Annotated in this window: 42 protein-coding genes (1 of these 42 only partly in view); 18 read left to right on the top strand and 24 right to left on the bottom strand. The window is 47.2% G+C overall.

Features of this window, described 5'->3' with window-relative positions:
* The 4 genes from NQ565_RS16460 to NQ565_RS16445 all read right to left on the bottom strand — a co-directional run.
* Positions 1-216: the beginning of an efflux RND transporter periplasmic adaptor subunit gene (locus NQ565_RS16460; protein WP_005657141.1), read on the bottom strand. The gene continues 1,011 nt to the left of window position 1, outside the view; only the first 216 of its 1,227 coding nucleotides appear in the window; it begins with the start codon at positions 214-216; its stop codon lies beyond the left edge, outside the window.
* Positions 217-329: 113 nt separating this feature from the next.
* Positions 330-737, bottom strand: a complete 408-nt coding sequence (locus tag NQ565_RS16455; protein WP_016661773.1) for a DUF6769 family protein — start codon at positions 735-737, stop codon at positions 330-332.
* 62 nt (positions 738-799) lie between these two features.
* Positions 800-2,179 carry an FAD-dependent oxidoreductase gene (locus NQ565_RS16450; RefSeq protein WP_005657135.1) on the bottom strand — a complete coding sequence of 460 codons (1,380 nt, stop codon included), beginning with the start codon at positions 2,177-2,179 and terminating at the stop codon, positions 800-802.
* Positions 2,180-2,257: 78 nt separating this feature from the next.
* Positions 2,258-3,892 carry an ABC-F family ATP-binding cassette domain-containing protein gene (locus NQ565_RS16445; protein ID WP_005657133.1) on the bottom strand — a complete coding sequence of 545 codons (1,635 nt, stop codon included), beginning with the start codon at positions 3,890-3,892 and terminating at the stop codon, positions 2,258-2,260.
* Between the two features lie 86 nt (positions 3,893-3,978).
* Between NQ565_RS16445 and NQ565_RS16440 the strand changes: the two genes are divergently transcribed.
* The 3 genes from NQ565_RS16440 (at position 3,979) to NQ565_RS16430 (ending at position 9,214) form a co-directional block, all read left to right on the top strand.
* A complete protein-coding gene (locus NQ565_RS16440) occupies positions 3,979-4,380 on the top strand; it encodes a response regulator (protein ID WP_022104055.1) in 402 nt (133 codons plus the stop codon).
* Between the two features lie 201 nt (positions 4,381-4,581).
* A complete protein-coding gene (locus tag NQ565_RS16435) occupies positions 4,582-7,710 on the top strand; it encodes a SusC/RagA family TonB-linked outer membrane protein (RefSeq protein ID WP_005657129.1) in 3,129 nt (1,042 codons plus the stop codon).
* A gap of 13 nt (positions 7,711-7,723) precedes the next feature.
* Positions 7,724-9,214: a RagB/SusD family nutrient uptake outer membrane protein gene (locus NQ565_RS16430; RefSeq protein ID WP_016661771.1), complete on the top strand. Its 1,491-nt coding sequence runs from the start codon at positions 7,724-7,726 to the stop codon at positions 9,212-9,214.
* 171 nt (positions 9,215-9,385) lie between these two features.
* On the opposite strand, the gene NQ565_RS16425 is transcribed toward NQ565_RS16430, so the two are convergent.
* Entirely contained in the window at positions 9,386-10,216 is an 831-nt protein-coding gene (locus NQ565_RS16425) for an outer membrane protein assembly factor BamD (RefSeq protein WP_175455993.1), read from the bottom strand.
* 82 nt (positions 10,217-10,298) lie between these two features.
* On the opposite strand from NQ565_RS16425, the gene NQ565_RS16420 reads away from it, so the two are divergent.
* A complete protein-coding gene (locus NQ565_RS16420) occupies positions 10,299-11,723 on the top strand; it encodes a CCA tRNA nucleotidyltransferase (protein WP_005657121.1) in 1,425 nt (474 codons plus the stop codon).
* 253 nt (positions 11,724-11,976) lie between these two features.
* On the opposite strand, the gene NQ565_RS16415 is transcribed toward NQ565_RS16420, so the two are convergent.
* The gene (locus tag NQ565_RS16415) at positions 11,977-14,220 is read right to left on the bottom strand and encodes an inorganic phosphate transporter (RefSeq protein WP_005657120.1); all 2,244 of its coding nucleotides are present in this window, start codon (positions 14,218-14,220) and stop codon (positions 11,977-11,979) included.
* Positions 14,221-14,310: 90 nt separating this feature from the next.
* Complete coding sequence (locus tag NQ565_RS16410) at positions 14,311-16,401, bottom strand: RNA degradosome polyphosphate kinase (RefSeq protein ID WP_005657118.1); 2,091 nt, start codon at positions 16,399-16,401, stop codon at positions 14,311-14,313.
* A gap of 60 nt (positions 16,402-16,461) precedes the next feature.
* On the opposite strand from NQ565_RS16410, the gene NQ565_RS16405 reads away from it, so the two are divergent.
* The 3 genes from NQ565_RS16405 (at position 16,462) to rfbB (ending at position 19,154) form a co-directional block, all read left to right on the top strand.
* Entirely contained in the window at positions 16,462-16,953 is a 492-nt protein-coding gene (locus NQ565_RS16405; RefSeq protein ID WP_005657116.1) for a metallophosphoesterase family protein, read from the top strand.
* 134 nt (positions 16,954-17,087) lie between these two features.
* A complete protein-coding gene (gene rfbA, locus NQ565_RS16400; protein ID WP_005657113.1) occupies positions 17,088-17,960 on the top strand; it encodes a glucose-1-phosphate thymidylyltransferase RfbA in 873 nt (290 codons plus the stop codon).
* 54 nt (positions 17,961-18,014) lie between these two features.
* Complete coding sequence (gene rfbB, locus NQ565_RS16395; protein ID WP_005657111.1) at positions 18,015-19,154, top strand: dTDP-glucose 4,6-dehydratase; 1,140 nt, start codon at positions 18,015-18,017, stop codon at positions 19,152-19,154.
* Positions 19,155-19,157: 3 nt separating this feature from the next.
* On the opposite strand, the gene menA is transcribed toward rfbB, so the two are convergent.
* Positions 19,158-20,069 (bottom strand): 1,4-dihydroxy-2-naphthoate octaprenyltransferase, encoded by a 912-nt coding sequence (gene menA / locus NQ565_RS16390; RefSeq protein WP_005657109.1) that lies wholly within the window; start codon positions 20,067-20,069, stop codon positions 19,158-19,160.
* A 107-nt stretch (positions 20,070-20,176) separates the two neighbouring features.
* Here menA and NQ565_RS16385 point away from each other — a divergent pair, with 107 nt between their 5' ends.
* The gene (locus NQ565_RS16385; protein WP_005657107.1) at positions 20,177-21,079 is read left to right on the top strand and encodes a metallophosphoesterase; all 903 of its coding nucleotides are present in this window, start codon (positions 20,177-20,179) and stop codon (positions 21,077-21,079) included.
* A gap of 185 nt (positions 21,080-21,264) precedes the next feature.
* Here the strand turns inward: NQ565_RS16385 and NQ565_RS16380 are convergent, their stop codons facing one another.
* The 9 genes from NQ565_RS16380 to NQ565_RS16340 form a co-directional block, all read right to left on the bottom strand.
* On the bottom strand, positions 21,265-22,053 hold the full coding sequence (locus NQ565_RS16380) for a DUF4493 domain-containing protein (RefSeq protein WP_005657105.1): 789 nt from the start codon (positions 22,051-22,053) through the stop codon (positions 21,265-21,267).
* Positions 22,054-22,072: 19 nt separating this feature from the next.
* Positions 22,073-23,788 carry a DUF4493 domain-containing protein gene (locus NQ565_RS16375; RefSeq protein ID WP_005657104.1) on the bottom strand — a complete coding sequence of 572 codons (1,716 nt, stop codon included), beginning with the start codon at positions 23,786-23,788 and terminating at the stop codon, positions 22,073-22,075.
* A gap of 15 nt (positions 23,789-23,803) precedes the next feature.
* A complete protein-coding gene (locus NQ565_RS16370) occupies positions 23,804-25,393 on the bottom strand; it encodes a PCMD domain-containing protein (RefSeq protein WP_005657102.1) in 1,590 nt (529 codons plus the stop codon).
* Between the two features lie 5 nt (positions 25,394-25,398).
* Positions 25,399-26,277, bottom strand: a complete 879-nt coding sequence (locus tag NQ565_RS16365; protein WP_005657101.1) for a hypothetical protein — start codon at positions 26,275-26,277, stop codon at positions 25,399-25,401.
* Positions 26,278-26,283: 6 nt separating this feature from the next.
* Positions 26,284-27,018, bottom strand: a complete 735-nt coding sequence (locus NQ565_RS16360; protein ID WP_016661765.1) for a hypothetical protein — start codon at positions 27,016-27,018, stop codon at positions 26,284-26,286.
* 13 nt (positions 27,019-27,031) lie between these two features.
* On the bottom strand, positions 27,032-29,200 hold the full coding sequence (locus NQ565_RS16355) for a DUF4493 domain-containing protein (protein WP_005657097.1): 2,169 nt from the start codon (positions 29,198-29,200) through the stop codon (positions 27,032-27,034).
* 10 nt (positions 29,201-29,210) lie between these two features.
* Positions 29,211-30,479 carry a DUF4493 domain-containing protein gene (locus tag NQ565_RS16350; protein ID WP_005657095.1) on the bottom strand — a complete coding sequence of 423 codons (1,269 nt, stop codon included), beginning with the start codon at positions 30,477-30,479 and terminating at the stop codon, positions 29,211-29,213.
* A gap of 6 nt (positions 30,480-30,485) precedes the next feature.
* Positions 30,486-32,957, bottom strand: a complete 2,472-nt coding sequence (locus tag NQ565_RS16345; protein WP_005657093.1) for a DUF4493 domain-containing protein — start codon at positions 32,955-32,957, stop codon at positions 30,486-30,488.
* Between the two features lie 201 nt (positions 32,958-33,158).
* Positions 33,159-36,125, bottom strand: a complete 2,967-nt coding sequence (locus tag NQ565_RS16340) for a PEP/pyruvate-binding domain-containing protein (protein ID WP_005657091.1) — start codon at positions 36,123-36,125, stop codon at positions 33,159-33,161.
* 291 nt (positions 36,126-36,416) lie between these two features.
* Between NQ565_RS16340 and gdhA the strand changes: the two genes are divergently transcribed.
* From gdhA to NQ565_RS16295, 9 genes are all read left to right on the top strand, one after another.
* Positions 36,417-37,754: an NADP-specific glutamate dehydrogenase gene (gene gdhA, locus NQ565_RS16335; protein WP_005657089.1), complete on the top strand. Its 1,338-nt coding sequence runs from the start codon at positions 36,417-36,419 to the stop codon at positions 37,752-37,754.
* 199 nt (positions 37,755-37,953) lie between these two features.
* Positions 37,954-38,625 carry an HmuY family protein gene (locus NQ565_RS16330; RefSeq protein WP_005657087.1) on the top strand — a complete coding sequence of 224 codons (672 nt, stop codon included), beginning with the start codon at positions 37,954-37,956 and terminating at the stop codon, positions 38,623-38,625.
* Positions 38,626-38,627: 2 nt separating this feature from the next.
* Complete coding sequence (locus NQ565_RS16325) at positions 38,628-40,877, top strand: TonB-dependent receptor (protein ID WP_005657085.1); 2,250 nt, start codon at positions 38,628-38,630, stop codon at positions 40,875-40,877.
* Positions 40,878-40,893: 16 nt separating this feature from the next.
* Positions 40,894-45,063, top strand: a complete 4,170-nt coding sequence (locus tag NQ565_RS16320; protein WP_005657083.1) for a cobaltochelatase subunit CobN — start codon at positions 40,894-40,896, stop codon at positions 45,061-45,063.
* Positions 45,063-45,776, top strand: coding sequence for a hypothetical protein (locus tag NQ565_RS16315; RefSeq protein ID WP_005657081.1), 714 nt, complete (start codon positions 45,063-45,065; stop codon positions 45,774-45,776). Before NQ565_RS16320 ends, NQ565_RS16315 begins: the two co-directional genes overlap by 1 nt.
* Before the next feature lie 95 nt (positions 45,777-45,871).
* On the top strand, positions 45,872-47,035 hold the full coding sequence (locus NQ565_RS16310; protein WP_016660807.1) for an IS4 family transposase: 1,164 nt from the start codon (positions 45,872-45,874) through the stop codon (positions 47,033-47,035).
* A gap of 64 nt (positions 47,036-47,099) precedes the next feature.
* The gene (locus NQ565_RS16305) at positions 47,100-47,699 is read left to right on the top strand and encodes a MotA/TolQ/ExbB proton channel family protein (protein WP_005657079.1); all 600 of its coding nucleotides are present in this window, start codon (positions 47,100-47,102) and stop codon (positions 47,697-47,699) included.
* Entirely contained in the window at positions 47,699-48,028 is a 330-nt protein-coding gene (locus NQ565_RS16300; protein ID WP_005657078.1) for a DUF2149 domain-containing protein, read from the top strand. Before NQ565_RS16305 ends, NQ565_RS16300 begins: the two co-directional genes overlap by 1 nt.
* A gap of 57 nt (positions 48,029-48,085) precedes the next feature.
* Entirely contained in the window at positions 48,086-49,249 is a 1,164-nt protein-coding gene (locus NQ565_RS16295; protein ID WP_005657076.1) for a M24 family metallopeptidase, read from the top strand.
* A 207-nt stretch (positions 49,250-49,456) separates the two neighbouring features.
* Here NQ565_RS16295 and NQ565_RS16290 read toward each other — a convergent pair whose 3' ends face one another.
* Together NQ565_RS16290 and ruvA are read right to left on the bottom strand one after the other, a co-directional pair.
* Positions 49,457-50,455, bottom strand: a complete 999-nt coding sequence (locus NQ565_RS16290) for a DUF3843 family protein (protein ID WP_005657075.1) — start codon at positions 50,453-50,455, stop codon at positions 49,457-49,459.
* 38 nt (positions 50,456-50,493) lie between these two features.
* On the bottom strand, positions 50,494-51,096 hold the full coding sequence (gene ruvA, locus NQ565_RS16285) for a Holliday junction branch migration protein RuvA (RefSeq protein ID WP_005657073.1): 603 nt from the start codon (positions 51,094-51,096) through the stop codon (positions 50,494-50,496).
* A 168-nt stretch (positions 51,097-51,264) separates the two neighbouring features.
* Between ruvA and NQ565_RS16280 the strand changes: the two genes are divergently transcribed.
* Positions 51,265-52,164: a diaminopimelate dehydrogenase gene (locus NQ565_RS16280; RefSeq protein ID WP_005657071.1), complete on the top strand. Its 900-nt coding sequence runs from the start codon at positions 51,265-51,267 to the stop codon at positions 52,162-52,164.
* A 108-nt stretch (positions 52,165-52,272) separates the two neighbouring features.
* On the opposite strand, the gene rseP is transcribed toward NQ565_RS16280, so the two are convergent.
* Genes rseP through murA form a run of 5 tightly spaced genes read right to left on the bottom strand, consistent with a single transcriptional unit; the run spans position 52,273 to position 57,651 of the window.
* Positions 52,273-53,613, bottom strand: a complete 1,341-nt coding sequence (rseP, locus tag NQ565_RS16275) for an RIP metalloprotease RseP (RefSeq protein ID WP_005657069.1) — start codon at positions 53,611-53,613, stop codon at positions 52,273-52,275.
* A gap of 30 nt (positions 53,614-53,643) precedes the next feature.
* On the bottom strand, positions 53,644-54,801 hold the full coding sequence (locus NQ565_RS16270; protein WP_005657066.1) for a 1-deoxy-D-xylulose-5-phosphate reductoisomerase: 1,158 nt from the start codon (positions 54,799-54,801) through the stop codon (positions 53,644-53,646).
* A gap of 55 nt (positions 54,802-54,856) precedes the next feature.
* The gene (locus NQ565_RS16265; protein ID WP_005657063.1) at positions 54,857-55,726 is read right to left on the bottom strand and encodes a M23 family metallopeptidase; all 870 of its coding nucleotides are present in this window, start codon (positions 55,724-55,726) and stop codon (positions 54,857-54,859) included.
* A gap of 47 nt (positions 55,727-55,773) precedes the next feature.
* Positions 55,774-56,310, bottom strand: coding sequence for a ribosome maturation factor RimM (gene rimM / locus NQ565_RS16260; RefSeq protein ID WP_005657061.1), 537 nt, complete (start codon positions 56,308-56,310; stop codon positions 55,774-55,776).
* A gap of 36 nt (positions 56,311-56,346) precedes the next feature.
* Complete coding sequence (gene murA, locus NQ565_RS16255) at positions 56,347-57,651, bottom strand: UDP-N-acetylglucosamine 1-carboxyvinyltransferase (RefSeq protein ID WP_005657059.1); 1,305 nt, start codon at positions 57,649-57,651, stop codon at positions 56,347-56,349.
* Positions 57,652-57,671 lie beyond the last annotated feature (20 nt).

Here is a 57,671-nt window from a genome sequence, read left to right as displayed (position 1 = left end):
GATTTCGTCGCTATGTGCGGCAACGGCTTCCTCACCGTGGTGGTGTCCGTCGTCATGGTGGTGTCCGGGACCTTCGTTTTCATGGTCGTGCCCTTCGTGGTCATGTCCCGCATGGGCGTGTTCTTCCGTTTCGTGATTGTGTCCTTCACCGGACTTGCTGTTGCAGGAGCCTAACAGGAATAATCCTATGACTCCCATGAATAGAATTTTCTTCATGATAATTGTTTTTGTCCTTACTTGTTTGGAAATGCAAAATTAGAGAATGGTCGGTGCAACCGGGTTGCATACATTCCTGTGCCGGCAGGATAACCGTTTCCGGCAACTATCGGTCAAGCAAGGACGGAAGGGGGCGCACGAAGCCCTGTGGCACGTGTGATGAACGTGCCGTGAAGAGATTCCAGGTAGACAAACTCTTGCCTGATACCCGTTTCCTCGGGCAGAGCCAGGAGTTTGAGAAGCGGTTCGGTAAATAATGTGTTCACCCACACGAAACACGGATGTAGGTTACTGTTGTCCGAGTTGGGTGTCTGTTGGAAAAAATGGGTGGTCATACATCCGGTGTCGCAGCAGCAATGTTCGCTGCAAGGGCCCTGATGCTGGCAGCACCCGTCGGACGGCAGGTCGTTTTTCATGCAGATTATGCCGTCTTCGTGGTGATGATGGGGAATGACAGGTACTATCAGCATAATCATGCTGATGAAGAACAGAAAGTATGCAATGTACCTTTTCGTTTTCATCCCTCTCTCTTTGATTGGTCGCAAAGATAGAAGTTAATCACTTAACTGCCAAACCCAAGATGCTAAAAAGCCTTGAATAAATCATTTAATCCTTCGCTCATACTGGGATGCGTAAAGATGAAATCCCGCAGAATGCTGTAATGCAAATCATTCTTCATGGCAAGCGATACTAAATTAATGACTTCGGGCGCATCGATACAAAACAGGGTGCAGCCTATTATGCGTCCCGTATGTGCGTTGACAATGGCTTTCATCATACCGTCTATCTGCTGCAAGGTACGGGCACGCGGTATGGCGGCAGCCGGCAACCGGGACACTTGAAGCGAATAACCGCGTTTTACGGCTTCCTCTTCGGTCATGCCGATATGCGCCAACGGCGGATCTGTAAAAATGACATATGGAACCGGAATCCTGTCATCGGTCTTTCGCTTTTTATTGCCGAATAACCGGTTGGTGATAATGCGGAAATCATCCAAGGATAAATAGTCATACAAGGCTCCGCCTCTTACGTCTCCCATAGCCCATATATGCGGGGCGGTGGTCTGAAGATGTTCATTGACGATGACAGCTCCCCGGGTGTCGGTCCGTATGCCGGCTGCGTGCAGGTTGAGGCCGTCGGTCATCGGTCTGCGTCCGGTGGCAAGCAGCAATGCGTCTCCTTCCCAAAAATAGGGGGTATTGTCGGAATTGTCCGTATAGGTCAATGTTATGCCATCGGCAGTGTCGTATACGGACAGGGCATAGGCGTTCAAACGTATCTCGATGCCTTTCCTTTTCAGAGATTCCAGCATGGATTCCGCAATGTCCCGGTCGGCTTTGGGCATAAAGCGGCTGCCCGTTTCCAGTAACGTGACTTTGCTTCCAAACCCCGCATACATGGTGGCAAACTCCATTCCGATAGCGCCGGCGCCGAGAATGAGCAGGCGTCCGGGAAGTTTGCTCTGTTGGAGTAGCGTTTCGCTGGTGAATACATGCTTGCTTGCGTCGATTCCTTTCACGGCGGGCAGGATAGGGGTAGCTCCCGTATTGATAAAAATTTCCTTTCCTTTAAGGAGAATTTCCTTTTTATCGTGCGAGACGACCTTTACCGTATCGTCGGATACAAAAGATGCCGTACCGTCATACAACGTAATATTGGGGTGCTCCTTGATACGCTCGTGATTCTTGTCCCGCAAGAATGATACGAGCTTGTTTTTCCGCCTTATGGCGAGTGCATAATATTTGGCCTGATTGCCGTAGTCGTCCCGGTAGAGCCGTTCGGCCTGTTCCGATTCGTAAATCAGCGCTTTGGTGGGTATACACCCTACATTCACACATGTTCCCCCGTACATCTGCGGAGAACGTTCGATGATTGCCACTTTCCAGTTGCGGTTGGCGAGTTCGGCAGCCAGCAGTTTTCCGCCTTTGCCGAACCCTATGATGATAGCGTCATATTGTTTCATTTCATTCGTAATTAGGAATTTGTGGCAATGAAACAATAGGAACTGTTTGTTTGTTGCGGGAAGTAAGTTAATGAAAGTTTACCGTTCCAGTTCGCGAAGCGAATCCATTTTCTTCTTCTCGAGGAATTCATAGATGCCGCTCAGGTGCTCGGTCACCCGCTTGTTGCCGAACTCGTACACTTTGCTCACCAGTCCGTCCAGGAAGTCACGGTCGTGGCTCACAAGTATCAGTGTACCGTCGAAGTCCATGAGTGCCTGTTTCAGAATATCTTTGGTCTTCATGTCCAGGTGGTTGGTAGGCTCGTCCAGAATTAGCAGGTTTACGGGTTCCAGCAGCAGCTTAATCATGGCAAGGCGTGTGCGCTCGCCACCGGACAGCACTTTCACTTTCTTCATGGACTCTTCCGGTCCGCCGAACATGAAAGCTCCCAGCAGGTCGCGAATCTTGTTGCGGATTTCTCCTTTGGCTACGTCGTCGATGGTTTGGAATACGGTCAGGTTCTCATCCAGCAAGGATGCCTGGTTTTGGGCGAAATAGCCTATTTGTACATTGTGTCCGATGGTAAGCGTTCCTTCGTGTTCTATTTCTCCCATGATACATTTTACCAATGTGGACTTACCTTCGCCGTTCTTGCCTACGAAAGCCACTTTGTCGCCTCTCTCTATAGTGAGGTTGGCATTCTTGAACACGACATGGTCGCCGTATGTCTTTCCTACGTTCTCCATAATCACCGGATAATTGCCGGAGCGCGGCGAGGGCGGGAATTTCAGCCGCAATGCCGAAGTATCTTCTTCGTCCACTTCCAGAAGCACCAGCTTTTCCAGCATCTTGACGCGGCTCTGCACTTGCAGGGTTTTGGAATAGGTTCCCTTGAAGCGCTCGATGAATTCTTTGGTTTCGGCGATGAACTTCTGTTGGTCGTCGTATGCCTTTTGTTGCTGTTCGCGCCGCTCTTTGCGGAGCTCCAGGTATTTGGAGTAGTTTACTTTATAGTCGTAGATTCGTCCCATAGTCACTTCAATGGTACGGGTCGTGATGTTATCCACAAATTTGCGGTCGTGGCTGATGACGATGACGGCTTTCCCATTGTTGATAAGGAACTCTTCCAGCCATTGGATGGACTCGATGTCGAGGTGGTTGGTAGGCTCGTCCAGCAGCAGTACGTCAGGTTTTTGCAGCAGCAGTTTGGCAAGCTCGATGCGCATGCGCCAGCCACCGCTGAAATCGCTTGTCTGGCGGTTGAAGTCCTCTCTGGTGAATCCGAGGCCGAGCAATGCCTTTTCAACGTCCTCTTCGTAATTGGTGGCATCGATGGCATAAAACTTCTCGCTTAGGGCAGACACCTGTTCGATAAGCTCCATGTAACTGTCGCTTTCATAGTCGGTACGGGTCTCCAGTTCCTTGTTCATGCGGTCTATCTCTGCTTCCATCTCGTGCAGGTGGGCAAAGGCCTGTGCCGTTTCCTGAAAGACGGTACGTCCGTCTTCTGTCATCAGATGCTGGGGCAGATAGGCGATGACACAATCTTTCGGTGCGGAGATTTTGCCGTGGGTGGGCTGCCGCACTCCGGCGAGTATTTTAAGTAATGTACTTTTTCCGGCTCCGTTCTTTCCCATGAGGGCGATACGGTCTTTTTCGTTGATTACGAAGGATATGTCACTGAATAAGGTTGTGCCGCCGAATTCTACGGCGAGTCCGTCAATAGAAATCATTATGTCGTTTTTAAAAATAAGGTGCAAAGATAATGCAAATATATTATTTTTTATACCTTTGTCTCGGACAAACAATAATACAGGTTATGGAAATCGATAATCAATCGGTAGATTACCGTCCGCTCATCCTTGTTGCGGAAGACGATGATAGTAACTTTAAGTTGATAAAGGCTATTATAGGGAGAAAGTGTGAGATAATGTGGGCGAAGAACGGTGAGGAGATTGTCTCTTTGTTTCGTGAATACCGTGACAGGGCGGATGCAATACTGATGGATATTAAGATGCCTGTAATGAATGGTTTGGAAGCTACGCAAATTATACGCCGGGAAGGCGGAACATTGCCTGTTATCATGCAAACGGCCTATGCTTTCTCTACCGACCGTGAAAATGCCATAAAGAGCGGTGCTTCGGAAGTATTGGTAAAGCCCATTACATTGAGCACCTTGCGCAACTGCTTGAGCAGTTACCTTCCCCGACTGGAATGGTAGGCTTTCCGCAATGAAAAGATAACTGTATCTTAGGGCTTGTTTATATTTTGATTAAAGAGTTATATAGCTTGCTATACTCCTCATAAAGACAGAAAAACATCCTCACAAAGAATTCTCTAAAGAATGCTGAACAAAAATTAAGCAGGTTCTGAACAAAATTTCTATTCTTTTGTTAATGAAGTCTAACCAAAATTTAACGGAATGAATAGTAAACTGCGCTTTTTGTTAATATCACTGTTTATATTCTTCGTGGCAGCATTACAGGCTTCAGCAGACGGTGATATCCGTGTATCGGGCGTTGTGATGTCGGAAGGAGAACCTTTGCCGGGAGCATCGGTATTGGTGAAAGGTACTCACAACGGAACGGTAACTGACGTTGACGGGAAATATACCCTTACCGTACCGGCGGACGGTACGCTGGTCTTTAGCTTTATCGGACTGAAAACTACAGAACAGAAAGTCAATGGACGCACAGTTGTCAATGCGGAATTGCTTCCGGACAGCGAACAACTGGATGAGGTAATGGTAGTGGCTTATGCCACTGCCAAGAAGTATAGCTTTACGGGAGCGGCTTCCACGGTAAAGGGGAGCGAGATTGCCAAGATGCAGGTGTCCAATGTGTCGCGTGCGCTCGAAGGTACGGTTTCCGGACTTCAGGCAAGTGCTCCCAGCGGCCAGCCGGGTACGGATGCTGAAATACGTATTCGCGGTATCGGCTCTATCAATGCGTCGAGCGCCCCGCTTTATGTGGTGGACGGCGTCCCTTTCGACGGTAGCATCAACTCCATTAATCCGGAAGATATAGCTTCGCTGACGGTACTGAAAGATGCCGCTTCGGCTGCTCTCTACGGTTCGCGGGGAGCCAACGGTGTCATTATCATAACTACCAAGCAGGGACATACCGACTCGAAAACCACGGTCAGCATCAATGCCAGCTTCGGTGGTTCCAACCGGGCTATCCGCGATTACGACCGTGTCGGAACCAATCAGTACTTCGAACTCTATTGGGAAGCTTTGCGCAACCAATATGCTCTGAATTCGGATAAATATACTCCGCAGACCGCAGCTGCCCAAGCCTCGAAAGACCTGGTAGGCAAGCTGATGGGCGGCGGTCCTAATCCCTACGGACCCAACTATCCGCAACCTGTAGGTACGGACGGCAAACTGCTTGCCGGCGCTACTCCGCTTTGGAATGTGGACTGGCAGAAGGAAATGGAACAACAGGCATTGCGTACGGAAGTCGGATTGAATGTTTCCGGTGGCGGAAAGACCAACCAGTACTATTTCTCGGCCGGCTATCTGAACGACAAGGGTATTGCCCTTGAGTCCGGCTACCAACGCTTCAACTTGCGTTCCAACATTTCGAGCGAGATAACCCGTTGGTTGCGCGGCGGTGTGAATATGAGCTATGCCCACTCCATACAGAACTATCCGGTTTCGTCCGATGCCAAGACGAGCAATGTCATTAACGCCGGACGTTTAATGCCCGATTTTTATCCTGTGTATGAGATGAATGCCGACGGTACATACAAACTCGACTCGGAAGGAAAGCGGATTTACGACTTCGGTTCCTACCGGCCGTCGGGCGCTACAGCCAACTGGAACCTGCCTGCAACCTTACCCAATGATAAATCCGAGCGTATGCGGGACGAGTTCTCCGGACGTACTTTCCTTGAGGTCACTTTCCTTGAAGGGTTGAAATTCAAGACCAGCTTCAACTTCGACCTGATAGACTACAATACGCTGGATTATACCAATCCCAAAATTGGTCCTGCCGTCAATACGGGCGGCGGAGCAAGCCGCGAATATACCCGTACCTTCTCCTGGACATGGAATAACATCGTGACCTACGATAAGACTTTCGGCGAGCATCACTTCAATATCCTTGCCGGACAAGAGGCTTACTCTTACCGTTACGATGTGTTGCAGGCGGCACGAAGCAACATGGCTGTGCCCGATATGCCGGAACTGGCTGTCGGTTCGCTTGTAACCGCAGGCACGGGCTATCGCATCGATTATTCACTGTTAGGCTATCTTATCAATGCCCAATATGACTACCGGAGCAAGTATTTCTTCTCCGCTTCCTACCGTCGCGACGGTTCCTCGCGTTTCGCACCGGGTACACGCTGGGGCAATTTCTGGTCGTTGGGAGCTTCGTGGCGCATAGACCGCGAAGCGTTCATGCAGAATACCGCCGACTGGCTTTCCGCCCTGACCTTAAAAGCCAGTTATGGCGCGCAGGGCAATGACAACCTGGGTACGTATTATGCCAGCAGCGGACTGTATTCTATCGTTTCACAGGCAGGTGAGAATGCTTTGGTGTCCGACCGTCTTGCAACGCCCGATTTGAAATGGGAGACTAACCTCAACCTCAATGTAGGTATCGACTTTTCATTGTTCGATAACCGTTTCTCCGGTTCGTTCGATTTCTTCCAGCGCCGTTCCAAAGACCTGCTGTATTCCCGTCCGTTGGCAACTTCCCTGGGTTATACTTCTATGGACGAGAATATAGGTGCTTTAAAGAATACGGGCTTTGAAATAGACCTCAAAGGAACGCTTATACACACCCGTGACTTTATGTGGCGTATGGGAGTCAACCTTACGCACTACAAGAACGTGGTGACCGACCTTCCGCTGAAAGACATGCCCGTTACCGGAGTTACCCGCCTGAAGGAAGGGCGTTCGGTCTATGACTTCTATCTGCGCGAATGGGCAGGGGTAGACTCGGACAACGGCGACCCGCTGTGGTATAAGAACGTGAAGGATGAGCAGGGCAATATCACCGGACGCACCACCACCAATGACTATGCTCAGGCTGATTATTACTATGTGGACAAATCCTCGCTCCCTAAGGTGTATGGCGGGTTCAACACCGCTTTCTCATACAAGGGCTTTGAGTTGTCCGCCATCTTTGCCTACAGCATAGGCGGTTATATCGTAGACCGTGACATTACGATGCTGTGGAGCAACGGAAGCAATCCGGGACGTGCCTGGTCTACCGAGATACTGAAACGCTGGACGCCGGAAAACCGCTACACGGACGTGCCGGCCTTGAAAACAGTGTCCAATAACTGGAACTCCAACTCCACCCGCAATCTGTTCAACAATTCGTATCTGCGGATGAAGAACATCACGCTGTCCTACAACTTCCCGCAGCCGTTGATAAAGAAAATCAGCCTGAACAGCCTGCAACTTTTTGTACAGGCGGACAACCTGCTGACTTTCTCCAAGAATCAGGGACTGGACCCGGAGCAGGGCATCACAGGACTGACCTATTACCGTTATCCTGCCATGCGTTCCATTTCGGGCGGGCTTAATGTTTCATTCTAAATCACTGTTAACAATGAATACTTTCCTTAAAAATACAGCAATCCTCGCAGTGGGATTATTATCCGTCTTGTCCTCGTGCAGCGGAGACTTTCTCGACAACAAACCTACGGACGCCGTAGATTCGGGGATCGTCCCCGTACCTTCCAATGCCGGACGTATCTTCAACGGTGCATGGTATAACTTGTTTGAGTACAGCAGTACGTATGCCAATATCGGCTATCGTGCCCTGATGTTGCAGGACGACATGATGGCGGACGATGTGGTGTCGCGTCCAATGTATGGTTTCAACTCATCCTACCAGTTTAACGATGTGGGGATGCCGGCCAACAACCGCACCGCATTTGCCTGGTATCTGATGTACAAGACTATTGACAATTGCAATACCGCCATTTCCATTACCGCGACCGGTGATGATAATACGGCCGATTTCCGCCATTCCCAGGGGCAAGCCTACGCTTTGCGGGCTTTCTGTTATCTGCATCTGGCTCAGCACTACCAGTTTACTTACCTGAAAGACCCTTCCGCACCGGCTGTTCCTCTTTATACGGAACCTACCGCCTCTACGACAGAGCCCAAAGGGAAGGCTACCCTGGAAGAGATATATACGCAGATATTCAAAGACCTGAATAAGGCTAAGGAGCTTCTTGAAGGGTATGTCCGTCCGGACGATAAATCCAAGTTCAAGCCGGATGTAAGCGTTGTCAACGGATTGCTGGCACGTGCCTGTTTGCTTACCGGACAATGGAATGAAGCCGCCGGGGCTGCACTTGAGGCGGCTGAAGGATATACTTTGATGACGGATGCCAAAACGTATATGGGCTTTAACGACATATCCAATACCGAATGGATGTGGGGGCATCCCCAATCTGTGAGTCAGTCCGACGCCAGTTATAATTTCTATTATATTGATGTGGTGACCCCTGATGCGTATAACAGTTTTATGGCCGACCCGCATTTTAAGGACATTTTCGAAGCGGGGGATATCCGTCTGGAGCTGTTCCAGTGGATGCGCGAAGGCTATTTGGGTTATCGCAAGTTCCGCATCCGTGCCGACCAGACCGGTGATATCGTCGTGATGCGTTCCGCCGAGATGTATCTGATAGCTGCGGAAGCACTGGCTCGTGAAGGACGGTTGGAGGAAGCCGTGAAGCCGTTGAACACATTGCGTAATGCCCGCGGACTTGCCGATTATGATCTGGCAGGCAAGACGCAGGAACGGCTTGTCGATGATATTCTGCTGGAACGCCGCCGCGAATTGTGGGGTGAGGGATTCGGCATTACCGATATTCTCCGTACGCAACGTTCGGTAGAACGCATGCCGTTGACGAAGGAGGAAGCGGAGAAAACGTACGATTGCTGGCAGCAGGGAGATACTTATAGGGAATATAACCCCGAAGGTCATTGGTTTACTTCCTTTCCCGACGGAACGAAGTTTGTGCCGAACAGTGTGTATTATTTGTATGCCATTCCGGAAAAGGAGACGAATGCGAATCCTAATCTATAGGAGAAGGGTGTTGGGTAGTGATTGATGTTTTTTTAGGCACGGATTACGCAGAATTACGCGGATTGCACGGATTTATTTTATTCTTTTTCCGTGTAATCCGCGTAATTCTGCGTAATCCGTGCCTAAAAATAGTACCCTGAATAGTGCGTAACCGGCATATCTTCAGATTTGTTACTCCGTCTTCTTACTTTCTCTTTCCTGCATTTTGCGTTTTACGAACTCAATCTTCAGGTTGGCCTCTTCCATATTCTTCTTGATTTCCGTGATGGAAGACAGCAGTTGCGCCAGTTCATAGACAGCTGCCACCGCCTTGCGGTCGTTCGGTGTCATGACAGTGGCATAGGAACGTTCGCCAAGATAGTGTACGCGGATATTCTTGTCTTTGTTCAGATTGAGGAAAGCGATTACATTACCGTCTTCGCCCAGCTTATAGTCCGCTTTCTCTATCTTCTCGCCCAAATCGGTCGTTTCATAGCTGTCTTTGGAAGCCGGGGTTTCGGCAAAACTGCCGTCGGGTACGGTGACTTTCACTGCGAGGTGATGGATGTTATGCGGGCCGCAATAGATGGAAGTCATGCTCATCACTCCGGTTTCATCTACCTGAAAACGCAGGTAAGAGCGGTGCAGGTTCTTTTCTATTACTTGTGAGGGATGCAGGTAATTGCCGATTTTTTGATATTCGGCATCTTTCTCGAAAGTATAATTCTTCTTGATGGCATCCACCTCTTTTTGTTTTTCCTGGAGCATACTGTCGAGGTAGACCAGCGTTTTCTCCTGTTCTTTCAGTTCCACCTGCTGCATTAGTCCGATACCCTCGCGGCGTGTTTCAAAGGCCTTCGGATAGAGTATCTTGATGCTGTCAATCTGAATCTTCGCTTCGCTGTAATCTCCGCGTTCAAACGCTTCGCGGGCTGCCTGGAGTTTCTCTCCTGCTTTTTTCTCTACATTGCTGCAAGAGAAGAGCGTGCAGCAGAGGCACGCAAGGAATGCTGCTTTCTTCATAATTTTCATTCTTGATGTTAGTGGGGGCAAAAATAAAAAATAATATCCGTATCTTTGCACCCTCAAAATGATTTATTGACAAATGATTGAATTGACGACAGAAGAACTGAAGCAGCGTTTCAGTGACAGCATATTTAAGCGGATTTCCGAAACAGCGGATGAATTGGGACTGGAGTGCTACGTAGTCGGCGGCTACGTGCGCGACATATTCCTGCAGCGTCCTTCCAAAGACATCGATGTGGTAGTAGTGGGCAGCGGCATTGCAATGGCCGAGGCGCTTGCCAGGCGTTTGGGGCGCGGCGCGCATCTTTCTGTTTTCAAGAATTTCGGGACGGCGCAGTTGAAGTATCACGGCACGGAAGTGGAGTTTGTGGGTGCACGTAAAGAGTCCTACACGCACGATTCGCGCAAACCGATTGTTGAGGACGGCTCGCTGGAAGACGACCAGAACCGCCGGGATTTTACTATCAATGCCTTGGCGGTCTGCCTGAACAGTCAGCGTTACGGCGAGTTGGTAGACCCCTTCGGCGGCATGGCGGACATGAAGGAGAAGACCATCCGCACGCCGCTCGACCCGGACATAACCTTCAGCGACGACCCTCTGCGCATGATGCGTTGTATCCGCTTTGCCACCCAACTGAATTTCTATATCGACGATGATACGTTCGAGTCCTTATGCCGCAACAAAGAGCGCATCTCCATCATATCCAAAGAGCGCATTGCAGACGAGCTGAACAAGATTCTGCTCTCTCCCGTCCCGTCCAAAGGATTTATAGACTTGGACCGTTCGGGCCTGTTGCAGCTCATCTTCCCGGAACTGGTTGCCTTGCAAGGCGTTGAAACCCGTAATGGCAGAGCGCATAAGGACAACTTCTACCATACACTCGAAGTGCTCGATAATATCAGCAAAAAGACCGATAACCTCTGGCTGCGCTGGGCAGCCCTTCTGCACGATATAGCCAAACCGGCGACCAAACGCTGGGAACCTCGTGCCGGATGGACATTCCACAACCATAACTTCATCGGCGAGAAGATGATACCCGATATCTTCCGGAGAATGAAGCTTCCCATGAATGAGAAGATGAAATACGTGCAGAAGCTGGTAGGGCTACACATGCGTCCCATAGTGATAGCGGATGATGTGGTGACCGACTCGGCCGTACGTCGCCTGCTGTTTGAGGCTGGCGATGATATAGACGACCTCATGACCTTGTGTGAGGCCGATATCACTTCCAAGAATATGGAGCGCAAGCAGCGCTTTCTGAACAACTTCCAACTGGTGCGTCAGAAACTGAAGGACTTGGAAGAGCGCGACCGTATCCGTAACTTCCAGCCTCCTGTCAGCGGTGAGGAGATTATGAAAACATTCAATCTCCCCCCCTGCCAGCAAGTGGGTGCATTGAAGAGTGCTATCAAGGATGCCATATTGGACGGCGTCATTCCCAATGAGTATGAAGCTGCCCGCGCGTTTATGCTGCAACGGGCGGAAAAAATGGGGCTGAAATAGGCTCCGGCACTCTATGGAAAAAAACAGGGAGTGTGTCAAAATTCAACTTTGAGGAGATAAATTTTTAACTTGAAATTTGCACATTCTGAAAGAATTGAGGAAAGGGTTGTATCAAACTCCACTTTGAGAGTTATGATACGACCCTTTTAAAGGTTATAATTACAATCTGTAACTTTTCAGAGGCTCATTTTAGTTTTGACAACCTCTTAGCAAAATGTATATTGCTTAACTTTCGGTTGATAAAGGAATGTCCTTACTCTTCCGCCTGGAATTTTCGGCTCACCTTCATCAGGTTGATGGAGTAGGTCACAATATTCTGTGCTTCCTGTATCATCGTCAGATACACCATGCTTACCTTAATGCTGCCGGACTGGCTTTGAATGCGCTGTAACTCTTCGCGTTTCAGGTGGGCGAGCTGGCCGTTCAGGTCGTTGGCTTTGTGTATATCTTCTTCGAAGTTATTGTAGTTGTTGTTCTCCAGCTTGTGGCGGCACACCTGCAACAGGTAAACGATGTCTTCCGTTACATCGGCAAACTCGCCTTTCTGGATGGTGTCGAGCGGTTTGAAGTTATTGTCGATATGCTCCAGACACGGTTCGCAAAGACGTCCCACACTATATACCAGTTCGCTGGCAAAGTCATTGCCCTGATAGTAGTAAAGTCCTTTTTCGAGCACCGTATTATTGTCCAGGCGGCACATGGCAAGCGTACCGGTACGTTTCATCTGTTTAATCAGTTGTTTCTCGAACTTCACGGAACCCATTGCCCGGCGCAGTCCGCGCAGGTTTTCGTGAAGGAAAGCGGTAACGGTGCGTTCGAAGTTATCTTCCGTAAATTCCAGTATTTTGCCCAATTCCTCACGGGTGTGCTTGCGCAGCAATTCCAGAATCTCCATGTTGTCTGTGCTCTGCATCAGTTGCTTGATGGTAGCGTTTCCTTTTTCCTTCTCTTTGCGCTTCTTGTACATTACCTGGCTGCGTATCAGCATGAATACTGCCAGACCGATAAGGGCGATGATAGCAATTGTACCGCCGAAATGAATTACGAAGGTAACGAAGAAACAAATGGTAAACGCCGCTCCGGCAGTGATGAACCAGCCACCGATAACGCTCAGTACGCCGGTGATACGGAACACGGCGGAGTCGCGTCCCCAGGCGCGGTCGGCAAGGGAAGTACCCATAGCCACCATGAAAGTAACGTAAGTGGTGGAGAGCGGGAGTTTCAATGAAGTACCCAGGGCAATGAGCAGGCCGGCAAGTACCAGATTGATGGAGGCACGTACCAAGTCGAACGCCGCACCGTCGGCAATGATGGCTTCGTCCTTTTGAAAACGGGTCTCAATCCAGCGTTTGCCGCTTTCGGGCATCACTTTGGAAAGTCCGTTGGCTATCGTCATACTGAAACGTACCAGTGTACGTGCTATGGGAGTGCTGCCGAAGCTCTCTTCACCTTCGTCCTGGCGGGAGAGGTCGACGGAAGTCTTGATTACATTGTGTGCTTTCTTGGATGTGCACAGCGCATATACCATGATGGCGCCCGCACCGATAAGGAAGTACCACGGTGTTTTGGCAGGGCCGAGCAGTGAGGTCATCAGGAAGCCGTCGGGACCTGCAGCAGTGCCGTTGGTCGTATAGTCGATGAAAGAGGAGTAACCGGCAAGGGGCACACCTATGAAGTTCACCAAGTCGTTGCCGGCAAAGGCGAGGGCGAGGGCGAAGGTACCCAGAAGCACCACTATCTTGAATACGTTTACCTTGCACCAGTGCAGCACCTGCATCAATATGGTGAAGAACACGAAGAAGCAGCCGATGAGCATAGCAGTGTTCTCCTGTATCCAGTACTTGTTTTCGGGAGTCATGAAAGAACTGTCCTTCAAACCTTTTATCAGCATGAAGTAGATGATGGAAGTAGCTGCGATACCGCCGAAGATACCGATGCTGTACTTCATCTTTTTGGTATAGTTGAAGGTGAAGACGATACGTGCCAGCCATTGCACCAGCATACCGAAGAAGAAGGCGATGGCTACGGATACGAATATCGCCATGATAACGGACAATGCCTTGTCTGTGTTGATAAGATCGCCCAACCCGAGCGTATCGCTACCGTACACTTTGATGAGGGCGAGGGCAAAGGTTCCGCCCAGCAGCTCAAAGACCATGGATACGGTGGTGGACGTCGGCATTCCCATGGTGTTGAATACATCCAGCAGTACCACGTCTGTCAGCATCACTGCCAACAGGATGCACATGATTTCCGCAAAATAAAAATGCTCCGGCTGGTAGATACCGTGACGGGCAATGTCCATCATGCCGTTGGAGAGGGCAGCGCCGATGAATACGCCGATACCTGCTATAAACAGTATCGTCTTGAAAGATGCTGCTTTGGCTCCGACAGCAGATTGTAGAAAGTTAACCGCATCATTACTGACACCCACGACGAGGTCGAAGACCGCGAGGACGAACAGGAAGATGACAATGCATAAGTAGATAGTTTCCATAACATGTATTTTATTTCCGGTTGCAAAGGAACGTGTTTCGTGTTGCAGGGAAATGTCATATATGTTACAGAAATGTTACAAACTTCTCTCTCAGCTTTCCACTCTCAGTTCTCCGCTTTTCAGGTATTCGTAGAAAGTATATTGCGCCCGTACTTTCTCCTTTTGCGGACGGGCTGATTTCCAGCGGTTACGCAGGTGGTCGTCCACAAAGCAGGCTTTGCGCTTGTCCGAGAGCTGGATGGAAAGCATGTCCGACAGTTCCCGTTTCAAATCCGGGTCCAGAATTGGGGTTACAGCCTCTATGCGGCGATACAGGTTCCGGCGCATCCAGTCCGGCGAACCGAGGAAAAGTTTCGGCTTCCCGCCGTTGCCGAAGTACCACACGCGGGCATGTTCCAGAAATGTATCCACAATACGTGTTACACGGATGTTACGGCTGTACTTCCGTCCGGGAATGAGGCAGCAGATACCCCGTACAATAAGGTCTATCCTGACTCCGGCCTGCGAGGCTTCGTACAGGCGGTCTATCATGGCGGGGTCTTGCAGGGCGTTCATTTTGAGTATAATCCTTCCTTGTTTTCCGCTTTTCGCCAGTTCTATTTCATGGTCGATGAGGCGGTTCAGTTCGGGAATCAGGTTGAAGCGTGCCACCAGCAGGCGGTGGAACACGGGATTTTCCTTGCCCTGAAAAGTGCGGAACAGGTTGTGCAGGTCGTTTACGAGTATGGGGTTGCAGGTGAACAGACCGGAGTCGGCATAGAGCGTGGCGGTCTTTTCGTTGAAGTTTCCGGTGCTGATGTAGGCATAGCTGGGCAGTTTGTGGCCTTGTCTGTCGCGGCGCAGCACAAGGGCTACTTTGGCATGTACCTTCAGTCCGGGCAGGCTGAACAGGATATTGATACCGGCGGCTTTCATCATCTCGGCGGTGGCAAGGTTGTTCTCCTCGTCAAAACGGGCTTTCAGCTCTACGAAAACGGTTACTTTCTTACCGTTCTGTGCGGCGGCTATCAGGGTGTTGATAACTGCGGAGTTTTCCGCAACGCGGTATTGGGTTACCATGATTTCGCGCACGGTGGGTTCGTGTACGGCTTCGTACAGGAAATGGATGAAGTGCTCGAAAGAGTGGTACGGGTAGTGCAACAGCAGGTCTTTTTTCTCCACATACCGGAAGATGGACTCCCGCTCGTCCAGGCAGGTCAGCTTCATGGGCTGAGGCTTGCGGATGGGGCGCACGGCATTGTTCGGATTGGGCAGATGCCGCAGGTCTTCCATATTGAGGTGTTTGTCGCCCGGAACCAGTTCCTGGCGGTTGATGCGGAAGGCATCTACAAGGAAGTCCAGAAAATCGTCGGGCATGGCGCGGTCGTACACAAAACGGCAGACGGCTCCTATCTTGCGTTTTTTCACTTTGCTTTTCACCTGCTCTATAATTTCGGATGTGTTGGCGGACTCGTCTATCAGTATGTCCGCATCCCGCGAAATCTTGATGCAGTAGCTGCTGTCCACATCGTAGCCGGGGAATATCGTGTCGATATTGGCTTTGATGATGTCCTCGATGAACATCAGGTAGTAGTTCTTCCCGTGCTTGGGCAGCTCGATGAAGCGGGGCACTTTGCTGTAGGGCAGCTTCATCACGAAGTATTGGGGAGTTCTTCCTTTGTTTGCTTGTCCCTCTGTGCCCTTGTCTCCTTTCGGATACAGTCGTATGGCAAGGTACAGGCGGTTGTCGCGCAGGAACGATATTACCTTGTCCTTGCTGACAGGTACGGGAGAGAGATACGGAAAGATTTCTTCCCGGAAGAAGCTCCGCAGGAATTCTTTATGGAAAGGCTCTACGTTGCGGCTTTGGTAGAAGATGATGTGCTGTTGCCGCAGGGCAGGCAGTATTTTCTGTTCGTAGATGCGGATACGCTCTTCCAGTTGGCGGTTCACCTCTTCGTTGATTTCGGACACCAGTTGCATGGCGGACTGCACACTCTCTTCATCGCTGTGTGCGGCGCCGGTGGCAATGGCCTTATGGTCGGCCACACGTATTTTGTAGAACTCTTCCAGGTTGGACGAGTATATGGATATAAAGTTGATGCGCTCGTACAGCGGCAGTGTATCGTCTTCCGCTTCCAGCAATACCCGGTAGTTGAATGACAACCAACTGATGTCGCGCTTGAAATATCTGCTCTCCATAAATAAGATTAGGTTTATTTTCCAAATATAGCTACCTTTGCACACATAAACAAATGAAAAATGACAAAAGTTGGTTTACTGTCGGATACGCACGGGTATTGGGATGAGAAGTATTTGCAGTACTTCGAGCCGTGCGATGAAATATGGCATGCAGGTGACATCGGTACGTTGGAAGTGGCACAGAAGCTGGCGGCTTTCCGTCCGTTCCGTGCGGTGTATGGCAACATAGACGGGCAGGATCTGCGCCGGCTCTATCCGCAGGTGCTCCGCTTTACGGTAGACGGCGCCGAGGTGCTGATGAAACATATCGGCGGCTATCCCGGCAAATACGATCCGTCCATACAGGGAAGCATTCTGGTGCATCCGCCCAAGCTGTTCATCAGCGGTCATTCGCATATATTGAAGGTGAAGTTCGACAAGACATTGGGCATGCTTCATATAAACCCTGGCGCAGCGGGCATTTACGGCTTTCATAAAGTGCGTACCATGGTGCGTTTCGTTGTGGATAACGGCGTGTTCAAAGACCTTGAAGTCATAGAGCTTGCCGGCTGATTTTGACTTTATTATTTTGTCATGTCAGAACTTTTTCAGAACTTTGTGCCCTGAATAGCAACGAGAGCCGTGGGGCATTGTCCTCCTTCTTATTTTATTCTACATTTGAAGTCAATCCAATAAAGAACTGAAATATGAAAGGAATTATTCTTGCAGGTGGCAGCGCCACTCGTCTCTATCCATTGTCAAAGGCTATCTCCAAGCAGATTATGCCGGTCTACGACAAACCCATGATTTACTACCCCCTTTCCACATTGATGCTGGCGGGAATACGTGAAGTGCTGATTATCTCCACTCCGCGCGACCTACCCATGTTTCGCGATTTGTTAGGAACAGGCGAGGAGCTTGGCATGTCTTTTTCTTATAAGATACAGGAAAAGCCCAACGGACTGGCACAGGCTTTCGTGCTTGGAGCGGAATTTCTGAACGGTGAGCCGGGATGCCTTATTCTGGGCGATAATATGTTCTATGGTCAGGGCTTTTCCGCCATGTTGAAGCGTGCCGCTTCTATCGAGAAGGGTGCATGTATCTTCGGTTATTATGTAAAAGACCCGCGTGCATACGGCGTGGTAGAGTTCGATGCCGACGGCAAAGCCATTTCTCTGGAAGAGAAGCCGGCACAGCCCAAGAGCAATTATGCGGTTCCCGGTTTGTACTTCTACGATTCTACTGTAACGGAAAAGGCCGCCGCCTTGAAGCCTTCTGCCCGCGGTGAATATGAAATAACCGACCTCAACCGTCTTTATCTGGAAGAAGGAACGCTGAAAGTGGAACTCTTCGGACGTGGATTCGCCTGGTTGGATACGGGTAATTGCGACAGCCTGCTCGAAGCAAGCAATTTCGTTGCCACCATACAGAACCGTCAGGGGTTCCGTGTGAGCTGTATTGAGGAGATAGCATGGCGCAAAGGCTGGATAGATGTAGACCAGCTCCATCGTCTCGGTGAACAGCTTGGAAAAACCGAATACGGCAAATATCTGATGGAACTTGCAGACTCGTACCGCTGACAAGAAACATGTGACTTCTCTATTTCTTAATTTTTAATTCTCAATTTTTAATTTATGAAGACTTATCTTGTAACCGGTGCTGCCGGTTTTATCGGAGCTAATTATATAAAGTATATTCTGGCAAAGCACGACGATATAAAAGTTGTAATATTGGATGCCCTGACCTATGCGGGCAATTTAGGTACTATTGCCAAGGACATCGATGATGAACGTTGCTTCTTCGTGAAAGGCGACATCTGCGACCGTATCCTTGCCGATGAACTGTTTGCCAAATATAAATTCGATTATGTGGTGAACTTCGCAGCTGAAAGTCATGTAGACCGTAGTATCGAGAATCCGCAACTGTTCCTTATGACCAACATTCTGGGTACTCAGAATCTGCTGGATGCCGCCCGTCGTGCATGGGTGACGGGTAAGGACGAGTCAGGCTATCCTACCTGGCGTAACGGAGTGCGCTATCATCAGGTATCTACGGACGAGGTTTACGGTTCGCTGGGAGCGGAAGGCTTCTTCACGGAGAAGACCCCACTGTGTCCGCATAGCCCGTACAGCGCTTCCAAGACCAGTGCCGATATGGTGGTGATGGCCTATCATGATACCTACAAAATGCCTGTCACCATTACCCGCTGTTCCAATAACTACGGCCCGTATCACTTCCCGGAAAAACTGATTCCGCTGATTATAAAGAATATCCTTGAAGGCAAGAACCTGCCGGTGTACGGTGACGGCAGCAATGTACGCGACTGGCTGTACGTGGAAGACCACTGCAAAGCCATCGACCTTGTGGTGCGCAAAGGCGTGGAAGGTGAGGTTTATAACGTAGGCGGCCATAACGAAAAGACCAATCTGGAGATTGTGAAACTGACTATCGCTACTATCCGCCGTCTCATGGAAGAGGAACCGAAATACCGTGCAGTCCTGAAAAAGCAAGTGAAAGATGCCGACGGACAGATTGACATCAGTTGGATAAACGAAGATCTGATAACGTTCGTGAAGGACCGCCTCGGTCATGACCAGCGTTATGCCATCGACCCCACCAAGATAACGGATGCCTTAGGCTGGTATCCCGAAACAAAATTTGAAGTGGGTATCGTTAAGACCATCGAATGGTATCTGAATAATCAGGACTGGGTGGAAGAAGTTACCAGCGGCGATTATCAGAAGTACTACGAAAGAATGTACGGAAAGAAATAACCGTTACAGAATAAAGGCAAGGCTTAGCAACAAGCCGAAGAACAGCATATTACGTGAGGTTTCACCTAATATGCTGTTTAGTTTTTTACCGCTTCGTATGGCTGCCATTCTGTGCCAGGTCAGCACATGCAGGCAGAGGTAGACGCAGGGAGCCCAGATAAAGGCAAGCGGCTCTATTTTGCCGGTATAAACAAACCATAGGCTGAGCAAGGCGGCTGCCACGCCTAATCCCAGATATAGGTAACGGCCGAAAGGTTCGCCGAAACGGACAATCAGCGTACGTTTGCCGCTGAGGGCGTCCTGTTCCCGGTCGCGGTAGTTGTTTACGACCAGCAAGGTGTCTATTACCAGACCGCAGATGAACGAGGCTACCCATACGTCGGCCGTAATGGAGTGGGCTTGTACGTAATAAGTTCCGCCTACGGGGATAAAGCCGAAGAAAACCAGTACGAGCAAGTCACCCCAGCCTTTGTAGGAGAGTAGGGTGGTGTATAGGAAAGCGAATATTACGCAGAGCAACCCCAGCAGTATCAGTTCCCAACCGCCGTGAGGCAATTGTCCCCAGCACTGCTGCAAGAGTGTGCAACCTATGAGGCAGGAGAATATGAGCATACCTGCTATCCCTCGTTTCATGGCTGTGGGAGTAATCCAGCCTTGTGCGCAGGCACGTTCGGGGCCGAGGCGGTCTGCACGGTCACTGCCTTTCAGGTAATCGTAAAGGTCGTTGATAAAATTGGCGGCAATCTGCATGCCGCAGGCAAACAGGGCACATAGCAGCGCCGGTATGATGTTGAATGCTTCATCGGCAAATGCCAGAGCAGAACCTGTCAATACGGGAATAACGGCTCCCGTCAGTGTCTTGGGACGGGCGGCAAGTATCCATGCGTGGAACGAGTTGGTAGCTATTGCTTTCATGTCGTACTTTTAGAAAGTTATACTACAAAGATAGCGAAAGGATTTGTTATCTTTGCACTGCTATTCGGGTAAAATTATTCATTGCGTCAAACAATAAAGATAAATCTATGGCTCAGGCACTGTTTTATAGAGGGTTCGGGAGACTGCTGTTTTTTTCTTTTCCGGTATTGCTGTTCTTTTCATCGTGCCGGTCTGCGCGTAATTTTACCTCGCCTCTTCCCGGTGAGTATTCTGTCCGGATATCCGGATTTCCGGCATCCGGATATAAGAATGTGAAGCGCATCAGGCAGTATGAGTTTGCACACCGTGATGTTCCTGCCGCATTCGACGGTTGCAGGCTGGCTTTTGTCTCGGATTTGCACTACCGTAGTTTGCTGAAAGAGAAAGGGCTGAAGGACATCACCCGCCTGTTGAATGATTTGCAGGTCGATGCCCTGCTGATAGGTGGTGACCTGCATGAGGGCTGCGAGTATGTTCCGGCTGTGATTGCGGCATTGGGAGCTGTGAAAACGCCTCTGGGCACTTATGCCGTTCTTGGAAACAATGATTATGAGGCTTGTTACGATGATATTCTAAAGGAAATGGAGCGTCAGGGCATTCGCTTGCTGGAGCATAAAGCGGATACTTTGAAGCGGAATGGTGAGCGGATTGTGATAGCCGGGGTGCGCAATCCTTTCAATCTTGAACGGAACGGGCAGTCGCCCACGCTTTCCCTCTCTCCCGATGACTTCGTCATATTGCTGACGCATACTCCCGATTATGCCGAAGATGTTCCCATAACCAATGCCGACCTTGTGCTTGCAGGACATACGCACGGCGGGCAGGTAACGCTGTTCGGGCTGTATGCTCCTGTAGTTCCTTCTCGTTACGGGCAGCGTTTCCTGAAAGGGATAAGGACTAATTCCGAGAAGCAACCTGTCATCATAACAAACGGTATCGGAACTTCCAGTAAGAATCTGCGGTTGTTTGCACCAAGTGAGGTGGTAGTCCTGACACTGAGAAAGTTATAAGCGTATTTATATTTGTGCCAAGCTTGTGGCACAACCGTGCCTATTAAATGGCACAACTGTGCCACCCTAAAAACACAATTATGCTGTCAGGGTGGAATGGCTGGAGGATGCTCTTGCGTCATCATTCTGATATTACAAACAGATGATGGTGTTGCTGAAAACGTAGAATGGATATATCCTGCGTTTTATAAGTAAGGATTTACTTCTACATCTTGAGGCTTTTCTTCTACGGTGTCGTCAACCGAAATTCCCATGTCAATTCTGCCGCTGGCGCTGGTTTTTATATTCAGTTTATACCATTTTGCCGCTTCAAGCTGAATGGTTTGCGTTGCTGTACGCACATTGCCTTTATATGTACCGGAAACGGTGCATTTCAGATTAGGATTTTTACTGTCGATGTTAAAAAACGCTGCATCGTATGTACTGTTGCATTTGCCGTTACTGTCGAAGGTGATGATCCGTGAAGGTTCCGCCTCTGTAGAAACCTCAACGGTATAACCATTGAATACCTGTGCAAAGACTTCGTCATAGGCAATACTTACTTTGGCATTGGCCATAGTGCAGGTTACTTTGACGTTGCTTATCTCATTGGTCCTGACTTCAAAAGGGGCGCTTGTTCCGAAGTAACGTATTTGTCCCACTCCGTCATTAGCGGATTGTCCAACCTCTTCCGTGCAGCTTTCAGCCGTAACTGTGTAGCCGCTTCCTATGGGGAAGATGAAGGTGGTGTTCTTAAAGGTCAGAAAGTTGGTTGACTCTAATTTCACATTGCCGTTTTGGAGGACTTGTATGTTGTAGTCCTTCGCATCCGTTTCCGTAAGGTCTGTTACCGTGCGGGTGCTTACTTCGATTTCAGGAGCAGTGGAGTTTTCCAGAGTGAGATTAATCTGTCCGCATTCTTGTACCGGTTCATCATTATTGGTGCAGGCTGCTGCAATCAGCGCAATTCCTGCTAAAGCTAAAAGTTTCTTCATTGTTATAATTGGGGTTTAATTATTCGTAATCATAGTTTAAGACAACATTATCTATTTTGAGAACACTACCTACGACACGGTCTTCTCCAAAGGGAGAACTACCGTAACCACCGTTTTCTCTATGCATATTGGAGATAGTGGTATCGTAACCGGATTGAAAAAAGACAGTAATATATTTGGCCTTGCTTTGCATATGCTCTTTATTATATTCAAATTTGAGAGTCTGTGTGGTATACTCCTCTTGTCCGGATGAGTTGAATTCAATGGTACTTGCAATTTCTTTTTTATCCGCATTATATACTTTGGCATAAGCCAGGCACTTGTCGTTGATGACAGGGGAATATTTGTAGTCGAACGATATACTTGTAGGACGGCTTTCATGCTGTATGCCTAATGTGTATGTATCGGTGTTTTTATCGAATGTGCCTGTGAAAAGGTAACCTGCATATGCTGTTCCGTTATCCCGGGTATAAGTATATACTTCATCTCTGCTCCAAGTGCCACTGACTTTTTTGTTGTAGAATGCCAATGTTGAAATTTCTACAGCATTTGCGTCTTTGCTGCTGTCTGCTGTTGGAACAGTACCGGAACACCAGCGCCACCAGACTCCATAACCGACTCCTGTTCCCCAGCCTGTGGCACTTTCCCCACCTTTGGTCGTTCTTTCATTTCTCGTGTTCCAACCTGGAAGGTAATAACAATATAATGGACGGCTCCAACTGCCGTTACCTCCATTTATCTCTTTTTTATTCCAGACTGATTCAAAATTGCCATTCTCCAATTGTTCTGCACTTTCCATTGTTACTTGCTGTGAATTAGTACAGATGATGCTTCCAAAGCGGGAACGGATGGTATATTGGTTGTTGGCAACGAGCCCCTTTATAACAGTCTTTCCATTATCATTTATAGCTTGTATCCAGTTAATTCCGTCCGCTGAAGCTTCGTACACGATATTGGCCAACACTTTTTCCGTCATTTCCGGTTTGGAGCTCATATTCGTTGCCGTCATAGGAGTAATATATATAAATGTACTCCATACATCTCCTTCCATTTGCTCCGGTAGTGTAAAAGAAGGCAAATCGGGATTGCAATTCAGTGTATAGCGATTAGCGACAAGCACGTCTTTTAGTTCCCAAGAGTTCGATTTTGCTTCATTTAAAGTATTCGTACCGGATAATGTTAATGTATAATCCTTGCCTGCCGGTACAAAAAAGTCAGCGTTATTAGGGATTTCTTGTATGCTTGTCCCATCGGAAATCTCGATTTTGTAGGTGTCGTAGTGCTCAAGCAAATTATCGGCTATTGTAGGATGGACGATTGCGCAGGATAGCTTTACGGAAAGGCTCTTTGCTGTTTCCGTGGCTGTTGTAATCCGGAACTCTTCTGTTGCGGCATATAAATAAGGAGCGGTTCCCATGTTTTCCGTTCCATAAGATGCTTCTAACCTGTAAAAGCCTTCATCCAATACTAAAGACGTGAACTCTCCTGTTTGGTTGTACACCACTTCTCCGGTCTGCGTATCGGTTACTTTGTATGTCAGTTCAGATGCCGTTGGTGCGGTAAAAGTGCTTGTGGCACGGGTGACAGTCTCTGCTGAGGCTTCTGCCGAAATATCCACATCTTTCAGCACGAGCCGTCCTTTGCCTTTGTACGAGGGTTGCAAAACGTCTTCCTGGCAGCTTGTAAACCCAAGAAACAGGCAGAGTATGAATATGTATCGCATTGCGTTTCTCATATCTTCTTATTCTTTTCAATAGTCATAATCCAAACTAAACTCATCTACGTGAAGTGTGCTTCCTCTGCCCCCTACGAAGTAGTCGCCATATTTACTTGCCGAGCATACGATGACAATGTAGGTTGGTACACGGTTAGTAACACGGTAGTCCAGGTTCAATTCGAACTTTTTGTATTCCGTTACTGTTGTTCCGCTGTACATTTCGGCATAGGCGATGATATGCTCGTCGTTTTTGTCAAACAGCTTTCTGTTGGTAGGGCGGGTGCGTATCTCTATCGGTTCCGTCCAATCGCCCAAAGCGATGTATATGGCACATGTATCGGGCTTTCCCTTGTAATTTTGGAAACGCGTATAGTCCTGACTACCTTCGGCTGGCAGGTCTGTGACAGGTGCGGTGGTATATTTGTAGTATCCTTTCAATTTTGTCGGGCGGCCTGTAAATGGCTGGCCGAAGTTCAAAATACCGTTTGTACCGTCCACCTTGATGAATTTTCCCGTAAACAGGTTGCCGGCAGCAAATTTCACGATTACATTCTTCGATTCCAGCCTGGCTGCTTTGCCGCTTCCGGCAGCGGTGTCATCGGTGGGGGTGGAATTGCTCTGACTGGCTGTGGTAACGCCTATATTGCCGGTATCCCAAAATGGCGTACTATTTTCTTCCCAGGGGTTTGCCACTTTGCCATCCATGCTCCAATAATCGAAAGAAGCATTGGGCAGTTCTATTGCCGCTGTAGTGGTGAAGGTCTTTTCCGTACTTATGGAAGTTCCCGAATATGCACGGCAGACATAGGCGGTCGATGCTTTCAGGTGAGGAATGCGGGCCGAGAAACTGCCACCGGTCGTTATCATATAGGAAGCATCTACTTTCTGCCACTCTTCAGAGGTTGCCTCACGTATTTCGAAGCCGTTGTCTTCGCCTTCAAGCCCCTCTCCATACAGCCAGGCTACATTGACCCAACCGTCTGCCGATGTTATCTTGACAGCATCTGTTTCGAACACATTGAGTGTCCAGTCTTCCAGTATATCCCGGTAAGTGACGATTACGATTTGCGGTTGTCCGCCTGTAAAGTTCATTACCGTGGCGTTGCCGTCGTATCCGTGTATGGTGGAGCCGGTAGGTCCTAACTTTAGTTCTTTGATTTTAATTTTGGACAAATCCTGCTCTTTGCTTACATAGGCAATGGCTCTTCTCTCTTTTTCGTTTACATAGAAAATGGCCTCACCGATTTGGCCTTCTACAACAAAACGGCGGTCGATCGGCTGTTTGGCTATGATTTTCCACGGATAATCCTGGTAGAGGGACAGGATAACTGTTTGAGGATTGGTCAGGTCGAAAGTCGTGTCCGGACGTAAGATGCTTCTTGCACCTTCCGTCATTTCCACTTTCCTGATATATACTTTCTTCATATTTACGGTATCGGCAAGGGTCACTGTCACTGTACGGTTCTCCGTACTGATAACTGCTCCTGTAGTTTCCCCCTCTACTTCGAGCGCGGTAATGTCGAGCTTTATAATGGGATAGGGTACATTGTTCTCTATGCAGGAGCTCAGCAGCCCTGCCAATATCAGGAACAGTCCGGTTGCATATATTTTTATTTTCTTCATGTATCTTACAGGCAAAGTGTAATTCCTATATTTATGTTGAACAAGTTTATTTTGAAGTCGGCGCCGCTGGCAGTGCGTTTGCCTGTTTCACCTTCATTGTTCTTCTGTTTTTCTATTCTGTACTTGAAGCCGACAACACCGAATGACATCTCGGCGCATACATTCTCCATGATGAATACGGCAACACCGGGATTCAAACCCAGATGTATCTCGTGTATGGTGGTTTCCGTGCGTTTCAATGCTTCGTCCTTGCCACGGGTGAAAGTGCTGCTGCCATTGTTGTAGGAAAGCGAACTCTCATTGAAGAATCCGAAGCGCTTGCCTCTGTCCAGTCCCACATACGAACGGTGGAACAGTGCGATGCTATACGAGTCTTCCGAATAGCGTATGTCTTTGAGGTCGAAACTCAAATCGTCGTCAATGTTTAGCGATATGTTACCCAGGTCGGCTACGGTGTGGTTATACCCGGCTTTGAGTCCGACTATGACATTGTCCTTGAATGCATAACCTACAAATGGTCTGACGGATATTGTACGGAAGTTGCAATCAAAGTCTTTTATCAATGAGAACAGCATCCGGCTGTCTTCGCCGTCATAATTGATATAGGAGAACGTAAGTCCGCCTACCCATTTCTTTTTGGGTATAAAACGGTAATTGATAATTCCCCGGTCGAAGCGTCCGACCGGTTTGGTATAGATAATTTCCGAACTGTCCGGTTGAGTCGCTTCAACAGCCGGCCGTTCAATGTATATCGTGTCGTGTACATAAACTGTCCGTACCCGTAACGAGTCGTGCGCTTGGGATAACGCTTCCTGCGTTTCTTGTGCCCGGACTGTTTCCATACCCACCATGATGCACATCATATATATAAGTAACTTCTTCATCCTTGATTATAAATAAAAGGCCAGTCCCAGACCTATGGAAAACAGGTTTATCTTGAAATTGGCGCTACTTGACGAATGTTCGCCTTGATACACCTGGTTGGTTGTCTGTTTGGTTTTACTGAAGTTCAATCCAAGCACACCGATACTGACTTCTACTGCAGTATAGTTGTTGATGAATGCCACAATGCCCGGTGCTGCTCCGATGCTCATGCCGGTGGTTGTGGCGAAAGTTCCGGTGACCGACTCGTCCTTTCCGTTTATTACTCTGGATTGGCTGCCCGACCATTCCAGCTGGGTTTCGTTAAAGAGTGCAAACCGCTTGCTTTTGCCCAAACTGATGTAGTTGCGCAGTATCAGCATACCTGAATATGTGTGTTTCAACTGATACAGGTCGTTGATGTCAAACTGATTGTCATCATCGATATTCAGCGTCAGGCCATCTATCTTTATCAATGAACGGCTGTAGGCAAACCGGCCTCCGGCCGCTATATTGTCTTTAAACGCATAGCATACCAGGGGACTGACTTTGAATGTATAGCCGTCGGATTTGAATCCGTCGATAATCAGGAACTGGTAGTTATCCTCGGTATGTTCGGAGTAAGATATCGAACTGCCTGCTATCCATTGGCCTTTGGGAACAAATGTGCTTTGTTCGATTTGGCGTTTGAATTCTTGCGCTTGGATTTTACCGCCTGCGATAGCTGCCAGGGCTAATGTTATGATGATTGCTTTTTGTCTCACTTCACAGATGTTTTTATTCATAAACTAATTCGAAGTCGTCGAGCCACATCGTACTTCCTGTTCCACCGCTGAAATAATCGCCGTACTTACTGGATGAGGCTACGATGATGATAGCTGTCGGCTTCCGGTTGGTATAACGGTACTCTACCGGAATGTTGAATTCAATCATTCCTTCTCCTTCTGTCGAAGATGTGAAGTCCTTTTCACCATAACCTATGATATACTCGCTGTTGACATCGAACAGTTGTGCGCTGCCCGGAGTCTTATAGTTGGTTCTGACTATTACAGGCCATGTCTCTCCGCCGTATGTTTCGCCGGGCCAGTTGCCCAATACGATAAAGATGCTTCCTATATCCGGATCGCCTTTGTCGATAAATTCGCAACTGTTGTCGTAGTTCACGGTATTGGATTGGTAGCGGACATATCCGCGCAATGCCGTAGGACGAGATTCGAACGGACGTCCCCAACCCAGTACACCATTACCTACGACACCATCCATATTGGTAGCCAGGTATTTGCCGGAAAATACATTGCCAGCCGCAAACTGCCCGATGCCTAACATGCTGGCGAATTTGGATTCCAGTTTGGCTGAGTAGCTACCGCCATGCTTTACAGAACCGTCCGCGGTGGTTATATCCGTTCCGGCCTTTTGTGAACCGTGGTTGCCGGTATCCCAGAACATCGTTCCGCCGGATTCGTATACATAGGTCGGCTTGGAACCATGCCACTTCTCAAACCCGGCATTGGGAAGTTGGGTGGCTTTCTCCGTAGTGAATCTGCAAACCACGGAAGATGCCTTTTCTCCGGCAACCGCTACATATTCATAGGTGGTAGCCACTTTCAGACCGGTGATGGCAGCTGTCATTTCTTTACCGTTCAACACAGCTTCCACTTCCTTCCAGTCGGATGAGCCGGTTATCCGGTAACGGAATATCAAGGGATCGGATGTTTCTTTCATCAGACCGCCCCGCAAGACTGCTTTCGATGTCCATATGTCACCTTCTGTAACCTCTTTGGTCAGCACCACTGCATCGGAAGCGGATATGGATAATACCCCTTCATTGGTGCGGTTGCGGACATCGGTAGCATGTAATATTATGTTATAAGTCCCTTCTTTTGCTGTGATATGTTTCATTAAACCGTCTGAAAACGTCACACGCATCGTACCGACATCGCTGCCGGTATTGTATTCGGATTTGTATGACAGACCGGAAGCTTCCAAACGCCCCCTTTCCATTTCCGTCAGTCTCATGAGGTTCATCCGGACGGGAAGTCCGCATTGTGCGAATTGTTCGCAGTACATGGACAGTTCATTGAGTACGGATGTACTTGTTACGGTATACGATAATTCCGTTCCCATGCCTACTTCATAGAATGCGGAAGAGGTTATATCGAAGTTTTCGCCGCGGAAGATAGGTCGTTGATAAATCTGTACTTCATCGGTTATTTCTCTTATCGGATTGGCGTTGACACTGACTTTTACCGTACCGCCACCGTCTGCGTAGTCTGTCGGTATGAAGTTGAAGGACAAGTCGTAGCGATAGGCGGATTGCGCATCCGGAATGTTTCCTTCTTTTGTATAGCTTTTTCCGTTGGGCATGGTTGCTTCCAGATGCCATTGCAGCTTAGTATTGCCCGCCGGCAGCATGTAGTAGCCGATGGAGTCTTTGGTTTCGGGAAGATAATCTAAAGTACCGTCTGCAGTGGATACCGTAACTTTATAGGTTTGGAATACGGAGCTCAATGCTTCATCATATTTTACGGCAACTACCGTATTGGCGATGCCGCAAGTTAGCTCCAGGTTGGTAACTTCGCCGCTGTTAATGTGGAAGGGACGTTCTTCTTTATAGTATACAGTTTCGAAAGAAGCGGGTACTGAGTCGCCTGCCGTAACAAGGGCTGTGTAGCTGCCGGCAGAGAGGTAAAGCGCTTCCGGAAGTTCGTTTACTCCTTTGTACCGGCGGACGGTTCCCTTTTCATTAAGGATGTCGATTGTACAGTGGCGTTGTAAAGAATCCTGTAATTCATCGGTCATAGAACGGGTTGTAACTTTCACCTGGTCGGTTACACCTACTTTCAAATGAAGCATTCCCTCTCCGTTCAAGGTGTACTTTTCCGAACAGGCGATAAATGAAATCACTGTTATGGCTGTCAGATAATATTTGAAGTATCTCTTTGGCATTGTGCTTTGCTTAATTTACGATAAGGGCTAATATTGCGGATGCCGTGTTTCCTTTGTTATCCGTAACCTTTAGATTGAATCTGTGGGTTCCGGGAAAGCCCACCAATAATCCTGTAAATCCACTGATATCAAAGTCAATATCGGTTTTACCGGTAACTTTATCCCCATAGGGTAGACCTAAGTTCTGGAGTATTCCGATTAACGCTCCCGGGTTTGCCAAGTCAAAGTCGGTGAGTCCCAAATCGGAAATGGCATTTGCAAAATCGGTACTGCTGGAAGTTATTCCTATCTCTAAATTCCGGATACCTTCCGGTACCGCTATTTTTACAATTACAGGATAGGGATTGTCCGTTGAGACACCGGGTGGTATGGTTATGCTCTGGGTAATATCGAAACCTTTGCCGGTGATTGCCGGTTTGGTTCCGGGACTCGGTTCGGGATTCGGTTCGGGTTCGGGTAGCGGCTCTTCTTCTCCCGGGGCTATGGTTATGTCTTTCTCTACAACCTCACATGTTGCATCTATCTGGATGTCGACCTTTCCAATCTCTCCATTGTCGCCGTCACCACCGCTGTTTTGTTTCATCGAATATTTAATGATACGTTCTTCACCGGGAAGGACGTCGATGAAGGCTTTGGACATCGTAACTTTCTCTCCTTGAATGGTTGCGCTGAGGTCGGCAATCAGAATGTTGGTTTCACCGATGGATTTGAAATATCCTGCACGTGTTTCGTCTTTTGCATATTCCAAACGCCCTTCACCGACGGATACCTGGACTTTGGAGTCTTCATCCAACAGCTTTTGAAGTTCGCTGTCATAGGCTATTCTTACCTTGATATTATTCAAGGTACAAACCAGTTCTTTAAGATCCGTTACCGTATTTTCAGTAATTTCAAAATCCTGTTTGGAGAAGTAATAGGGCTTTTCGAACTCTGCCGGTTGTACTTCGTGAGACATGGCTGTGATACTGTAATGGCTTACCTTTAGCGTGAATATTTCGGGCATCTCGCTGCATTTCCACTCTTGCACCATTTTTCCTTCTTTATCCATATCGTAAATGCGGATAATGAAATTGTCGGTATTGATTCCTGCACGGGTAACTGTAGTAGCTGTTTTCTCGTCTACGGAGACTTTTAATGCAGACAGTCCTATTTGACCTTCGGCACGATTGTCTATGTCGTCAGGACCTTTTTGGGCGTTTCCCCATTGCTCGCGTTCGCATGAAGAGAATACCAGAATAGCAAAGAATGCCAGAGTAAACAGGGTGTTTGATTTCTTCATATTTTGTTATTCATATATAAGTTCTAAATCGTCTATTTTGAGGCGGCTGCCTAAATGGGTGGTCCAGCCTGTTGCACAATCTGTCAAATCAATTGTTCCGGCTTTCTGTAAATCGTCACTGCCGAAAGAGGTTTTGGTTGTTGATAGAATATTGACATATATGTCAGTTGCTTTTTCCATATTTCCTTGGTAGTCGAGGTTGATATATGCTTCCTGATATTCGCTGTCTGCAGAACTTGCGGCTTCTGATATGTACGAGCCGCCTGCTATGACTTTATTCCCGCTGCGTATCTCGATTTCAACTTTAAAGTTGTCTGTCTGATAGGGAGTGTATTTATACCAGAATTTCATTCCGTAGGGTCGGGAGGTGAAAAGATGTCCAGTTGTTACGGTCTCTTTCTTGTCACTCCAATTATAGGTCCCTATGAATAAGCGTCCTGCTTTTGCTCCCTCGGGGTACATCGTGACAGGGGTACTCGAATATCCTCCGCCGGAACCGGCTGTGTGAATCTCCGCTGCTTTAGCACCGCTTTTTGCGTCTTTTACATAGATAACGGCCGGACAGGTTGTTGTCTGTACCGGTGCCACAACCCATGCTTGGGAATATTTGTTGTTTGTATTCCACCATATATCAGTAGCACCTTTAGTATAAGGGTAATAAAAATAGTGGGTGAAATCTCCAAAAGTCCCAGCAGACCACCGTGTATCGGAATCTGTATGCCAGTCTTCAAAACCGGAATTGGGTATCTGTAGTGCTTCTTCGGTTTTTACGGATACTTCATTCTTGACGGTAATTGTATTGGTTCCATCTATTACGGCTTTAAATATGTAATCGGTGCCAGGCTCTAATCCGCTAACCTCAACCGCATTTTTTATTTTTTCTTGTGATGGAGAAAACCAGTCTCCTGACGCTTTTCTGCATTTTACGGTAATATCCTTAACCGTCTTCAGATATTCGGTTGTTCCCTCCGTGTCTCCAACCAAATAGAGAGTGGCTTTTTTAGTCCATACATCTCCTTCGGGAGCAGTCAGGGAACAGGATGATTCACCGATTCCTACTGTCACGGTCTTTTCTTTATCTCCCGCAATTACTTTTATCTGTTGAGGTTCCTGTAACCCGTCTTTGAACGTGATGGTTACTTGGTGCGTATCTTTGTCGCTCTCTATGCTTGTAGGAACTAAAGGTTGCCAATAGCCGTATGCCTGATATTGATAGCTGACTTTGGATATGTCCCCTTTCAAAATGACGGTCAGCAGTATGGTAGTGCTTCCACGTTCGGCATTCATAGGCTTGGCTACGTCAAAACCATTAGGCAGAGATTTGATTTTGAGTACCAATGGCTCTTTGTTTACTTTACTCAATTTGTCTGTTGCGGTCAAGGTAAATGTATTTTCTTCGTCTGTTTCCGAATGAGATATATTGACCAGTACTTTTGTGAAGTCCAATATTGCCATTTTATCGACATTGGCACTTAATCCTTTTAACTCCAGCCCCAAATCTTGTAATGTGGTAAGCATGCCTGGTTCCGGATTTACCAGATCAATCTCGGCAGGCCATCCCTTGCTTAACAGAGAAGGAGAGCGGGTTGTCAAGACACATTTGGATATTCCGCCACGCGCCGTCAGCAAGGCTGATAAAGGGGATTCGGGTTCTGTCCATTCCGTTAACTCCCGGGCAACTCCCGATTCAAACCCCGTTGGCGTAAAGAACGGTGGCTGTGTGTTCAAGGCATCGTCCGAAATATCTATGGTTATCGGCACTCTTTCCGTTTCGTCCGTGAATGATACATCCAATTCCGTACCCCCTGCTTGTACGTCAAATTTCAGACGGTAATGCTGGCGTGCCTTTGCATTCTCTATGGTAGCGGCTTCAAATGTGACTTTGTTTCCTTGTTGTTTGCTTCCTGACAGGTAAATGCTTATCTTGCCAGGCTTTACGTATGCGGCCCTTGTTTCATTCTTGTCGAACGAGATGTCCGTACTGCCGGCAGGGCGTATGTTTACGGTGTAGTCTGTAAAATATTTTTTGAAAAGTTCCGTGTATTCTGTCGTAACTTTTACATTGGCAAGATAACATATGACCGATATGTTTGTACTTTCGTTCTTTTTTATGGAGAACTCTTTTGCTCCTTCGTAGTAAGGGGCTTCAAAACCTTGGGTTTCTATGTTTCCATAAGTGGCCTTTAGTGTATAGTTGCCGGCTGCAATTTCCGTTCCGTCTGTAAAGTCGGCATACCTGTTCCAGGTAAGTTGTACATTATTATTTTGAAGAACGGCAATTGAGAAGTCGTTGATGTCGGGTAATGTCTCTTCATCAGCGGTAGCACGTGTTACCATGTTTTCTACATTTGTATCAACTGCTAATTTCAGATTAAGTCTGCCCTGGTTTGCAGTTTGTTCATTCTCCCGCTCACATCCGGTCAATGTAATACATATTACTGTAAACAGGGTTAGAAAAGTTGTATATTTTTTACCCATTAACAACAGTGTTTGGTTATCTTTTTACCTGCTAATTCTTGAAGTCGGGTACAAAAATATGTTTTTTAGATGAGATAATTAGCGCTTATCGCCTTGTTTTGCAGTTATAAATGAAAAATGGGACATCATTTGTCCCATTTTTCTCAAAAAAAGAATAGTTGATTAATCTGGTTTTAATCTTGTTTTAGACATAAAATCTTATCATGAGGGTAGCAATACTACTCCCTGTTTCTTCTTTCCGTCCATTTTGGCGGTTATAGGATGTTCAAAGTGCACGTGACGCAGGTATTTGGACTCATATACAGCAGGTTGCGCATTCAGAAAGTCTTGATTATACACACCGTCATTCATGAAAGCATTGATTGTGAAATAGCCTACTCCGAATGAAGTCAGGTTCTGAAAAAAGTGTGTTCCCTGGCTAGGATCGACACGATAGTTCGTCAGTCCTGCTTCTACAATGATACGCGCTGCACTGATGTGGGGCCATTTAACGGGAATACCGAGCCAGGTATCACTGCTGCCCCAACGTCCCGGCCCTATCAGTACATAGTTCTTGCCCTCGTCCAAAAATTGCTGGTTCAATTTTTCTATCTCCCAGGCTATTTCCTGATTGTGGGAAGCGCTGTAGTTGTCGGTCTTTACATAAATTACATCCTGTAATTCATTCATTATGCCATGCCCTAATGAATTATTGGATCGTAGCAGCAGTTTTTCATCGGGAATGGCTGTGAGGTCCTCGTCAAGCATTTCCTTGCTGTCGACAATCGGGCGTATTTGCAACAGGTAGAACGTCCCGGTCTTGTCCTTTTCACGGTTCATGGTAGCTGCAAATTCGATTTCTACAGGACGGCGCATTTCCTGCTGTCCGTATTTCAATGCCAATTGCAAAATGCGGGGCAGAGGAAATACATCATGCTGCAAGATATTGGCGAAGGTGATAACCTTGCGCCCGCCCGGATATAAACCGTCACGGATTATCTGGTCGTAAGGGTCGTAGGTGGAAGCTATATATTTGAGAGCACCGTCTTTCTCGGCCTCTTTTACGTGTAATTTCAATAGGTTGAAACCATCGTCAATGGAGAAGTCATGTCCGGCGTTACGCAGGTCGAGTGCATAAAAACGTGTTTGGGTTTCTTTGAGCGCAATCTCCATTTCGCTGGTTTGCAGAACTTGGTTGGGGTGATAGGGAGAGAACCGGAGAGTCATACCGCCGTCTACGATGTATTTGCCCAGCCCGAGTGCCAGGTTGACAATACCCTCTTCAGCTTTTTCGTCTCCGATAGGATAATAGTTGAGCGAACGCGCCACGCCCGACATGGACGGGTAATAACGGTCGCCATACTGATTGCCGACCACTTCCTGCAGGATTACGGCCATTTTCTCCTGGTCGATGACATTGCTTGTGGCTTGCATATAAGCCTTTGAATCGCGGAAATATACAGAAGCATAGACTCCTTTGATTGCATCACTGAGCATACGGAGCATTTCATACTTATCGTCCAGATAAGGAATCATATAAGTATTGTATATACCGGCGAAAGGTTGGTAATGCGAGTCTTCCAATAGTGAGGAAGAGCGGATGGCAATAGGTGATTTTACCACATCGAAGAAAGTGAAAAAGTCCTCAACCAGACGGTCGGGCAGTTTGGCTTTCAGAAAGTAGCGGAGAATCACATCGTCGTCGGCATCGGACAAGGCTATCTGATACAGGTTGTTAGTCTCCATGAATTCATCGAACACATCCGTACACAGTACTACCGTTTTGGGTATGGCAACGCGGGCATTTTCAAATTCGTCGAATTCCGGATGATGTTTCACCATGTTGTCAATGAATGCCAGGCCACGGCCTTTGCCGCCCAGTGAACCGTCGCCGATACGGGCAAAGTTCGAGTAACGGTCGAAACGGTCGCGTTTGAAAACAGCTACCACACCCTGGTTTTTCATCTTGCGGTACTTTACAATTGCTTCAAAGATGATTTTGCGGTGGGCATCCACATCCTGAAGACTGTTCCACGTAATAGGTTTCAAGAACTCGCCAATGGGAAACATGGCGCGTGAATAGAGCCAGCGGCTCACATGGTTGCGGCTGATATGATAGAGGAACGATTCTGCCGGTACGGCAAAGAGGATATTCTGAAGTTCTTTCAGATTCTTGACGCGGGCAATCTCTTCCAGTGTGTCGGGGTTGCGGAAGATAAAGTCGCCGAAACCGAAATTGTCCGATACGATACGGCGCAGGTCTACGTCCATTTTCTTTGAATTCTTATCGATAAAAGCCGCATCGTATTTGGCTGCGTACGACACGTTCTCCGATTCGGACGATTGTATAATCAATGGAACAAACGGGTCTTCTTTCCGTATGGCGGCACACAGCTTGATACCAGCGAGTGCGTCTTTCTCACCGCGTTCAACGCGAGGGAAGCGGACGTCGGTGATAACTCCCAGTATGTTGTTCTTGTATTTTTCGTATATGCCGATTGCTTCGTTGTAGGTACGTGCAAGGACGATTTTAGGGCGCCCTCTCATACGTAGTGTACGTTGGTGGGCATTCAATGCTTCAGTGGAAAACTCCTGGCTCTGTTTCAATACAAATTTATAAAGATTGGGCAGGATAGAGGAGTAGAAACGGATACCGTCTTCTACCAGAAGAATAATCTGTACGCCCACTTCACTGACGTCGTGTTCCAGATTCATCTTGTCCTCTATCAGCTTGATGATGGAAACCAGCAAGTCGGTGTTCCCCAGCCAGCAGAAGATATAATCGAACGAACTGAGATCCTCGTTGGCAATGCGTTTGGTGATGCCGTGGCTGAACGGGGTCAGAATTACCATAGGGATGTGCTCGTATTGTCCCTTGATGGTTCGCGCTACGTCAAATCCCTCATTATCTCCCGTTCCCGGCATACATATAATAAGGTCGTATGGCATGGACGATAGTTGGGACAATGCTTCCTCGCAAGTAGATACCTGTGTAAAGCGCGGCGGATAGCGCAGGGAGAGTGAAGTATATTCATTAAAGATTTTTTCGTCGATACGGCCGTCGTCTTCCAGCATGAAAGCATCATAAGGATTGGCGATTAAAAGCACATTGAAGATACGTCGCGTCATGAGGTTGGCAAACTGCGTATCTTTGAAATAGAGCTGGTTTAATTTAAACTTACTGAGCATGTTTTCTCATGGTTTATTAGTTCGGAGGACAAAAGTAGCAATTTAAATGAAGAATGAGGAATGAAGGATAAAGAATTACCTTTGCAAGCAGTTTATACAGTTGTCCCCTGCTTTTTTGTTTGTTGTTCTTTTATATTCTATGTGATTTGACGTTTTATCATTATTTAATCAAAATATTGCTGCAATGTTTAGGTGTTTTGAAAAGTTTTCCTATATTTGCAGTGTTGTTTATTGACATTTTGTTCAGGCAACAAATAGTTAACAAGGTAATAACCTTTAAAACGTAATATTATGAATATCGAACGTATCATGTCCTCTTTGGAGGCAAAGCATCCCGGCGAGTCTGAATATCTTCAAGCCGTAAAGGAAGTACTTCTTTCTATCGAAGATATCTACAATCAGCATCCTGAGTTCGAGAAAGCGAAAATCATAGAACGGTTGGTTGAACCCGATCGTATTTTTACTTTCCGTGTTACGTGGGTGGATGATAAAGGCGAGGTGCAGACTAATCTCGGTTATCGCGTACAGTTCAATAATGCTATCGGCCCGTACAAAGGCGGTATTCGTTTCCACGCTTCAGTAAACCTCTCTATCTTGAAGTTCTTGGGGTTTGAACAGACTTTCAAGAATGCTTTGACCACTCTGCCTATGGGTGGCGGTAAAGGCGGTTCCGATTTCTCTCCGCGCGGTAAGAGCGATGCGGAAGTGATGCGTTTCTGTCAGGCTTTCATGTTGGAATTGTGGCGTCACCTCGGTCCGGATATGGACGTACCCGCCGGTGATATTGGTGTAGGTGGCCGTGAAGTGGGCTATATGTTCGGTATGTATAAGAAACTGACACGCGAATTTACAGGTACTTTCACAGGTAAAGGTCTGGAATTCGGCGGTTCATTGATACGTCCTGAAGCAACCGGTTTCGGTGGATTGTATTTTGTAAACCAGATGCTGGAAACCAAAGGTATAGATATCAAGGGTAAGACGGTTGCTATCTCCGGTTTCGGAAATGTGGCTTGGGGTGCAGCTACCAAGGCTACCCAGTTGGGTGCTAAGGTCATTACGATTTCCGGTCCCGACGGTTATATCTATGACCCGAACGGCATCAGTGGCAAGAAGATAGATTATATGTTGGAACTCCGTGCATCGGGCAATGATATCGTAGCTCCGTATGCCGATGAATTCCCCGGCTCTACTTTCGTTCCCGGCAAACGTCCGTGGGAGGTGAAAGCCGATATTGCTTTGCCTTGTGCAACGCAGAATGAGTTGAATGGGGAAGATGCACAGCATCTGATTGATAATAAGGTGACTTGTGTGGGTGAAATCTCCAATATGGGATGTACCCCCGAAGCTATCGACCTCTTTATTGAAAACAAGATTATGTATGCACCGGGTAAGGCTGTGAATGCAGGCGGTGTGGCTACCAGCGGATTGGAAATGTCACAGAATGCAATGCATCTCAGTTGGAGTGCGGCTGAGGTAGACGAGAAACTTCATGCCATTATGCACGGTATCCATGCTCAGTGCGTGAAATACGGAACAGACCCCGACGGCTACATCAATTACGTGAAGGGTGCTAATATCGCCGGCTTCATGAAAGTAGCCCACGCCATGATGGGTCAGGGAATTATCTAAGGAAAAACTTTGTTTAGTTGTATTTGTATTTGTGGTTTGTGCTGCCTGCGCCTGTGAAGGTGCAGGCAGCACTTTTTTACTATTTGTGGGTATTATTGTTTTTAATATAGTTATTTATCGGTATTGTGCCAGCTACCTGTGCGATCTAACTTTGCAGCGTGAAAATTAATTTATTAACGCTAAAAAGGAATAAGCTAAAATGAAAATTAAAGATGTATTGGTCATGGCGGCCATCGGTTTATTAGGAGCAGCATGCAGTGATGACGATAATAAGGGTAGTCAATGGGGAGACGGAGTTGGAGGTACGAAAACGAATCTGGATGTATCTGCCTATGATAAATGGACTTATGTAAATCTGAAAACCGGAGAAACGGAAATACATCCGGATACAAGCGAATGGATTTATACGGATGGTTCGGTAAGCGAGCCAAAAGCGAAGGAAACTATCGGTATCGAATGGCATATCGCCATACACCGTTATGAGATAAAAACAAACGGTGGCATGGTTTTCGATACGGAGAAAACAAATATGAATGAAATTACGGAGTTGCCTGAAGGAGACTATAAAGCGGATGAAAACATAACAAACGAGGATGAAGAATATGCCATCATCACCGATATGAGCAAAATGATGCAAGGCAACGTCGGTTACGCCAAGACTGCAACTGTGAACAAAGTGTTGTGCAGTTGGGTGAAAAAGACGGAGACAGGTAGTATGCCTCCTACTATTTATGAACCGACAATGCATGTGATAGTTTTGAAGTGTAAGGACGGCAGTTGGGCGAAGCTTCAATTTACAGTTGCAGGAAACTCTGAAACGAATAAGAGCGGTTTTGTTACATTCAATTACGAATTTATCCCGATTAAATAAGAATGAGACGGGTTCTTTGTTCCTTACTTTTTTTGCTGGCAGCGGCAGTGCCCACTGTCTTTGCGGAGGAAGTGGACGAAAGGGATAGCAACCGTTATCGCTATTCCATATTGGGAGATGTCGTAGATGAAAACGGGCAGCCAATGCCTGGAGCTACGGTTAGGGTGCTGGAAACTACTTTCGGAGCAGGCACGGATAGCGACGGTGAATTTGTTATCCGTTTGGAAAATGCGAAAGAATATACGCTGTTGGTTTCATTCATAGGATACGAATCTCAGGAAGTAAAAGCGGTTCCGGCTGTACGTCCGCCGCGACTGCATATCCGATTGGTTCCTTCTTCTAATCAACTGAATGATGTAGTGGTAACCGGTTCGTTTGTTGCAAAACCGTTGAAAGAGGTACCTGTACTGACGCGTGTAATATCTCAAAAGGAGATTCAGGCACTCAATCCGATGAATGTCGAAACTTTGCTGCAATACGAACTGCCGGGTTTGCAGATTGGGTATAATTCCATGAGTCAGATGCCTGAGATATCTTATCAAGGCATGGACGGAGAGTATATGCTGTTTTTGATAGACGGCGAACGCGTAAGTGGGGAAGGAGCCGACCATAATGTTGATTTTACCCGTTTCAATGTAGACGATATCGAACGTATAGAAGTCATTAAGGGAGCCCAGTCCACAATCTATGGTTCCAATGCATTGGGTGGAGTCATCAATATCATTACAAAGACCGCCAATCGTCCCTTTAGCGGAAATTTGAATGCACGTTATGCCGGTTCCAACGGACAGAAATATACAGCTTCTACCGGTGTGAAGAAAAATCGTCTTACTTCTTATACCAGCCTTACCTATCGTACAAAAGATACTTATGAGATAGGTGATGAGGTAGGTAAGACCACCGTAACGGAAGGAAGTGACGGTTCTTCGGCAGAGAAGCAGGCAGATGCCGGTTCCACCACGGTCTACGGATACAACATTTGGGATTTTTTGCAGAAAATAGGATATACCTGCAATGAAAAGCTAAATGCGGATTTGAAAGGTTCGTTTTACCGCAATAAACGGGACAAGCGTGTGGGCAAGATGTACCAGGACATATTCCTTGATTATACCTTGAACGGTAAGGTAACATATCTTCCCGGAGAAAAACAGCAACTTGTAATAGGATATATTTATGATAATTATCAGAAGAACCAGGACTATTTCTTATCCGGAAAGAAAACTACGGATTACCGTAATATCAAGCAGACACCGCGTATCGATTATACCGGAACATTCGGCAAGCATACTGTCAGTGTCGGGTTCGAAGGTGACTTTGAGTACCTGAAACATTATATGCTGGAAGACAGCTCCCATGTTAACAACCAGTTGTACGCTTTCTATGCGCAGGAAGACTGGGATATCCTCGATGAGCTGAATATCGTGGCGGGAGTACGTGCCGACTATCATGAGAAATATCATTGGCATGTCACTCCAAAGGTTTCTTTACTGTGGCATTTTTGCGACCATGTCTCTTTCCGTGCCGGTTATGCACAAGGATTCCGTTCGCCTTCTCTGAAAGAACTCTACCAGGCATACGATATGGGTGGTATGGGTTGGTTCATGCTGTACGGTAATCCGGATTTGAAACCGGAAACCAGCAATCAAGTCTCTCTGTCCGGCGAGTTTACCAAGGGAGGGCTGAACATGTCGGTTTCTTTTGCCCACAACCGTTTCAGGAACAAGATAGCCTATATGTCATTGGGCGACGGTTCGAGCGACATGCAATATGTAAATGCCGATAACGCCAAAACTACGGCCTTGGAGACAATTTTGCGCTATCGTTTTGGTTTCGGGCTGATATTGACAGGTTCTTATGCCTATACGAACGACTATGAAGAGGTTGACGGACGGAATACTTCTTTGGTGCGCCCGCATACGGCAACTTTCAATGCTATGTATTCGCATAAGTTCGGAAAGATAGGTTTTAACTGTTCGCTGAACGGGCAGTGGGGGGCAAAGTTCGATACTTATACAAGAAACCAAAATGATGACGGTACTTATGCGTATGAAATAACCACTTACGATGCACGTACGATGTGTTCGTTGAATACCGGAGTTACCCTTCCGAAAGGCATATCCCTCAATCTGGGTATCGATAACCTGTTCAATTATAAAGACAAGGCTGCCGATAGTTCCCTGCAGGTTCCGCAAAAAGGAATCAGTGTAATAGGAACCGTAAATCTTAATATTGCAGATATGTTCGGGTTATAAATATTAAAATATCGATATGAAGAAAAAACAACTATTGGGGAGCGGCTGTGCGGCCGTCCTCGTGTTGCTGCTTATAGGTATCTGGAACTTATGGTTCAGTTCTACAAGAGTAGCATTTGTCAATTATCAAGTTATCAGTCTCGGACAAATATCCAAGGCTAATGATAATTCGTTTATAAAGATAGCAGAAGTCAGTACCGACGAACTGGATAAACTGACTTCTTATGACATGGTATTTATCAATGCCATGGGGATGAGAATAACGGAAGAACAGCGTGCGCAGATAAAGAAGGCTGCTGACGGCGGCTTGCCCATTCTGACCACTTCCGCCACCAATCCTGCCAATGAGATAATTTCGCTGGACTCTATCCAGGCCGACACTTTGAGAAGTTATCTGGGGAATGGCGGGCGCCGTAACTACCGTAGCATGCTGAATTATGTACGTAAGCATATCGATGGTAAGCTTATTTCGGTAGACGAACCTGAAGCTGTAACAGAACGCTCCAATGATATGATATATCATGCCGACCCGAAGAAGCCGGATGATGAAGAACTCGGTTTCAATACGATAGCCGGATACAATGCTTTCCTGCAGGAAAACGGGCTGTTGCAAGAGGGAGCTCCCCGTATCATAATCACTGGTATGATGGGCGAACCGGCAGACCTTATCCGGAAACTGGAGGAGACGGGTAATGTCGTTTATCCGGTACGGAGTATGAAAGGCTTCATTGGCAGGCACCAAATTGATTCGGTATCCCCCTCGGCAGTCATCAATATGGCGCACGGGCGCATGGGAGACTATATCGTGGATTACCTGACACAACAGAATATCCCGTTGTTTACTCCGCTGAATGTAAACCGGCTCGTAGAAGAGTGGGAGAACGACAAAATGGGAATGAGCGGCGGATTTCTCTCGCAAAGTGTCGTAACCCCCGAAATAGACGGGGCTATCCGTCCTTTCGCTTTGTTCGGACATTATAGGGATGAAGAAGGATTGCAGCATGCTTTTGCCATTCCCGAACGTTTGGAAACTTTTGTAGAGACGGTGAATAACTATATCAAGTTGCAGAACAAGCCCAATAATGAAAAGCGCGTGGCGATTTATTATTATAAAGGCCCGGGACAGAACGCAATGGCTGCTGCCGGTATGGAAGTTGCCCCTTCGCTTTACAACCTATTGCTGCATTTGAAGAAAGAAGGGTATAAGGTAGACGGCTTGCCGGCATCCTCCAAAGAACTGGAACGTATGATACAAGCACAGGGAGCTGTGTTCGGAACGTATGCGGAAGGAGCTTTCGACAACTTCATGAAGAACGGGCGTCCCGAGCTGATTACCAAAGAACAGTATGAAAGTTGGGTAAGGAAAGTACTCAGGCCGGAAAAATATGCGGAAGTCGTATCTTCCTTCGGAGAATTTCCCGGTGAGTATATGGCTACCGGCGACGGACGTCTGGGAGTTGCCCGCTTACAGTTCGGGAATGTGGTGTTGCTGCCGCAAAATGCCGCCGGAAAGGGAGACAATGCGTTTAAGATTGTTCATGGTACGGATGCCGCACCTCCTCACACTTATATTGCATCTTATTTGTGGACGCAGTTCGGTTTTAAGGCCGATGCGTTGATTCACTTCGGTACTCATGGCAGTCTGGAATTTACGCCGAAAAAGCAGGTTGCTTTGAGTAGTAACGACTGGCCCGACCGGCTGGTAGGCGCTTTGCCTCATTTCTATATTTATTCGATAGGAAATGTGGGAGAAGGTATGATAGCCAAACGCAGGGCATATGCAGGCTTGCAGTCTTACCTCACCCCTCCGTTCCTCGAGAGCAGTGTCCGTGGTATCTATCGTGAACTTGTGGAGAAAATTAAGATATACAATAATGCTGTCAGTGCTTGTTCTAACGGTGCGCACAAACAGGAATCCCGGAAAGATATGCGTAGCGAAGTCGATTTGCGCCGTGCTTCTTTGGCTGTGAAGGCAGTGGCGGTGAAGCTGGGTATTCACCGCGAGCTGGAACTGGACAGCGTACTCACCGTTCCTTATACGGAAGACGAGATTTTGCGTATCGAGAATTTTGCCGAGGAACTGGCTACGGAGAAAATAACGGGACAGCTTTATACAATGGGCATTCCTTATGAAGATGCGCGCATTAAGAGCAGCGTGTACGCCATGGCTACCGAACCGATTGCATACAGCCTGCTTGCCCTGGACAAACTCCGCAAACGCGCCGACGAAAAAACGGTGAAACACCGCGCTTTGTTCACACAGCATTATCTGAATCCTGCCCGTACTTTAGTAACCCGGTTGCTGGCTAATCCGGCTTTGGGAACGGACGAGCTCATCTGCCGTGTGGCGGATATCACGCCCGACGAACTTGCCAAAGCCCGGAAGATGGAAAAATCGCGTAATGCGCCGCAGGGCATGATGGCGATGATGATGGCTATGGGAGACGGAGAGAAAGCCCCAATGAAGAAAATGCCTTCTTCCGTAGAATATACCAAAAAAGAAATCACTTTTGCTTTGGCAGTCATGGAAGTCGAGCGCACAATTAAAAATGTCGGAGAATATAAAAAGGCACTTATAGAAAGTCCGGAAAAAGAACTGCTCAGCATGACGAATGCATTGAACGGCGGATATACCCAGCCTTCACCGGGGGGCGACCCGATAGTAAATCCCAATACCTTGCCTACCGGACGCAACCTCTATGGAATCAATGCAGAGGCTACCCCGAGCGAGGCGGCATGGGAGAAAGGCATACAGTTGGCAAATAATACAATCGAGATGTATAAACGCTGGCACAATGATAGCATTCCCCGTAAAGTAAGCTATACGCTGTGGAGCGGCGAGTTCATCGAGACGGAAGGGGCCACTATCGCCCAGATACTCTATATGCTGGGTGTGGAACCTCTGCGGGATGCTTTCGGCCGTGTTACGGATTTGAAACTCATCCCCTCGAAAGAGCTGGGACGCCCGCGTATCGATGTGGTAGTACAGACGAGCGGGCAGTTGAGGGACATTGCAGCTTCCCGCCTGTTCCTTATTAACCGAGCGGTTGAAATGGCTGCCCATGCAAAAGACGACCAGTACGAAAATCAGGTTGCTGCCGGAGTGGTCGAAGCAGAACGGGTATTGATAGAAAAAGGTCTGACTCCTAAAGACGCCAGGGAGATTTCTACGTTCCGCGTGTTCGGAGGAGCTAACGGCGGTTATGGAACCGGTATCCAGGGTATGGTGATGAGCGGTGACCGTTGGGAAAGCGAGAAAGAAATAGCAGATACCTATTTGAACAATATGGGTGCTTACTATGGTAGTGAAAAGAACTGGGAAGCCTTCCGTCAATTCGCTTTCGAAGCTGCGCTGACACGTACGGATGCGGTTATACAGCCTCGCCAGAGTAATACGTGGGGAGCATTGAGCCTCGACCACGTGTACGAGTTTATGGGCGGGCTCAACCTGGCTGTTCGTAATGTGACGGGAAAAGACCCGGATGCTTACCTGAGCGATTACCGCAATCGCAACAACTTCCGCATGCAGGAGGTCAAGGAAGCTATCGGAGTGGAGAGCCGTACGACTATCTTCAATCCTACCTATATCAAGGAGAAAATGAAAGGAGAAGCAGGTGCTGCAAATACATTTGCCGAGATTGTACAAAACACATATGGCTGGAATGTGATGAAGCCCAAAGCTATCGATAAGGAAATGTGGGATGAGATATATAATGTGTACGTAAAGGATAAGTTCGGCCTGGGCTTGCAGGAATATTTCGAGCAACAGAATCCGGCAGCTTTGGAGGAGATGACTGCTGTTATGCTGGAAACTGTGCGCAAGGGGATGTGGAGAGCCAGCGAGCAGCAAGTGGCCGATATAGCCAAGTTGCATACTGATTTGGTAAACAAGTACAAACCCTCCTGTTCCGGCTTTGTTTGCGACAATGCCAAGTTAAGGCAGTTCATTGCTTCGAAAACCGATGCGCAGGCAGCGGCGGAATATAAGAAAAACATTGTTCAGATACGTGAAGTTGCCGCATCCGATGACAAGAAAGGGATGGTGATGAAAAAAGAGGAGATGGCTTCTACCGCAGAAGAACAGACCAATGTACTGAGCAATATGATAGTCGGTTTGGTAGTAGTGCTTGCTATCGTCGTACTGCTGTTGCTCGTCCGTCATCGTCGTAAAAAACTACAGGAATAATGGAAACGGTTGTTTTTGTACTTATGATATTGGTTTGCTTCAACTTCATGTTGAAGCAAACTTATCGTAAATTAAGGTCGGTGCTGGTAATATCCGTCATCTGTGCCTTGTTTGTAGGGCTGATGTGGCCTTATGCTATCGAGCAGTCCAAAACCCAGATTGCCGACTGGCTGGCTAATCCTGCACTGATGCTCGATACCTCCGTTGTACTGAGCGTGGAAGTGGTTCTGCAGATGACCTTCTGCATGCTGGCTGCACATATCCAAAGTGCCGGACCTGTGAAGAAGCGCGTGCTATGGGCTTATAAGGCACTGCGCTGGTTTCCGGGTATTTTAGTTTTTCCGGTACTGTTCTGCGGCTTGGTTGCATTGATATTCTCCTTTCCCGGGGTATCCTTTTCCCTGATTGCCTGGAGCATGGCAGCGGCGGTATTCGTATTGATACCTGCCGGGAGCTTCCTTTTGCGCTGGTTACTGCCCGAAAAAGAACTTCGGCTGGAATTGCTTTTCCTCGCCAATGCCCTGATTGCTATTTTGGGAATTATCGCTACTGTCAATGGCCGTACGGCAGTGAAAGGAATAGACGAGGTAGACTGGGGAGCGTTGGCAGGCTTGACAATCCTGCTTGTTGCCGGTGCATTGGTCGGAATGATTTTAAGAAAAGTGAAATTGAAAAGACAAACTCACTACTGTCCCGTAAAAGTGGATAAATAGTTCTTTGAAATTATTGAAATATAGTCAATTACACGGTTTTTTGAAATGAAACGGACTTGATTTTGCAACTTTGCAGTCTAATACAAATGGCTGCTATGTTCCAAGACAAATACGTATTCTCTCAATTAACCGCTTTTCTGAACAGGACTCAGTTCAACAACTATGTTCGCAAGTATGATGGCAACAGATATGTGAAACATTTCACTTGCTGGAATCAGATGCTCGCGATGATGTTTGGACAACTGAGTAACCGTGAGAGCCTGCGAGACTTAGTCGTTGCTTTCGAGGCGCATAGGGCCAAGCAATATCATCTTGGTTTAGGTCGTGAACCGATAGCCAAGACAACTCTTGCGACAGCGAACCAGAACCGTGATTACAGAATCTTCGAAGACTTTGCATTCTATATGATGAAGGAAGCCTGCGAGAAGCGGACGACCAACATCCTTGACATTTCCGGAAAGAAATATGCGTTTGATTCAACAACGATTCCGTTGTGTCTTGCAACATTCCCATGGGCAAAGTTCCGAAGCAAGAAAGGAGGGGTGAAAGCTCATGTCTTATACGACATTGAAGCACAAGTTCCTGCCTTCTATACTGTAACTACTGCATCAAAGCATGATTCCACAGCAATGTCTTCAATCCATTATGAACCAAATGCTTATTATATATTCGACAGGGCTTATGACTCCTTTAAAGAACTCTATAGGATACATCTTACAGACTCTTTCTTTGTTGTCAGAGCCAAGACGAACTTAAAGTATAAGACAGTCAGATGGAAGCGAAGAATGCCAAAGAACATAATGACAGATGCGGAAGTGAAACTGACCGGATATCTCTCCGAGAAAAAATATCCTGAGTCATTCAGACTCGTCCGATATTACGACGAAGAGGATGACCGTGAGTTCACTTTTTTGACGAATGCAAAACAACTTTCTGCACTGGATGTCGCCGATCTTTATAAGAAAAGATGGTTAATCGAGCTGTTCTTCAAATGGCTCAAGCAGCATCTCAAGATAAAGAAATTCTGGGGCACAACAGAGAACGCTGTTCGCATACAAATCAGTGTGGCTATTATCACGTACTGTCTTGTGGCTATTGTCCAACATGATATGAAGTTGAAACGTTCAACCTATGAAGTTTTACAAATTCTCAGCATATCATTGACTGACAAAACCCACTTGCGTGACCTGTTCGACAAGACTAATTTCAATGATGTCAAAGATCTAAATGATCCCCTGATTCCGGGGCTTTTTGATTAATTGTTTAACTCGTCCCATTTTAACGGGACACTAATGAGACAAACTAACTAATTAAATAAAAATTATGAATTACATTTCAGACATTCTCTATTGGATATCTACAGGGCTTCTGGTTCCTGTTATCGTATTGTTGATTATTCTTTTCGGACGTTCGGTCTTGCTCCTCGGAAATTTTTTCGGGCAATACCTGGCTATCCGTAAGACCGATGCCTTGCTGCGCAAGGAGTTGGATGCACTGACTCCTGAAACAGTTTCGGAGCTGGGCGGACACCTCTCCAAGAAGAACAACTCTTTGGTGGTTGCTTACATTCACCGTATTATCGAGATGAAAGACAGTCCGGCGCACGTGCAGCGCCTGCTTGCCGATTTTGAGATAGCGGCGGATAAAGATTTGGCAATATCCAAGACTCTAACCAAAATGGGACCGATGTTGGGATTAATGGGAACGCTGATTCCAATGGGTCCGGCACTTGTAGGGCTTTCCACCGGTGACATTGCCTCGATGGCCTACAATATGCAGGTGGCATTTGCCACTACGGTTGTCGGGCTGTTCTCCAGTGCTATCGGGTTTATAACACAGCAAGTCAAGCAGCGTTGGTATTTGCAGGATATGACTAATCTCGAATTTCTCTCTGAATTGTTAAACCAAAATCAAAAAGAATAATGAAAAGGCGTTTGCTGAGAAAAGAAGAAGATAGCGACCCGATGAGTGTGGTAAGCAATCTTTTCGATGTTGCAATGGTATTTGCCGTAGCACTTATGGTTGCATTGGTGAGTCGTTACAATATGACCGAGATGTTCAGTCAGGAAGATTTCACTATGGTAAAGAATCCTGGAAAAGAGAACATGGAGATTATTACGAAAGAAGGTCAGAAAATCAATAAATATACTCCGTCGGAGAATCAGGATGCCAAAAGCGGTAAAAAAGGCAAAAAGGTAGGGATTGCTTATGAGTTGGATAACGGCGAGATTATTTATGTGCCCGAAGAGTAATTCCATTGCACCTAAAATTATTACCTTTGCTGCTCGAAATTTATAAATAACTAAGAGATGTTACAACCGGAATTAAAATTAAGACGTGATAAGATACGTGCCCTCATGGCCCAACAAGGTATCGATGCGGCACTTATTACCTGCAATGTAAACTTAATCTATACGTATGGTTGCGTAGTAAGCGGCTATTTATATCTGCCGTTGAATGCTCCTGCGCGTTTGTTCATAAAGCGCCCTAACGATATTGAGGGCGAGCATATTCATCCTATCCGTAAGCCGGAGCAAATAACCGGATTATTGAAAGAATGCGGTCTTCCTTTGCCGGTCAAGTTGATGCTGGAGGGTGACGAACTACCCTTTACGGAATATAATCGTTTGGCTGCCTGCTTTCCCGAAACAGAGGTCGTGCCTTGCGGCACTGCGTTGATTCGTCAGGCACGAAGCGTAAAAACTCCGATGGAAATCGAAATGTTCCGTCGTTCCGGAGCTGCCCATACAAAGGCATACGAACAGATTCCCTCGGTTTATCAGCCGGGAATGACCGACCGTCAATTATCTGTTGAAATAGAACGGTTGATGCGTCTGGAAGGTTGTTTGGGTATTTTCCGCGTATTCGGACAGAGTATGGAAATCTTCATGGGAAGTCTTTTGGCCGGTGACAATGCAGCGGTTCCTTCTCCGTATGATTTTGCATTGGGCGGCAAAGGGCTTGATCCTTCATTGCCCGGTGGCGTGAGCGGCACTCTCCTGCAAGCGGGGCAATGTTTCATGGTGGATATGGGTGGAAACTTCTATGGTTACATGGGCGATATGAGCCGTGTGTTCTCCATTGGCAAGTTGCCGGAACAGGCCTATGCTGCACATCAGACGTGTTTAGAAATACAAGAGGAGATTGTGGCAATGGCAAAACCGGGAACTGTTTGTGAAGATATGTATAACAAGGCTATTGAAATAGTAACGAAAGCCGGTTTTGCGGATTATTTTATGGGAGTAGACCAAAAGGCAAAATTCATAGGGCATGGCATTGGTTTGGAAATAAATGAAATGCCTGTATTGGCTCCTCGTATGAAGCAGGAATTGGAACCGGGTATGGTTTTTGCTTTGGAACCCAAGATTGTTTTACCCGGTATAGGTCCTGTCGGAATTGAAAACTCATGGGCAGTAACCACCGACGGCCTTGAGAAACTGACTTTGTGCAAAGAAGAAATCATAGAATTATGATGGATAATTAGCGATTAGTGGTTAGTGATTAGGTTGGTAATTACGTCGCATGACAGTCGCTAATCGTTAACCGCTAATCACTAATCACTAACCGCTTACTTCACCCTTCTGTTTAATTGGTTATTAGCCTTGGACGGTTTTGATTTTCCGATTCTTTTTCCTGTCGGTTTGGCTTTTTTGTTCCGGTTAGGGTGCGATTGTGCGTTTTTATTCCCCTTCATAATATTCACATAGATAATAACGGGCGATAAAGTCCCAATTTTGCTGTAGTATTTCTTTGCCGTTGTCAAATGGAAATTGCACATCGGGTAATATTCCTTTGAGCATACCGTACTTTATTAAGTCGAACGGGCAGGCTCCCGGGCGGCAAAAGAGTTTGTAGCCTTCGGCAGCAGCGCGTTTGGCATTGTACATCGGGTTGTGCTCTTCACAAAAATAGGCAGCTACATCGTGGGCTATTAGCATACCTTTGGCATTGGCGTATATTACGAATTCTTTCTTGTACTGTAAGTCAGGAAGTAAAGCAGAACGGGTATTTTCCCATTTTAGAACTTCAACAAAGAATTTGCAGAGTTCTTTATAGGTAGCAAAATATAATAAAGGTTTGCCACCGCTGTATTCCAGACAATGCTCCACATCCTTGCTCAGTTTTGTTTCAGGAGTGATTTCGGGAAGAGGAACAAAGGGCATATCTAACAAATCCGGTCCCATTACCCATAAAAAAGAAGAAGTTTTTTCATTGATAGGCGCTTCTTCAAATTTTTCGTCCATCATTTTATAAGCTTCCTGAGCTAAAGCCAACAAGTCCTTATCATACGGATTTTGTAACGTATATTCATCCGGTCCATAGAGTGCGAAGTGTGATTTTAATGTCCACAGTACAAATGCTATATCTTCCGGATTGATTTCATCGGGGATGTAGCTGTCGGATAGCGGATAGAAGGGAAGGTAGGTATTATACTGTTTGTAGTATAATTCGGTGAATGTCTTCCAACCGCCGGTCTGGGCAATTACATCCTGAAAATACATAGTGAGTGATACTGTGGCATCTTTCTGCGCATAGTCATCTTCCTTGAATAGAGGAGATTGCTTTACTAACGATAGGATACTTGTTGAAAAATTGAGATACCATTGGTCGCCGGGTAGTACACGTGTACGTTCGTTGGCAGCCAACCATTGTTTCATGGGAATAGGAACTGGCTTCATTGCTTGTTTACTTTTAATGTATGAATAATATGTATGGACTATAATCTTTTCAGAGCCAGTTTGATAACCTGTTCTACCGGTGCATTGGCATCTTCCTTCAAAATAGCCGTTACTACTTTTTGTGAAGGAGCTTGTGCAAATCCCAGCATTGTAAGGGCGGCTACGGCTTCTTCTTGTACTTGTGCATTGGCGGCGGTAAAGGCAGGACCGGTTATGTCAACCGCTCCGGAAGCCATTCCACAGGTTTTTATTTTGTCTTTTAAATCGACTATCACACGCTGGGCTGTTTTTAAACCGATTCCTTTCACCGTTTTCAGTAAGTTGGCATTCTCCGTGCTGATAACATTTATCAATTCGGAAGGCGATAAAGCCGAAAGAATCATGCGGGCCGTATTGCCGCCGATGCCTGATACGGAAATCAGCAGAAGGAACAGCTCACGCTCTTGCTTGTCTGCAAAACCATAAAGGATATAGGCGTCTTCGCGGATAGCTTCATAGATATATAGCTTGCAGCTTTTTTTTCCTTGTATGGCAGCATATGTGTTCAGGGAAATATTTACGGCATATCCCAAACCGTTACAGTCTATAGTTGCGCTTGCCGGACTCAGCTCGGCAATTTCACCTTTAATGTATTCTATCATATGATTATTATTCCTAATTCTGCGAATGTAGGAATTATTATTGACTTTTAGTCTCTAAAAAAAGAAAAACTCTGTGAAACTTGAGGGCTTCTATAGTTAAGTTATAAATTAAAATGCTTACTTTTGCGCTCATAAAATAGAAAGTTGATAACTAAAACCGATAAAAAGATGAAAAAAGTAAGAGCAGCCATCGTGGGTTATGGCAATATCGGACATTTTGTACTTGAGGCATTACAGGCAGCTCCCGATTTTGAAATCGCAGGAGTAGTACGTCGTGCAGGGGCAGAGAACCGTCCTGCAGAATTGAGTGAATATTCCGTAGTGAAAGATATCAAAGAGTTGAAGGATGTGGATGTGGCCATCCTTTGTACTCCTACGCGTAGCGTTGAGAAATATGCTAAAGAGATATTGGCACTTGGCATCCATACAGTGGACAGCTTCGATATTCATACCGGCATTCCGGCATTGCGCCGTACACTGGATGCTGAGGCAAAAGCACATAACACTGTTTCTATTATTTCTGCCGGTTGGGATCCGGGAAGCGATTCTGTTGTGCGTACTTTGCTGGAGGCTATTGCGCCGAAGGGAATTACCTATACCAACTTCGGTCCGGGTATGAGTATGGGACATACGGTGGCAGTAAAGGCTATCGAGGGTGTAAAAGCCGCTCTTTCAATGACGATTCCTACCGGTACGGGCATACATCGCCGTATGGTCTATATCGAACTGAACGATGGTTACGAATTTGACAAAGTAGCTGCCGCCATCAAAGCCGATCCATATTTTGTAAATGACGAAACGCATGTGAAACTTGTTCCGAGCGTAGATGCACTGCTTGATATGGGACACGGTGTAAACCTGACCCGTAAGGGTGTTTCCGGAAAAACACAGAACCAACTGTTCGAATTCAACATGCGCATCAATAACCCGGCGCTTACTGCGCAAGTGCTGGTATGTGTGGCACGTGCTGCAATGCGTCAGCAACCGGGTTGCTATACAATGGTTGAGATTCCGGTTATCGACCTTCTGCCGGGCGACCGTGAAGAGTGGATTGCACACCTGGTATAAAAATATAAAAAAACAGATGGTGCGTTTATATGGAATGCACCATCTGTTACTACTGAACGCATCGTCTGTTATAGTCAAACAGACGATGTGTTTTTTATATCCTAACCATCAGAAGAAGAATCTGAGCACATCATTGAAGTTAGCCCAAATCAGCAAGCCGAACAATAGGAACATACCTACCATTTGAGCACGCTCCATAAACTTATCGCTGGGTTTGCGACGTGCTACAATCTCGTAGATGAGGAACAGGACATGTCCGCCGTCCAATGCCGGAATAGGCAGAATGTTCATGAAAGCAAGAATGATTGAAAGGAATGCCGTCATGTACCAGAACTGATACCAGTCCCATGTTGCAGGGAAGATGCTGCCGATTGTTCCGAAACCGCCAAGCTGTTTGGCGCCCTCTTTAGAGAAAAGATACTTCATCTGGCTGACATAACCTTTCAGCGTATTTACTCCCAGGGTAACCCCGGCCGGGATAGATGCGAAGAAACTATATTCTTTCTTGACAACGGGCAACAGCTTGTTTGTCTGCAGGGATGCAGCGACACCGATTTGATATAAAGAATCTGTAGTCAGCTTTACGGTATCCGCTACCCCCGCTCTGACGTAAGTCAGGGTGAGAAGACGGCTGGTACTGTCGTTAGCTGCTTTTTGGCGATTCAGCATTTCTTCCTTAAAGTCGAAGTAAGCGATGTTACGTCCATCCAATTGAGTGATGCTGTCACCCGGTTGTAATCCGGCAAGTGCGGCAGGTTGTCCCGGCATAATGCTGTCGATGACAAACGGATAGCGGAATGAAGCGAAACGGACACTGTCGGCAAGCAGGCGTTCCATCATATCTTCGGGGATGTACACGGATACTTCCTGCCCGTTACGCAATACGCTGACCTGACGTGCATCGACGATGCTTGTCAGCATGTCGCCACCATAGCGTTCAAAAGGTACGCCGTCGGCGGATACCAATATATCGCCGTCACGGAAACCGATTGCTTTAGCTGTTTCATTAAAGTCCATACCCAGCGGGGCTTTCTGCAAAGGTACATATTCATCTCCCCACGCAAAGAGTATCATGGAGTAGATGAACAATGCCAACAGGAAATTGAACAGTACGCCGCCTATCATAATCAGCAGACGCTGCCATGCCGGTTTGGCACGGAACTCCCACGGTTGCATGGGCTGTTTCATCTGCTCGGTATCCATAGACTCGTCTATCATACCTGCAATTTTGACGTACCCGCCTAAAGGCAACCAGCCGATACCATATTCCGTTTCACTGTTTTTCGGTTTGAATTTGAACAAGGTGAACCAAGGGTCAAAGAACAAACAGAATTTTTCCACTCGTGTCTTAAATAAACGAGCGAAGAGGAAGTGCCCGCCTTCATGGATTATTACGAGCAATGAAAGGCTCATTATAAGTTGCAGGGCACGGATCAAGAATGTTTCCATCTAATTATTTACTATTTTATTATTTGCAATTTAATTTTTAACTATCAATTCTTTTGCTATTCGTCTGGCTTCTGCGTCAGTTGCCACATAATCTTCGTAAGCAGGTTTTTGTATAAAGGATACGCGCGCCATTGTCTTCTCGATTACGTCGCTCATGCCGAGGAATGATATTTCGTCCCGTAGGAAAGCGGCTACCACCACCTCATTGGCTGCATTGACGATACATGGCATGTTTCCTGCACGGTGCAGCGCTTCGTATGCCAGCGCCAGGTTGCGGAAACGTTTCGTATCCGGCTGCTCGAATGTCAGGTCCGTGCACAATTTGAAGTCCAGCCGGGGGAAAGACGCTTTCAGGCGTTCCGGATAGGAGAATGCGTACTGAATGGGCAGGCGCATATCCGGCATTCCCAGCTGCGCTTTTACTGCTCCGTCCTCAAACTGCACCATTGAGTGAATGACGGATTGCGGATGCACCACTACTTCTATCTGGTCGGGGCGTACACCGAACAGCCATTTTGCTTCAATCACTTCAAACCCCTTGTTCATCATGGAAGCGGAGTCTATTGTAATTTTGGCTCCCATGTCCCAATTGGGGTGCTTCAAAGCCTGTGCTTTGGTTACGGTGGCAAGCTGCTCCATTGTACAGGTACGGAACGGGCCGCCGGAAGCTGTCAGTATAACTTTCTCGACAGGGTTACCCATTTCTCCGGCTAAACACTGGAACACGGCAGAATGTTCGGAGTCTACCGGTAAGATGGGAGTACCGCTGAAACGTGCCAGGTCGTTGATAAGCTCGCCCGCCACGACTAATGTCTCCTTGTTGGCGAGGGCTATCGTCTTGCGTGCGCGGATTGCGTTCATAGTCGGTTTCAGCCCGGCATAGCCTACCATGGCTGTCAGTACCATGTCGATAGGTTTTTCCGCCACAATCTGGCATAAGGCCTCTTCGCCGGCATACACTTTGATGGGGAGGTCGGCAAGTGCGTCTTTCAGTTGTTGATATTTCGTTTCGTTTGCTATTACCACTGCTTCAGGCTTGAACTTGCGTGCCTGGGCAATCAAATCCTCTACCCGGTTGTTGGCTGTCAGTACATAGGCTTCGTATCGGTCGGGATGTTCCTCTATGACCTGTAATGCCTGTGTACCAATAGAGCCGGTAGAGCCAAGTATGGCAATTTGTTTCTTCATCAGTCTTATAATTTATGCTTTCAGGTTTATATCTTATACTTAATGCTTTATACTTTTAAAATACGATATAGAGTTCCGGGTTTACCGCCCTTCCTTTGTGCCACAGTTCGAAGTGCAGGTGCGGTCCGGTAGTCAGTTGTCCGCTGTTGCCTACCAGGGCAATGGCTTCTCCGCCTTTTACGGTGTCGCCTTCGCGTTTCAACAAAGAGCCGCAATGCTTGTAGACGGATACGAAATCCTGGTTATGCTGTACCTCTATCAAATAGCCGGTTTCGGCTGTATAGGTACTCAGAATGACCGTTCCGTCCAGGGTTGCCAATACGCTTTCTCCCGGATTGGCGGCTATATCCGTTCCGAAGTGCCTCTTTTCGGCATTGAAAGGAGATGAAATCATGCCGCGGGTGGGGCGGTAGAATATCAGTCCGTCTACTTCGGGACGTGAGGCGATGCTCGTCAGGTTGTATTTTTCCGTTTCCTCGTACTGTTTGCGGAATTCAGCCTCGCGTTGCGTTCGTTCCATAAGCGAATCTTCCCGTACGGTAGTCAGGGAGTCGATGGAATGGATGGTGTCGGTTTTGATTTTACCCAGAAAGATGTCCTGGATATTCATTATGTACAGATTCTGTCTGTCTACGAGTTGCTGGAGCGAGTCTACACGCAGGGCATTCTCCACGACCTGCGCACGAATTTCACTGTTCATGTATCCGGGCAGATAATTGCGCAACGGGGTAAAGGCAACAATCAGGGAGGCAATCAGAAAGAGTACCGTCAGTACGGAAAGCAATACGGAGATTCCGTTCAGTTTGGACACACGTAAGGTGACAATATCCTCAAGGGTATTCTCGTTCGTAATGGTCAGTCTGTATTTGAACTTGATATTACTCCAAAAGGCTTTTCTTCTTTTTTTCTTCTTATTTGCTGCCACTTATAAACTTTCTATTTATAATTTGAACTTTGCGTTTCGCGCCTTATTCACGCTTCTTCCGTATCGTCTAAAGCAAGTAATCCTTCCGGCAGGTCCACCGTGATAACCTTATGCTTCTGGTCGATGTCCATAATGAAATCTTCCTGTGCCGGAATCAGCAATTCTTCTCCTTTATAATCTACCACGAACAGAGTGTTGATGGTAGAGGTGTCCACATCCGTCACTTCACCTAGTTGGCCGTGGTGTACTTCTTCCATACGGAAACCGACGAAGAAATCCCAACTGAGTTCTCCCGGTTCGGCTCCCTCGGCATGCTTCACGGGAAAATAAACCTCAATGTTGGTAAACATCCGTGCGCGTTCTGCCGTATCCACTCCTTCGAGTTTGACGAGAGCCGTAGTGTCTGAGCGGAAACGATATTCTTCGATAAAGAACGGTACGAATATACCGTCCAACAAGCAGATGAGATATTCGGCCTCTACACGGTCGAAAATATCATCCGTAAAGGTGAATGACAATTCTCCGTGAATGCCATGAGGTTTGTTGAATATACCTATTTTATATACTTCTTCTTTTCGTATCATATCGTTTTATCGCCTTGTCTGTTGCTTGTCACTTCCTTATATTCTCGTTATTCTTGCTCCGATTGCATTCAGCCGTCCTTCTATATTCTGATACCCCCGGTCTATCTGCTCGATGTTATGAATACGGCTGATGCCGTCGGCGCTCATGGCGGCTATCAGCAGAGCAATACCGGCACGGATATCCGGGGACGTCATATTGCCGCCACGCAGTTTGAAACCGTGGTTATGTCCGATTACTACGGCGCGGTGCGGGTCGCACAGAATGATTTGCGCTCCCATGTCTATCAGTTTGTCCACGAAGAAGAGGCGGCTTTCAAACATCTTCTGATGAATCAGCACGCTGCCTTTCGCCTGTGTGGCAACTACCAGCAGTACGCTCAGCAAGTCCGGCGTCAGTCCGGGCCAGGGCGCATCGGCTATTGTCATGATAGAACCGTCAATGAAGGATTCTATCTGATAAGTATCCTGGGCAGGCACATAAATATCATCGCCCCGTTGTTCCATTTTGATACCCAAACGTCGGAAACTGTCGGGGATGATACCTAAGTTTTCGTGCGAAACGTTCTTGATGGTCAGCTCGCTTTTCGTCATGGCTGCCATGCCGATGAAGCTTCCCACTTCAATCATGTCCGGAAGAACGGTATGCTCTGTTCCGTGCAGTTCGTCCACTCCCTCGATGGTGAGCAGATTGGAAGCGATACCTTCTATCTTTGCACCCATGCGGTTCAGCATCCGGCATAGCTGTTGTATGTAAGGCTCGCAGGCGGCATTGTAAATGGTTGTTTTACCTTTGGCCAATACTGCTGCCATTACGATATTGGCAGTGCCCGTTACAGATGCTTCGTCCAGCAACATATAGCTGCCTTGCAATTGCCGGGCGGATATTTCGTAAACTTCCCGTCTTTCATTGTAAACGAATTCTGCACCTAAATTCCGTATGCCGATGAAATGGGTGTCCAAACGGCGGCGGCCTATCTTGTCTCCGCCCGGTTTGGAAATCATAGCCTTGCCAAAGCGTGCCACCATCGGTCCTACGAGCATGACCGAACCGCGCAGGCTGGAACACCTTTTCAGGAATTCATCGCTCTCCAGATAGGCAAAATCAACATTGGCTGCTTGAAAGCTATATGTATCGATGCCTTTTTTCGATACGTTCACTCCCATATCCCGCATCAACTGAATCAGGTTGTTCACATCCAGGATGTCCGGTATGTTGTGCACCGTCACCTCTTCGGCAGTGAGCAGGGTGGCGCAGATAATCTGCAGCACCTCGTTCTTCGCTCCTTGAGGATAAATGTCTCCGGAAAGGCTGTGTCCGCCTTCTATTACAAATGAAGCCATGAAGTAGTGGTTAGTAGTTA

This window comes from Bacteroides stercoris ATCC 43183 (assembly GCF_025147325.1).
GTDB classification, from domain to species: domain Bacteria; phylum Bacteroidota; class Bacteroidia; order Bacteroidales; family Bacteroidaceae; genus Bacteroides; species Bacteroides stercoris.
The sequence above is the reverse complement of the archived record's forward strand: the minus strand, read 5'-3'. Positions and strand labels throughout refer to the sequence as shown.

Coding starts and splice junctions, on each gene's coding strand:
- NQ565_RS16315 (WP_005657081.1), top strand. CDS start 45,063: ATGGAAACGGTTGTTTTTGTACTTATGATATTGGTTTGCTTCAACTTC.
- NQ565_RS16430 (WP_016661771.1), top strand. CDS start 7,724: ATGAATACTTTCCTTAAAAATACAGCAATCCTCGCAGTGGGATTATTA.
- NQ565_RS16300 (WP_005657078.1), top strand. CDS start 47,699: ATGAAAAGGCGTTTGCTGAGAAAAGAAGAAGATAGCGACCCGATGAGT.
- NQ565_RS16385 (WP_005657107.1), top strand. CDS start 20,177: ATGGCTCAGGCACTGTTTTATAGAGGGTTCGGGAGACTGCTGTTTTTT.
- NQ565_RS16345 (WP_005657093.1), bottom strand. CDS start 32,957: ATGGGTAAAAAATATACAACTTTTCTAACCCTGTTTACAGTAATATGT.
- menA (WP_005657109.1), bottom strand. CDS start 20,069: ATGAAAGCAATAGCTACCAACTCGTTCCACGCATGGATACTTGCCGCC.
- rseP (WP_005657069.1), bottom strand. CDS start 53,613: ATGGAAACATTCTTGATCCGTGCCCTGCAACTTATAATGAGCCTTTCA.
- NQ565_RS16350 (WP_005657095.1), bottom strand. CDS start 30,479: ATGAAGAAATCAAACACCCTGTTTACTCTGGCATTCTTTGCTATTCTG.
- NQ565_RS16375 (WP_005657104.1), bottom strand. CDS start 23,788: ATGAGAAACGCAATGCGATACATATTCATACTCTGCCTGTTTCTTGGG.
- NQ565_RS16435 (WP_005657129.1), top strand. CDS start 4,582: ATGAATAGTAAACTGCGCTTTTTGTTAATATCACTGTTTATATTCTTC.
- NQ565_RS16450 (WP_005657135.1), bottom strand. CDS start 2,179: ATGAAACAATATGACGCTATCATCATAGGGTTCGGCAAAGGCGGAAAA.
- NQ565_RS16420 (WP_005657121.1), top strand. CDS start 10,299: ATGATTGAATTGACGACAGAAGAACTGAAGCAGCGTTTCAGTGACAGC.
- NQ565_RS16415 (WP_005657120.1), bottom strand. CDS start 14,220: ATGGAAACTATCTACTTATGCATTGTCATCTTCCTGTTCGTCCTCGCG.
- rfbA (WP_005657113.1), top strand. CDS start 17,088: ATGAAAGGAATTATTCTTGCAGGTGGCAGCGCCACTCGTCTCTATCCA.
- NQ565_RS16330 (WP_005657087.1), top strand. CDS start 37,954: ATGAAAATTAAAGATGTATTGGTCATGGCGGCCATCGGTTTATTAGGA.
- NQ565_RS16305 (WP_005657079.1), top strand. CDS start 47,100: ATGAATTACATTTCAGACATTCTCTATTGGATATCTACAGGGCTTCTG.
- NQ565_RS16365 (WP_005657101.1), bottom strand. CDS start 26,277: ATGAAGAAGTTACTTATATATATGATGTGCATCATGGTGGGTATGGAA.
- NQ565_RS16320 (WP_005657083.1), top strand. CDS start 40,894: ATGAAGAAAAAACAACTATTGGGGAGCGGCTGTGCGGCCGTCCTCGTG.
- NQ565_RS16440 (WP_022104055.1), top strand. CDS start 3,979: ATGGAAATCGATAATCAATCGGTAGATTACCGTCCGCTCATCCTTGTT.
- NQ565_RS16425 (WP_175455993.1), bottom strand. CDS start 10,216: ATGAAGAAAGCAGCATTCCTTGCGTGCCTCTGCTGCACGCTCTTCTCT.
- NQ565_RS16290 (WP_005657075.1), bottom strand. CDS start 50,455: ATGAAGCCAGTTCCTATTCCCATGAAACAATGGTTGGCTGCCAACGAA.
- NQ565_RS16370 (WP_005657102.1), bottom strand. CDS start 25,393: ATGAAGAAAATAAAAATATATGCAACCGGACTGTTCCTGATATTGGCA.
- NQ565_RS16445 (WP_005657133.1), bottom strand. CDS start 3,892: ATGATTTCTATTGACGGACTCGCCGTAGAATTCGGCGGCACAACCTTA.
- ruvA (WP_005657073.1), bottom strand. CDS start 51,096: ATGATAGAATACATTAAAGGTGAAATTGCCGAGCTGAGTCCGGCAAGC.
- NQ565_RS16270 (WP_005657066.1), bottom strand. CDS start 54,801: ATGAAGAAACAAATTGCCATACTTGGCTCTACCGGCTCTATTGGTACA.
- rimM (WP_005657061.1), bottom strand. CDS start 56,310: ATGATACGAAAAGAAGAAGTATATAAAATAGGTATATTCAACAAACCT.
- NQ565_RS16355 (WP_005657097.1), bottom strand. CDS start 29,200: ATGCCAAAGAGATACTTCAAATATTATCTGACAGCCATAACAGTGATT.
- NQ565_RS16280 (WP_005657071.1), top strand. CDS start 51,265: ATGAAAAAAGTAAGAGCAGCCATCGTGGGTTATGGCAATATCGGACAT.
- NQ565_RS16310 (WP_016660807.1), top strand. CDS start 45,872: ATGTTCCAAGACAAATACGTATTCTCTCAATTAACCGCTTTTCTGAAC.
- NQ565_RS16340 (WP_005657091.1), bottom strand. CDS start 36,125: ATGCTCAGTAAGTTTAAATTAAACCAGCTCTATTTCAAAGATACGCAG.
- NQ565_RS16405 (WP_005657116.1), top strand. CDS start 16,462: ATGACAAAAGTTGGTTTACTGTCGGATACGCACGGGTATTGGGATGAG.
- NQ565_RS16325 (WP_005657085.1), top strand. CDS start 38,628: ATGAGACGGGTTCTTTGTTCCTTACTTTTTTTGCTGGCAGCGGCAGTG.
- rfbB (WP_005657111.1), top strand. CDS start 18,015: ATGAAGACTTATCTTGTAACCGGTGCTGCCGGTTTTATCGGAGCTAAT.
- NQ565_RS16295 (WP_005657076.1), top strand. CDS start 48,086: ATGTTACAACCGGAATTAAAATTAAGACGTGATAAGATACGTGCCCTC.
- NQ565_RS16410 (WP_005657118.1), bottom strand. CDS start 16,401: ATGGAGAGCAGATATTTCAAGCGCGACATCAGTTGGTTGTCATTCAAC.
- NQ565_RS16380 (WP_005657105.1), bottom strand. CDS start 22,053: ATGAAGAAACTTTTAGCTTTAGCAGGAATTGCGCTGATTGCAGCAGCC.
- NQ565_RS16455 (WP_016661773.1), bottom strand. CDS start 737: ATGAAAACGAAAAGGTACATTGCATACTTTCTGTTCTTCATCAGCATG.
- murA (WP_005657059.1), bottom strand. CDS start 57,651: ATGGCTTCATTTGTAATAGAAGGCGGACACAGCCTTTCCGGAGACATT.
- gdhA (WP_005657089.1), top strand. CDS start 36,417: ATGAATATCGAACGTATCATGTCCTCTTTGGAGGCAAAGCATCCCGGC.